Origin of the sequence: Flavobacterium sp. (assembly GCF_013822155.1) — a bacterium.
GTDB lineage: Bacteria > Bacteroidota > Bacteroidia > Flavobacteriales > Flavobacteriaceae > Flavobacterium.
In genome coordinates this window covers 1-57,671 of the sequence record NZ_PNJW01000011.1, presented here as the reverse complement: position 1 = coordinate 57,671, position 57,671 = coordinate 1, and the positions used below count along the sequence as shown (strand labels likewise).

Here is a 57,671-nt window from a genome sequence, read left to right as displayed (position 1 = left end):
GGTATGGACAGAGTGCAAGGAGACTACATGGGTATGCTTGCCACCGTTATTAATGGAATGGCTTTACAAGGAGCATTGGAAGAAGCCGGAATGCTCACCCGATTACAAACCGCTTTAAAAATTGAAGCTATTGCGGAACCCTACATTAAAAGAAGAGCCGTTCGTCATTTAGAAAAAGGAAGAATTGTTATTTTTGGTGCCGGTACAGGAAATCCTTATTTCACAACAGATACCGCTGCGGTATTGAGAGGAGTAGAAGTTGGTGCTGATGTAATTTTAAAAGGAACCAGAGTTGATGGCGTATATAATGCCGACCCTGAAAAAAATAAAGATGCTGTGAAATTTGATTATATTTCGTTTGAAGAAGTATTAAGCAAAGGACTAAATGTAATGGATACAACGGCTTTCACCTTAAGTCAAGAAAACAAATTACCTATTATTGTGTTTGACATGAATAAACCGGGAAATTTATTGAAAGTATGTAATGGTGAAACTATTGGAACAACTGTCACAATATAGATTGTTCAATTGCATAAAAAGGTAGAATAATCATTTCAAATTATCATAATTATATAAATCTAAAAAATTTATCAAAATGACGGAAGAAATAGAATTTATTATTGATACGGCAAAAGAACACATGAATGGTTCTATTGCTCATTTAGAAAAAGAATTTTTAAACATCAGAGCCGGAAAAGCAACTCCACAAATGTTGGGTGGTGTTTTTGTAGATTATTATGGTTCTCAAACCCCTTTATCACAAGTAGCAAATATTAATGTGCCTGATGCCAGAACCATTACGGTTACACCTTGGGAAAAAAACATGCTACATCCGATTGAAAAAGCAATTCAAGTGGCCAACTTAGGATTCAACCCAATGAATAATGGTGATAATATTATCATCTCGGTTCCGGCCTTAACCGAGGAACGTCGTCGTGATTTAGTAAAACAAGCCAAATCAGAAGCTGAAGATGCTAAAATAGGAATAAGAAACGCCCGAAAAGACGCCAATTCTGATATTAAGAAAGAAGAGAAAAACGGAACTTCTGAAGATATGTGTAAAGATGCTGAAGAAACAATTCAAAAATTAACAGACACTTACATCAAGAAAATAGAAGATTTACTCGCTCACAAAGAAGCAGAAATCATGAAAGTTTAAATCTAAATCCACTTGAAAGAGTGGATTTTTTGATTTTATAAAGTACTTTTGTGTTTGGTTTTTTCATGCTATGAAACATTTACTTTTTATTTTTCTCTTTTGTTCGGTTTGTGTTCAGGCACAATTTCGAATAACCGGAATTATAAAAGACCAAACAAATCAAAAACCCCTTCCTTTTGTAACGATTGAAACAAACACAGGAATTATTTCTACTTCAGATGTTACCGGAAAATTTGAAATTTCCAGTAATTCAACCCTAAATTCGTTGATAATTTCTTATATTGGTTATGAAACACTAACACTCTACATTAAAGACAAAAAGCACTTAAGTGTTTTATTAATTCCCAAAAAAACAAACTTAAACGCAACATTACCAGCCTCTGAAAATGACGAAGCCGCCGTTCTTATTGAAAAGGTAATCGAAAAACAAGACCTCAATAATCCACAAAAAAAATTATCGAATTTTCAATTTAAAATTTACAATAAATTAATAGTTACGGCCAATCCCGATTCAATCAGTGGAAAAATTGACAGTATTTATTTTGGGAAAAAGAATGACATTAAAATTGATTCTTCTAATTATAAATTCAAAAAACTGGTTACCAAACAACATTTGTTTTTAACTGAAAAAGTTTCCTTATTTCAACAAGAAAATCAAAAAGTGAAAGAAACAGTTTTAGGTACTAAAATGTCCGGGTTCAAAAATTCACTCTATGAAATAATTGGTTTTCATTTACAATCTTTTTCGCTTTACGATGAAAAATACGAGTTTTTTGAGACAAAGTATGTCAGTCCTATTTCAAAAACCGGATTAAAAGATTATGACTATAAATTTTTATCCTCTGTAAAAATAGCTCAACGTGATTGCTATGTTCTTTATTTTAAAAATAAAAAGAAAATAAATCAAAAAGGACTTGAAGGCGTACTCTATATTGATGCAGAAAATTTTGGCTTGGCAAAAGCAATTATAAGAATTAGAGGCATATTAGACATCACCTCCATTCATGAATTTGAATTTATAAAGCAGGAGAATCTTTGGTTTCCAAAAAACAATGACTTTACCGTCGTAAAAGGTCAAAATGACGATCCTTTAAAAATTTTAGGCGGAACTATTTTTTTTGAAGGTGATTATGAAGAAATGGGATTGAAAAAGAAAAAAGGGCCAACCGATTTTTCATATATTCATTCCGAATCCTATTTTTTTGAACGGGAATTTAATGTTCCGGTAGACATCAAACGTTCTTCTGTAGTTATTGAAATCAATAAAGATGCTGTAAATAAAACAAGTGATTTTTGGAATTTATATCGCACGGACAGTTTAGATTTTAGAAGTAAAAACACCTATAAATCATTAGACAGTTTGGCTTATAGAAAAGGCGTTGATTCAAAATTATTTTTTGGCAGAAAAATAATCAATGGCTATGCTCCACTTGGTTTTTTTGATTTTGATTTACGCTACCTTATCAGTTATAATAATTATGAGGGTTTTCGTTTTGGTATTGGCGGAAAAACCAACGAGAAACTTTCTGTAAAATATAGATTGGAAGGGTATGCGGCTTACGGCTTGAAAGACGAAGCCATGAAATATAAAATTGGTGGAGCCAAACGTTTTGATGAGTTCTCAAACACTTGGATGGGCGTAAATTATACCGATGATGTACAAGAGATTGGTAGCACAAAATTTACGATTGATAAAAGAGTTTTCAAAATTTATGATCCTCGTCCCATCAACGTGAACACCTTCTACCATCATCAAACCTGGAATGGGTTTATAGAAAGCAAATTATTGCCAAAATCAGAAAGCATTTGGCAATTTTCACAAGCTAAAATTACTCCATTATTTAATTATCTATTTTATAATGACGGAAAAGAATATTCCGTTTTCAACATGACAACTGCCTCACTTTCATTACAATGGAATCCATTTAGTGATTTTATGCAAACCCCAACCGGAAAAATAGAAATTGAAAAAAGATTTCCTGTTTTTACCCTTCAAGTAACCCAAACTATTCCAAATTCATTAGGAAATGATTTCGATTATACAAAAATTGACTTTCGATTTAAATACCAAAAGAAATTCTTAAACGGTCAAAAATCTACTTTTTTATTACAATCCGGTTTAGCACTTGGCGATGTGCCTATTACTCATCTTTATAGCTCTTCTCCAAATAATCTTGATAGAAGTTCAATTTTAAAACGAATCACTGTTGCCGGTGAAAATAGTTTTGAAACCATGTTTTATAATGAATTTTTTTCTAGCCGATATTTCATATTACATTTAAAACATGGTTTTAAAAGAATCGAAATTCTCCCAAAAGTGAAACCTTCTTTAGCTTTAGTAACCCGCATGGCTTGGGGAAATATGGACAACCCTGAACAGCACTTAGGGATTGAATACAAAACTTTGAATGAAGGTTATTTTGAATCTGGCATAGAATTAAATCATATTTTGTACGGATTTGGATTAGGCGGATATTATCGCTACGGGCCAAATCAATTGAGTAAATTTGAAGACAACATAGCTATTAAAATAACTTTTACTTTTGATTTAGGATTTTAAAAAGGATAATAGTGCTTGGTCTTTTTTCAAACATCAAATTTTTAAGAAAGATTAATTTTAGTTAAAAAACTTAACTTAGTATTGATTTCATTACCTTTGCATCCGATAAAATAATCCTATGTCCAAATGGTTTAGCGTGGGTTTTTGGGAGTCAGTTGCCCGAATAATCCTTAGAAATAGAATAACAATACTTTCCATCATTTTTCTATTCACGGTGTTTTTAGCACTGCAATGGAAAAACATGCGATTCACTTACACTGAAGCAAACCTACTTCCTGATCATCATGAAATAAACCTTCAGTATAATGACTTTCTTGACAAATTTGGTGAAGAAGGTAATTTGATTGTTATTGGTATAAAAGATTCGACTTTTTTCACCCCAAAGAACTTTTCTGCTTGGACTCAATTAATGGAAACATTAAAAAAATCAAAAGAAGTAGAACTTATTATTTCTGTTGATGATTTAAAAAAACTAAATAAAAACGAAACGCTTGAAACGTTCGAATTTATTGATTTTATAAATAAATCAAAATCAAATGACCCGGATTATCTAATTGCCCGTCAAAAAGAACTTTTTGAAGAATTACCCTTTTATGAACATTTATTAATTAATAAAAAAACCGGCACTATTCGGTCAGCAATTTATTTAGATAAAAAAATTGTAAACACCAGTATTCGGAAAGATTTTATTGAAAAAGTGCTTATTCCGGAAGTTGAAAAGTTTGAAAAAACAACTAACATCGATTTAAAAGTTTCGGGGATGCCCTATATCCGAACGTTAAATTCTCAAAACATAGTTGACGAAATCGGAATATTTATTGGAGCTGCTTTATTAGTCACTTCACTGATTTTTTTCTTTTTCTTTAGAAGTTATCGAGCCACAATTATTTCCATGTGTATTGTAATTGTTGGCGTAATGTGGTCGTTTGGAACCTTAGGGCTTTTAGGGTTTGAGATTACTGTTTTAACAGCAATAATACCTCCTCTGATTATTGTCATTGGAATTCCAAACTGTATTTTCTTGATTAATAAATACCAACAGGAAATAAAAAATCACGGTAATCAAGCAAAATCATTGCAAAGGGTAATTTCAAAAGTGGGCAATGCAACCTTAATGACAAACTTAACTACGGCTGCCGGATTTGCCACTTTTATCATTACCGATAGTGAATTACTTACTGAATTTGGTATTGTAGCTTCTATCAATATCGTTTTACTGTTTATTTTATGTTTGTTGGTTATTCCTATTATATACAGTTTCATGCCTTTGCCAAAGGATAAGCACCTTAAACATTTAAATAAAACGTATACCACTTCATTTGTAAATTGGATTGAAAAAACAGTTAAAAATAATCGGATTTCAATTTATGCTACCTCTATTACTTTGCTTGTTATTGGTATTATTGGTATTTATCAAATGAGGATTTCCGGAAGTTTAATTGAAGATATGCCAAAAAAAACCGGATTCTTTAAAGATATTGTCTTCTTTGAAAAAGAATTTGATGGCATCATGCCTTTAGAAATCATGATTGACACTAAACGCAAAAAAGGGGTCATGAAATTATCCACTTTAAAAAAGATGGATGAAATTCAAGAGGTTATAACTGATATTCCTGAACTTTCAAGTCCAATGTCGGTTGTAAATGTTGTAAAATATTCCAAACAAGCCTATTACAATGGCAATCCGGAATATTACGAATTACCTACCGCACAAGAACAAGGTTTTATTTTATCGTATGCCAAAAATGCAACTAAAAACAAGAAAGAAAATTTCATGAAAAGCTATGTGGATTCTACAGGTCAATATGCCAGAATTACCACTTTCATGAAAGACATCGGCACGGATAAAATGGAAAAAATAGAGGAAAAATTATGGGACAAAATAAATAAAGTCTTTCCTCCTGAAAAATACACCGTAACTTTAACAGGGAAAGCATTGGTGTTTCAAAAAGGAACTAATTATTTAGTTAATAATTTAGTTTCATCATTGATATTTGCTATTTTTCTGATTTCATTGTTCATGGCCTATTTATTCAGGTCATTTAAAATGATTATAATTTCTCTTTTACCGAATTTGTTGCCTTTAATAATGACAGCAGGTTTAATGGGTTATTTAGGTGTTCCTATAAAGCCTTCAACAATATTAGTTTTTAGTATCGCCTTCGGAATCTCTGTTGATGACACTATCCACTTTTTAGCAAAATATCGTCAGGAATTAAAGGCAAACAATTGGAAAATCAGAAAGTCGGTATTTAATGCTTTGCGGGAAACCGGCGTAAGCATGTTTTATACATCAATCGTATTATTCTTTGGTTTTTCCGTTTTTATGATTTCCAGTTTTGGAGGAACAGTTGCATTAGGAGGATTAATTTCGACAACGCTACTTTTCGCGATGTTTTCTAATCTAATTTTACTACCTGCCTTACTGCTTTCATTAGAAAAAACAATTGCCAACAAAGAAGAGTTTATAGAACCTACTATAGATATTTTAGTAGAAGAAGATGAAGAAACCGAATTAAAATCATAAAAAAAATAGTACCCAGTTAGTATATTTGCATTGAAAACTTATTTAAAATGAAGAAGCACACGAAAGTTATTGAATTATTAAATGCCACTCCTGTTCAAACCGAAGTAAAAGTAAAAGGTTGGGTTCGAACATTTAGAAACAATCAATTTATTGCCTTAAATGATGGTTCAACCATTCATAATATCCAATGTGTTGTCGATTTTGAAAACACAAAAGAAGAACTATTAAAAAGAATAACCACCGGTGCAGCAATTTCATTGACCGGAACATTGATTGAAAGTAAGGGAGCAGGCCAAAAAGTTGAAATTCAGGTCACTAAATTGGAAATTTTAGGCGATTCAGATCCGGAGAAATTTCCAATGCAACCTAAAAAACATTCTTTGGAATTTTTAAGGGAAAATGCACATTTACGTGTCAGAACGAATGCCTTTGGAGCTATCATGAGAGTACGCTCCACGCTATCATTTGCTGTACATCAATATTTTCAGGAACGAGGTTTTTTCTATGTGAACACGCCAATCATAACTGGTTCAGATGCAGAAGGTGCAGGAGAAATGTTTAAAGTTACCGCTCTTCCTTTCGATAAAACACCAAGAACTGAAGAGGGGAAAGTAAATTATAAGGAAGATTTTTTTGGAAAAGAAACCAATCTTACCGTTTCCGGACAATTAGAAGCTGAAACCTATGCGATGGCTTTAGGTCAGGTTTATACTTTCGGACCAACCTTTAGGGCTGAAAACTCCAATACTTCTCGTCACTTAGCTGAATTTTGGATGATTGAACCGGAAGTAGCTTTCAATAATTTGGCGGATAATATGGATTTAGCGGAAGATTTTATCAAATATGTGATTAAATATACGCTGGATAAACACCAAGATGACTTGAAATTCTTAGAGCAACGCTTGATAGAAGAAGAAAAAAATAAACCACAAGCTGAACGCAGCGAAATGAACTTATTGGATAAATTAAATTTTGTCCTTGATAACAATTTCAAACGCGTGACATATACTGAAGCAATTGACATTTTAAGAAATTCAAAACCTAATAAAAATAAAAAATTTCAATACGCTATTGACGAATGGGGTGCCGATTTACAAAGTGAACATGAACGCTTTTTAGTTGAAAAACACTTTAAATGTCCTGTGATTTTATTTGATTATCCGGCTAAAATTAAAGCGTTTTATATGCGTTTAAATGACAATACGGAACCAGGAAAAGAAACCGTTCGAGCTATGGACATCTTATTCCCTGGCATTGGTGAAATTGTTGGCGGATCACAAAGAGAAGAACGTCACGATGTCTTGATTGAAAAAATGAAAGCTTTAGGAATTGACGAAGAAGAATTATGGTGGTATTTAGATACACGAAAATTTGGCACAGCCGTTCACTCCGGTTTTGGACTAGGCTTTGAGCGTTTAGTGCTATTTGTAACCGGAATGACTAATATTCGTGATGTGATACCATTTCCTAGAACTCCTCAGAATGCCGAGTTCTAAAATTGTTTCAAGTTTAAAGTTTCAAGTTGTTGTACGTTCGACAACTTGAAACTTGAAACCTTAAACTTCCAAACAATAAATAAAACAATGTTAAAACAAAATCTACAGTTCAAATTATCTCAAAAATTATCTCCTCAACAAATTCAGTTGATGAAGTTAATTCAATTGCCTACGCAGGCTTTTGAACAACGTCTGAAAGAGGAAATGAATGAAAATCCTGCCTTAGAAGGAGGAAAAGAGGAAGATGAATTTGCGGATGATTTTGAAAAAGAAGAATTCGACGATTATGAAGAAGACGAATATGATCGTATTGATGCTGAAGACATCAATATTGATGAATATTTGAGTAATGATGAAACCCCGGAATATAAATTACAAGCCAATAATTATAGTGATGATGACGAAGAGCGTGAAACACCTTTTGCGGCTCCGGTAACTTTTCATCAGGATTTAATCAATCAATTAAACACCTTCATCCTTTCTGATGAAGATCGTGATATTGCTGAGTTCTTAGTTGGAAGCATTGATGACATGGGTTATATCAGAAGAACAGTTGCTGATATTGTCGACGATTTAGCATTTACACAAGGTATTTATACTGACGAACAGAATGTTCAACGCATTTTACAAATCGTTCATGAATTGGAACCTTCCGGTGTTGGAGCTCGTGATTTACAAGAATGTTTATTATTGCAACTGAAGCATAAAACACCCACAGAATATGTTGATTTAGCAATTGATATTTTAGAAAATCAATTTGATCAGTTTACTAAAAAGCATTACGATAAACTTTTACATAAATATGGTGTTTCACAAGAGCAATTAAAAAAAGCGATTGAAGAAATTGAAAAACTGAATCCAAAACCGGGTGGAGCTTTTACCGGAAATAATAAAATGGTAGAACACGTTGTTCCTGATTTTACCATTCGAATTGTTGAGGGAGAACTCGAACTATTGCTTAATGGAAGGAATGCTCCGGAACTTCATGTTTCAAAAGATTATCAGGATATGTTACGCACTTATAAAGATTCACGTGACAAATCCAGTGCTCAAAAAGATGCCGTTCAATTTATCAAACAAAAATTAGATTCAGCCAAATGGTTTATTGACGCAATTAAACAACGTCAAGAAACCTTATTTGTAACAATGAATGCCATCATGCATTATCAACAAGAGTTTTTTTTAGAAGGTGATGAAACCAAACTTCGCCCAATGATTCTTAAAGACATTGCCGATATGATTGGATTAGACATCTCAACCGTTTCCCGCGTAGCAAACAGCAAATATGTGGAAACACCTTACGGAACTAAATTAATCAAAGAATTCTTTTCAGAATCAATGAAAAATGACCAAGGAGAAGATGTTTCAACGTTGGAAATTAAAAAAATTCTTCAAAATGTAATTGAAGAAGAAGACAAAAAGAAACCGCTTCCGGATGATCAATTAGCCGATATTTTAAAGGAAAGAGGCTATCCCATAGCCAGACGAACCGTTGCAAAATACAGAGAGCAATTAGATATTCCGGTCGCTAGGATGCGTAAGAAAATGTAATTTGAAAAAAATACTTCCTATATTTTCTTATCTCTTCCATCCGCTTTTTATATCGGTTTATGCTTCTTTGCTGTACTTTATTTTGTTTCGTGATTTTTATGTTTTGCAAGAAATGTATTTATTCATGATTCAAATTGTCATTATTACAGTTTTAATTCCCATTTCACTTTTCTATCTTTTACTTTCTTTGGGAAAAATTGATTCTATAATGATTGAACAAGTAGCACAACGTAAAATTCCAATACTTTTAAACTGCATATTACTTTTTGTTCTTACCCAAAAAAGCATAACCCTCGACAGAATACCGGAATTATACTATTTTTTTTTAGGTGGACTGTTTAGTTCGATATTAGTTTTTATTTTACTACTAGCACGCAAAAAAGCTAGTTTACACATGGTTGGAATTGTCGCATTAACTTTTTTTGTAATAGGCCTAAGCCAATGTGTAGAAATACCAATGTTATACACAATTTCTACCTTAATACTACTGATTGGTTTTGTAGCTTCATCCCGTTTAGTGATGAAAGCCCATACATTTACAGAATTAATTTTGGGTTTTATTTGTGGAGGACTACCTCAAATTATATTTTGGCCCTTATGGCTATAAAATATAAAATTGAAGTCCTAAATGTAAGACACTAACATCTAAAGGATTTCCTCCAATATTAGCTACAGTTGAATCAAAAAGAGTGTTTATGCCATAATAAGCATAAAAATTCCAAGTATTATATCCCGTTGCTAAGTAAACACCATATTGAAAAGCATTAACTTCAGGATTATTTTTAACTATTTCATTTCCTTCGTTAGAGATAAAACGAGATTCATCATACAATAAATAACTTAATTTAACCCCTGTATATAATCTAAAAAATTTATGACTTTCCGGTGTTGAAGTACGCCATCTGAATTCTATTGGAAGGTCAACGTTTAACATTGTAAATTTGTTTCTTGTATAAGAAACATCCGATTCTATAATAGAATAATTATAATCTCCTTGATCCTCCGTAATTAATAAATTTTGACTATACGCTTGGTAGGAGATTCCCAAACCGGTGGCTACTGCAAAAGTTCGGTCTTGGTTAATGGGCATATCTCTTAAAAAACCTAAATTAATTCCTGGAGAGAATGTTTTTTGAGCCATATCACTAGGCTTGTTAAGAAAGGTATTATAGGTGATTCCAACATAGAATTGATCCTCTCTATATTTTAAATCCACATTTTTTTTTAAAGTAAGCGTATCTTGTGCTGTTAATGAACAACTTAATAAAATAAAAAAAACAAGTAATCGCATACATTCTATTTTGAAAGTTAAAATTACAAAAAAAAAGCCACGCTAGGCGTGGCTCTAATATGAATTAATAGATTTTAATCAATCACACTACCTTTTGTAGTGGTATAATTAATTTTTAAAGCATCCATTTTTCTTAATTCTTGTTTAATTTCGCCAACAAGACCCATCTTAGCATCCTTATCAATTTTTAAGGACGTAGTAAGTACTTTTTCTAATTCAGGATCTCTAGCTGCTCTTTCTGCTAAAATAAAATTCTTTATATCAGTAACTTCTGAAAGGCGATCATTTAATTGTATTCTGGCACCTTCTCCATATTGTTTACGATACTTTTCATGAGGCTTACCTGCAAAAATAAACATTACACGATCTTTTTTCTCCAATTTTGTAATTTGATCTGCTTTGGGCAGACTATTTTGGATTAATAAATCTTCGTCTTTCATTACAGTGGACACCATGAAGAAAAATAACAACATGAATACGATATCAGGCAACGATGCTGTTGAAATAGCGGGAACATCTCCGGTTGCTTTCTTTTTAAATCTAGACATTTTTCTAAAATTTAATATTAATTTCTTTTTGGCTCAGCCTCAGAAAGTTTTTGTGGAAACAAAGCTTGAATATCTTTTATCAAAGGTTCAATTTTATTTCTTTTAGCTTCTTTGGTTTTAGGATCATCGAACATCGCCTCAAGTTCTCTAAATGTCACATTATACCTTGCAAGACATTCTCTGTCTCTTAAAAAGTAATAGGCGGCAACCAATTCATTCTGAACAGCAATATAGGCTTTATAGGATGTTTCAGCATCATTTTGAAGTGATATAATTGCTTTTTCAGGATTATCAGAAGAAGCTTCTTCATGTGTACCTCTACAATAAGTACAAGTACCATCACCCCCATTATCAAGAAATTTAATGGCCGCTTGTCTTAAATCTTTTAAATCCATTAACTTATCTTCAACTAATAACTGATCGTTTCTGTTAATTAACACAGTAAAAATATTTTTCTCTTTTACTAAATTATCTTCAGGTCTTTCAGTATCATCAATAGGAGGTAACTTACGGTTAATTCCCTGATCGGTTTGAATGGTCGTAGTCACCAAGAAGAAAATCAAAAGTAGGAATGCAATATCTGCCATTGATCCAGCATTTACTTCGGGTGGCGCACTTCTCTTTCTTCCCATAATTAATTATTTTTTGAATTTTTTAAAGTTGGAGAACACTAATGTTCCAACAGATGCTATGGCTAAAATATAAAAAGTATTTAATCCAGTACTAATTGCTTTTGAGTATCCTGAACCAATAACAATTCCATCTTTTAATTTCACTTCAGTACTATCTGCAAAGATAAATGCAATCAAAACTATACCAAGAAATAAACCTGTGGTAATAAGGGTTTGTTTAAATTCATCTTTGTGTTTAAATAAATTTCTGAATACGAAATATAACACTGCAATAATTGCAGCAAATAATACAACATAAGACAAAAAAATAAAAATTCCAGTAACACTGCTGTCTATCGTTTGAGTCTGTCCTAATGTGATAAAAAACAATACCACACTTATAAGACCAATAATTGCGACAACTATTTTTGTTAGTTTATAAATATTCATTTTTAATTTTATTTATAAATTATTTTTTTAGATAATCCGAAAGAATATCTATCAAACTGATAGAAGCATCTTCCATATCATTTACAATTGAGTCAATTTTTGCAGTAATATAATTATAAAATACTTGTAAAATCATTGCAACAATAAGTCCGAATACGGTTGTTAGTAACGCAACTTTAATACCTCCTGCAACCAACGAAGCATCCATATTTCCTGCTGCCTCAATTTTATCAAATGCAATAATCATCCCGATTACAGTTCCCAAGAAACCTAACATCGGTGCCAAAGCAATAAACAATGAAATCCAAGAAACATTTTTCTCTAATAATCCCATTTGAACGCCACCATAAGCAACAATTGATTTTTCAGCAGAATCAATTCCGTGAGATGAACGGTCAAGACCTTGATAAAAAATTGAAGCTACTGGTCCTGGAGTATTTCTACAAACTTCTTTTGCAGCATTTACTCCACCAGATTGAAGAGCCTCTTCAACTTCTTTAATTAATTTTTTTGAATTTGTAGTAGAAAGATTTAAATAAATAATTCTTTCAATTGCAATAGCTAAACCAAGAATTAAACATAAAAGTACCGCCCCCATATATTCAGGACCTCCTTCAATAAAACGTTGTTTTAATTCTTGTGTAAAACCTCTTTCTGCCGTTTCGTCGGTAGCCTCAGCAGCGACATCTTCCGTAGTTGCTTCAGCAGTAGGAGCTGCTGCAGCTTCAACAGCTGCCGGTTCAGTTGTTTGAGTAGAGTCTTGTGCTTGAACTGTTCCAAACATCATTAGACCTGTGATTGCCAAAATAGAAAATAATTTCTTCATTGCTTTTGTTCTTAATTTTAATTAGTTAATCAGGTTAAAGGTATAAATTAATTTTTAAAAAAACACACATTGATAAAAAAAATGAGCGGAGAGAAAGGGATTCGAACCCTTGATACCCTTTTGGAGTATACACACTTTCCAGGCGTGCTCCTTCGACCACTCGGACACCTCTCCTACATTATTACAACGCATTTCAAGAGTGCCAAATAACAAAAAAAATCTCACTTGGAAAAATTAATTTTGTTATTTTTATGACAATTCTCCTCGCAAGGGAGTTTCAAAAATGGTTTTGAACACTTTAGCTGAAACATTTTGTCCTAATAAATACATTAATTTGGTTATTGCAGCCTCTGTTGTGATGTCTTTTCCTGAGATTACTCCTATTTTTTTTAGATAGGTACTCGTTTCATATTGCCCCATATTGACACTTCCACCGGAACATTGTGTCACATTGATAACGTAAATTCCTTTTTTTATTGCTTTTTTCAGTGTAGAAATAAACCATTCTTCCGTTGGAGCATTTCCAGCACCATATGTTTCTAAAATTATTCCTTTTAAATTTGGTATTTCAAATAAAGCCGACAAAACCGTTTCATTTAGTCCGGGAAACATCTTTACAATCACAACATTGGAATCCATTTCTTTGTGAACAACTAATCTTTTTGTTGAAATTTTAGTTGAAATAGTTTCATTGTTAACTTTTAAATGTACTCCGGATTCAGCTAAAGGTGGAAAATTAGGCGACCGAAAAGCATTAAAATGCTCAGCATTAATTTTTGTGGTTCGATTTCCTCGGTATAATTTATATTCGAAATACAAACAAACTTCTCTAAAAACGGATTTACCTTTCTGTTTAAGTGAGGCAATTTGAATAGCCGTTATTAAATTTTCTTTAGCATCAGTTCTTAAATCGCCAATAGGGAGTTGAGAACCGGTAAAAATAACCGGTTTGGCTAAATTTTCCAACATAAAACTTAATGCTGATGCAGAATAGGACATCGTATCTGAACCATGTAAAATCACAAAACCATCAAATTCTTCATATTTTTGTTCTATTACTTCAGCCATTTCAACCCAACGTTGCAAATTCATATTAGAAGAATCTATTGGTTTTTCAAAAGATAGTGTTTCAATAGTACAATCCAATTGTTTCAATTCTGGGATTCGCTGCAACAACTTTTTGAAATTGAAAGCCTTTAGAGCTCCTGTCTCAAAGTCTTTCATCATTCCGATGGTTCCACCGGTATACAACAATAGAATATTTGCCTTAGAGTGCATCGTGATAATTCAACTTATTACTGACCGGATTAGAATACATTGCTAAAAAGCTATCTACCATCACTTGATTTGTATTGTCTATTTTTAGTTCTAAACGTCTTTCGAATAGTGATTTCTCGTTTTCTGTATACAAATGACTATGCTTATTTGTTTTATGTAAAATGTCATAAGCAATAAAATTAGTAGGCCACAAACGATACGTGCTCAAAATAGAATCATCAATTACTTGTGCTAAACATTGAATTTGACGATTAGAATTATCTTGTTTACGTTTAATTTCGTCAATTTCTTTATGTAAAGCATCACCTACATGAATATGTATTCTTTTTTTCTGCCCCATAATTCCGCTTAATAACGTAATAAAATCTTCATTTTTTTCTTTGATATAGATTTCGTTATTGGCTTCAGCCATGAGTTGCGGCATTTTTAATGCATCCGTCGGATCATATTCGTAGGAGATAGACACCGGAACAATTTTTATTTTCTTAAAATAATCCATCACATTCTCCTCGTCGGAACCCATGGCAAGCATTTTTAAAACGCCTTGATGAGTGGCATCGTTCCCATCTTTTGTTCTGCCTTCACGTTGAGCAATCCAAACAGAACGATTTTCACGCAAAAGTAATTGACCGATATATTCCGACATCAATTTTGAACTCTGCAATAATTCTCTTGGGGGTAAACCGCGTAAAACCAAAAAATTTCGGTTCAACCTCGATAATTTTAAAAGAAAGTCTTTCTTAACTAAGTTGTCCCCAATGGCAGAGGCCGTCATCACTAAACCATGATCATACAGAGAGACATTTAATAAAGAAGTATCTAAAATAATATCGCGGTGATTGGAAATAAAAAGGTAAGAAGTGTTTTTTTCTAATTTTTCAAAACCGGAAGTTGTTAAGCCCTCCGAACTTCGTTGTAAAACCTTTTGAACCGATTGATATATAAAATTAACTTGAAAATCGCGAATAGAATGAGTCTTTAATAATTGCTCTTTCCAAACGGATTCTTCCACATCCGGGAATGTAAAATTCATCAAAGCCTTCATCATTGGATGGTGAAGCACTGAGCGGATTCCTTCGTTTACTTCACTGTCGTAGAAAGGACGAATCGGATCAAATTTTGACATTTTACTGGTGTTTTAATCTACAAATGAACAAAAAAAATGTGACTTTTTACAGAATAATTTAATTAAATCCCAAACACCGACTTTGAATTTTCTGTTGTAATTCGAGCTATTTCCTCAACAGAAACACCATATAATTCACTAAGTTTTGAAGCTACTAATTTCACATAACTACTTTCGTTACGCTTACCACGATAAGGTGCTGGAGCCAGATATGGCGAATCCGTTTCTAGAACCAGTTCGTTAATGTCAATTTGATTGATGAATTGGTCAATTTTTCCGTTTTTAAAAGTAACAACCCCGCCTATTCCTAATTTCATACGATAAGAAATTGCTTTTTTGGCTTGTTCTAAATTTCCGGAAAAGCAATGAAATATGCCAAACAACTCTTCACTTTTTTCTTCCTCTAACACTTCAAATATTTCATCAAATGATTCACGACAATGAATCACGATGGGAAGTTTATACTTTTTAGCCAATTGTATTTGATATTTGAAGGCTCTTTTTTGAATTTCTAAGGTCGTTTTATCCCAATATAAATCGATGCCAATTTCGCCGATGGCTATAAATTTTCGGTTGGCTAATTGTGCTTCGATATGAGCTAATTCAGCTTCATAATTTTCTTTGACATAACACGGGTGCAATCCTATCATCAAAAAAATAGTATTGGGATATTTTTGTTCCAAATCATACATTGATTGAGTACACGTTGAATCAATCGCAGGGACAAAAAAACGTGTTACTCCGTTTGAAATAGCTCTTTGAATCATTTCATCACGGTCTGAATCAAATTCATCAGAATATAAATGCGTATGTGTATCTGTTAAAATCATCGTGCAAAAATAAGTAAAAAGGTAGATAATACTAGTAGCTTTTGTTTCAATATAAATTTTAATTTACATTTGGAAATCAAAAGAAGTAAATGAAAAATCTACACGCTGTTATCAAAAAGAAAGGCTATAAAAAAATTGCTTTTAAAGTCTCCAAAACACAACATTTATTGGTAAAAGCGACCATAAATGGCGTTAAAGGAAATTTTATTTTAGACACCGGTGCGTCAAACTGTTGCATCGATTATGAATTTGTAGATTTCTTCAAAGTGAGTGCAAAAGATTCAAAAACCAAAGCTGCCGGTGCCGGAGCTACCGGAATGGATACCCAAATTGGAAAAGACATAGAACTCCAAATGGGAAGATGGAAAACAAACAAAGTACAGTTGGTTATTTTTGATTTAACCCATGTCAATTTAGCGTTAACTCAATATAAAGCCAAACCCGTTCACGGTATTATTGGTGCCGATGTCTTGTTAGAAGGAAAAGCAATTATCGATTACTTTAATCATTATTTATATTTGATGTAGTAAGAATAATTTTATTTACTTTCAAAACAAATTAATTTTAGCATTATTTTGGCATTATTTTTGAAAAATTCGATAAAGTAACTACTTTTAAAACCTAAAATATTTAAGAATATGAAACAAAGATTTACCCTTACAGCATTTGTATTATTACTTTCAACCCTTTCTTTTGGGCAAATTCAGCCTTTTGGACATTTGACTATTTTTTCAGAAGATGGTGATAAATTTTACCTGATTTTAAATGGAGAACGCATTAATGATGTTGCTCAAACCAACCTTCGTGTAGAAGAATTAGTACAACCTTATTACAATGCCAAAATTATTTTTGAGGACAATACCAGAAATGAAATTTCTAAAAACTATTTACAAGTTACAGATGTAGATGGTTTATTTATGGATGTAACTTACAAAATCAAACGAGACAAGAATAACAACAAAAAAATGAAGTTAAATTTCTTCTCGATGATACCGGTTGTTCAGGGTTTTGTTCCACCATCTAATGTCTATGTAACGCGTTGGGGCCAACCTGCACCACCGCAACAAGTAATTATTCAACAATCTGCTCCGGTTGGTGTGGTACAACAAACAACCACTACTACCTCAACAATAGGCGGTGTAAATGCAGGAGTAAGCGTTGGAGGTGTTGGTGTCAACATTTCTATCAACGATCCGGTTTTTAGCGGAAGTACTACCGTGACAGAAACAACAACGGTAACAACAGGAGGTACAATTGTAGGTCATCAAGAACCTGCACCTGTTGGTTGTTATGGAGCAAGACCAATGAATAATGGAAATTTTAGTAGTGCTTTGCAAACTATTAAAAATCAAGGGTTTGACGAATCAAGACTTAAAACAGCAAAACAAATTGCCCAAAACAATTGTTTAAACACAAATCAAATCGTTGAAATATGTAAGATTTTTGGGTTTGAAGAAACCAAATTAGACTTTGCTAAGTTTGCTTATGATGCCTGCGTTGAACCACAAAATTATTTTAACGTTAATAATGTATTTTCGTTTAGTTCGAGTGCAGATGAATTGAATGATTTTATTTCTAGGAGATAAAATCAATACTCCCTAAATAAAAAAATCCCGATTAGAAAATTCAAATCGGGATTTTTTTTATAGAAATTTGAAACTAAAGCTCCAATGCCTTTTTAGGATTGTTGTCCATCAAAATTTCTACCGGGTTTTCCAACGCTTCTTTTACAGCTACTAAAAATCCAACTGACTCGCGTCCGTCGATGATTCTATGGTCGTATGACAACGCCACATACATTACCGGAGCAATCACAATTTGACCATTTTTTACAATAGCTCTATCAACTACATTGTGCATTCCAAGAATTCCCGATTGCGGCGGATTGATAATTGGCGTAGAAAGCATACTTCCAAAAACACCACCATTTGAAATGGTAAATGTTCCACCGGTCATTTCATCAACTGTAATTTGTCCGTCACGGGCTCTGATTGCCAATCGTTTAATTTCAGCTTCTACACCTCTGAAAGATAGTGTTTCGGCATTTCGCATGACCGGAACCATCAATCCTTTTGGCCCTGATACGGCTACTGAAATATCACAAAAATCATAAGCTATTTTTTCTTGACCGTCAATCATTGAATTAACATCCGGATACAATTTTAAGGCACGGGTTACAGCTTTTGTAAAGAAAGACATAAAGCCTAACCCTAAACCGTGTTTATCTTTAAATGCATCTTTATATTCTGCACGCAAAGCATAAATTGAGGTCATATCAACTTCGTTAAACGTCGTTAACATCGCGGTTTCGTTTTTAGCTGAAACTAATCTTTCGGCTACTTTACGACGAAGCATTGATAATTTGGTGCGTTCTGAACCACGACTTCCGCCGGTTGGTGTTCCCATGGATGGAATAGCATTTACTGCATCGTCTTTAGTAATTCTTCCGCCTTTTCCGGTTCCAACGATATCGGAAGGTTGAATGTTTTTTTCGTCTAATAGTTTACGAGCAGCCGGTGAAGGTGCTTGTGTTGCATAAGTTTTCTCGGCAACCGGAGCAGCTTTAGGAGCCTCTGCTTTTTTCTCTTCAACTTTTGGTGCTTCAACTGCTGGTTTTGTTTCAACTTTTGATGCATCACCGCTCGGTTTAGCAGCAGAGGTATCGATTAAACAAACCACAGCTCCTACGGCAACCGCATCACCTTCAGAAGCTTTTAAAGTGATAATTCCACTTGCTTCAGCAGGTAATTCTAAGGTTGCTTTATCTGAATCTACCTCTGCAATAGCTTGATCTTTTTCAACATAATCACCATCTTTTACTAACCAAGTAGCAATTTCAACTTCTTTAATTGATTCGCCCGGTGATGGGACTTTCATTTCTAAAATCATAATTTTCTTTTTAAATTGAAGGCTTTAAAAACCCTAAAGTCTATTTATTGATAATTCATTTCTGAAGTCATTTTTGCAAAAACAAAACCTTCCTCAACTTTTTTATTATACTTTTCTATTCCTTTTTTAATAACATCATCCAAGTTATACTTCTTTTCTTCATTGTAATCTTCTTCACTCAAAGTATATTCTTTGTTTTTTATAATGGAATCAACAATCAACTTTTTCTTCTTTAGATATTTCTTCTCATCTTTATAACTTGCAGGGTTGTTATCAAAAGGAACAAATTTAACGCCTGATTTGATTGCTCCCATTTGTGGTTCGGCATCAATAATATATATTTTACCGGCTTCTAATTCAGCTTCAACAAAATCAAAATTTTCAGCCTTAACCCAGAACAAATGTTTACCCGGTTCACATTCATATGCTAAATACTTACCATAATTAAACTTCCCTAAATAATTTTCTCCATCAAAATACTTAAAATTAATAAGCATCCCGAATCCTGATGTTCTGGTAAAATAGACCACAGATTTACCTTCTCTGGGCTGTTTCAAATCTTGAGTAAACCCTATTAATGAAAAAAACAAACATACTATGCTAACAATTTTTTTCAAGACTAATAAATTTATCTAAACAAATTTTTATCAAATACCATTCTAATCGCATCGGCATGACGTCTTCTGTCTCGGGTATGGCTACCGGCAGCAGGAGCAGCGTAAGCTTTTAACGATGCTAATCGCCATTTTACCAAATCAAAATTCATCAACATAAAACTATAAGCCCCCATGTTTTTGGGCTCTTCTTGTGCCCAAACATAATCATCCGCATTTGGATAACCGGCAATGATTGCTTTCAATTGCTCAACCGGCAACGGGAACAACTGCTCAATTCGTACCAAAGCTACATCATTTCTGCTTAAGTTTTCTCTTTCGGCAAGAATGTCGTAGTAGAATTTACCGGTACAGAACACGAGTGTTTTTACTTTTTTCTTATCTACTGAATGGTCATCAATGGTTTCTTGGAAACTTCCGTTGTACAATTCTTCTTTGGTTGACACACAGGATGGATGACGCAATAAACTTTTTGGTGAAAATACCACCAATGGTTTTCTGAACTTGGTTTTCATTTGTCTACGCAACAAATGATAGAAATTAGCAGGCGTGGTACAATCGGCTACATACATATTATGACGGGCACATAATTGTAAATAACGCTCCATTCTGGCAGATGAGTGCTCGGCTCCTTGACCTTCATAACCGTGAGGTAATAATAGCACGATTCCGTTTTGGTTGTTCCATTTGTCTTCGCCACACGAAATGTATTGGTCAATCATAATTTGTGCTCCGTTGGAAAAATCACCAAATTGTGCTTCCCAAATGGTTAAAGCGTTAGGATTAGCTAAAGCATACCCATAATCAAATCCTAAAACACCATATTCTGAAAGGAAGGAATTAAACACATTAAACTTCCCTTTTTTATCTTTTAATCCGTTTAACAAAACAACTTCTTCCTCGCTGTCTTCTACTTTTACAACAGCATGGCGATGTGAAAAGGTCCCTCTTTCTACATCCTGACCTGAAATACGAACATCATATCCTTCGGTTAAAAGAGTACCGTAAGCTAACGATTCGGCTGTACCCCAATCAATCGCATCGTTGTCATACATCGTTTTTCTATCGGTAACAATCTTACTGATTTTACTAATGAATTTTTTATCCGATCGTAATGTAGAAATTGTTTCAGCAATGGCATCTAATTTCTTTTTGTCAAAAGTAGTATTCACTTTTTTCAACATTTCATCGTCACTCACTTGCACGAATCCTTCCCATTCATTTTGCATAAATGGAGTGATAACAGTCAATTCTTTTTTACGAGAGGCTTCTAAATTTTGATCTAAGTTTGCTTTGTATTCGTTTTCTATTTTTGTAATGTAAGCTTGGTTTACAATTCCATCAATAATTAATTTCTCTGCATAAATATCTCTGGGGTTTTTGTGACGAGCAATGATTTTGTATAAAACCGGTTGCGTAAAACGAGGTTCATCACCTTCGTTGTGTCCATATTTTCTGTACCCTAGCAAATCAATAAATACATCTCTTCCAAAAGTCATTCGGAAATCTAAGGCAAAAAGCATGGCATGAACCACCGCTTCTGCATCGTCAGCATTTACATGAAGAACAGGCGACAAAGTTACTTTGGCAACATCTGTACAATATACCGAAGAACGAGCGTCTAAATAGTTAGTAGTAAAACCAACTTGATTGTTAATGACAATATGAATAGTCCCACCTGTTTTATACCCATCCAAATGAGCCATTTGGACGATTTCATAAACAATTCCCTGACCGGCAACTGCGGCATCTCCGTGAACAGCAATGGGCAATACTTTTGAGAAATCATTCGGAAAATATTTATCTTGCTTAGCCCTGGTAATTCCTTCAATAACTGCTCCAACCGTTTCTAAATGGGAAGGATTTGGTGCCAAATTTATGTTGATATTTTTCCCGGATTTTGTTTTTCTGTCGGCCGTTAATCCCAAATGGTATTTCACATCACCGTCAAAATATTCTTTGTCATAATCTTTCCCGTCAAATTCTGAAAAAATATCTTGCGTTTCTTTTCTAAAAATATTGGCTAAAATGTTTAATCGTCCACGATGAGCCATTCCCATGACAAATTTTTCAACACCTTTTTCAGCAGCAGCTTCAATCAAGGCATCCAAAGCGGGAATTATGGTTTCTCCGCCTTCTAATGAAAATCTTTTTTGTCCTACATATTTGGTGTGCAAAAAGTTTTCAAAAGATACAGCTTCGTTTAGTTTATGCAGTATATGTTTTTTTTCATCAGCAGAAAAATTGGGTAAATTGTCGTTGATATTTAATTTCTTTTGAATCCATTCAATTACTTCCGGTTTACGGATGTACATGTATTCAATTCCTATCGATTGACAATATACATTTTCAAGATGCTTCACTATGTCTCTCAAGGTTGAAGGCTGATGACCCAAGACCTTTGCAGCATCAAAAACAGTGTCTAAATCAGAAGCAGAAAGTTCGAAATTCTCCAAAGCTAAGGTTGGAGCATACGTTCTTCTCTCTCGAACCGGATTTGTTTTGGTAAATAAATGGCCACGGGTTCTATAGCCATCAATCAATTTTAGAACTTTGAATTCTTTTTGAAGCTTTTCAGATACCAAACTATAATCTTGATTTCCGGATGAAAAATCGGCTAATTGATTAATGGCCTGTTCTTCATTGGAAGATTCCATTCCGAAATCGAACCCTTGAAAAAATGCTCTCCAACTTGGTTCAACAGTATCCGGATTAACGGTATATTGTTCGTATAAATCGGCAAAGAATTGAGTGTGTGCTGCGTTTAAAAAGGAAAACCTATCCATAATTAGTAGTAATAAACCTTATTTGTTAAAAATAGTTTTGCAAAAGTACAATATTTGCAATAATCTTTTATTTATTTTTACATACTTTTATGACTGTAATTTGCTAAAAAGGTATAGGTATGAGAAAATTAATATTTTTTAAAAGAGTAAGCATTTTTTTATTGCTTTTCATGGGATTGAATCTTTCATTTGCTCAAGACAATTCCGCTGCATCTAGTGATTTTTGGAAGAAAGTCCGTTTTGGTGGAGCGATTGGAATGAATTTCGGGAGCAATTATACAGAGGTAACTTTAGCTCCAAGTGCCATATATGATTTTAACCGTTATTTCAGTTTTGGTGTTGGCCTTAGAGGAAGTTATGCTCAGGAGAAAAATTACTACGAATCCTGGATATATGGCGGTTCATTAATTGCCTTGTCAAATCCAATTGATTTTTTACAACTCTCAGTTGAATTGGAACAATTGCGATATAATGTTACAAATGAATACCCAATTAGCTATGAAGATAATTTTTGGAATACCGGTTTGTATCTGGGTGCCGGTTATTTTTCAGGAAATGTGACCGTTGGAATTCGTTATAACGTTTTATACAATAGTGATGAAATCTACGCGGAACCTTGGTTACCGTTTGTTAGAGTTTATTTTTAATGGTTTTTATTTATAAAAAATGTTTTTCAAATTAATTTGAAAAACATTTTTTGTAATATTTAAATTTCAATTATTTAACCACTTGTTGTTCTAGTACAATCCCCTGGCAAACCATTGCTATATTCACAAGCAGTACAATAGCTTCCATTTGGAATACAACCTCCGCCTGAAGCACAAGCAGTAGATGTACAAACTGTATTAGCAACTTTTAAAGAATTATTCTTATCTTCTAGGAGTTCAACTGTGGAAACATAATTGTTTTGACTGTAAATTCTTAAATATTTTACGCCTTTTTCTTCAATTATTTTATAATCAAATGGTTTTAAGTCTAACTTTGTGTCTTTTAAGGCTTCTTTAGCAAATTTTAGTATATCGTCTTTCGTAACTACAACTTGTACTTCTTTGTTTTTTAACACACCTATTTTAGCACCAAAAAAAGAATCCATCTTTTCATATTTCCCCTTTTTTAACTCACTATCTTTATTTTCGTAGTTATCTTCATTGTTACAAGCAATAAATGCCAAATAAGAAAATAAAATCATTCCAATACCAACTAAAATTTTTCTTGCTTTCATAAACTTAAATGTTTGATTATTAATGATTTCAAAATTAAAATTAAAATTAAACTTAAACATATGCAAGTTTTTTATCAGTTATTTTCAAAGTTTATTTCTAAACCATACTTTTTGCCATTCTCTTTTCAAAATTAAAAAAGCAACTTGTTCTGCCAATTCTGAAATGTCGGAACCATCGAGTTTTTTAACTTCGGTTTCGGATACATCAATAATATAAAGCAGGTTTAAATATTCAGCAAATTTATATTGAATAAGTCGGTACACTTTTTCGTGTAATTGAATTTTCAACTCATTAGGTGAAGTACTTAAAGGAACATCAATCGGTTCATTGGCAAAATTAAAATCTTTGTTAAGTTGCTCAATCAATTTGAGGTACAGGTTTTCTTTTTCGGCTTCGGTTAAGAGGTGATCGGTTGATGTTGGAGCAAGATAATTCATAAAAAAAAGTTAGTCTTAAACTAGCTTGTAAAGATACAAAATAGAATAAGACTAACCGATTTCAATTGAATTTCAAAAAATACTTACTAATGCTGTGAACTTTTATTTTCCGGAAGCATTTTTAAATCCTGAATTTTCGATAATTATTTTTACATCTTTGGCTTGAGCATCAAGAATAGTTTTGCTGGCATATTGAGTTCCATCCGGTAAATCACTATAATTAACATTAAAAACTACTTTTTCTTTAGGGTCATCAACAGAAGTACTTACTTCTAAAGACATGATTTTTTGGTTTGGCTTATTCACAGTCACCGAAAGCATATCACTAGGCTCGTTATAATCAGGAAAACCGAGCTTAAACTTAGTGTTTGGTTCAACTATCTGAATAGTGGTTTTTCCGTCATTATAATTTTTTTGAATTTTTTCCGGAGCCGGAGGTAAATAGGTATGGATTTTTTCGATTGCTTTTTTCATATAATCGGACATTTCCTCTTTTTTGTTTTCAGCAATTTTTCCTTTTATTCCTCTCTTTTTTTCTGCTGGAGTTGAACCGCCTGTCTCCACTTTTGTTAACTTTCCATCCACAGCATAATAACATTGCTTTTGAATAACAGATTTTTGCTCACCTTTATAAAAAACCGTGGTGGTTTCAATCCATTCATACTTTTTAATTTTCTCCTTACTGTCAGCTAGATTTTTCTTAATCATTGCTACATTTTCTTTGACATCCGCTTGGGCTATCACATTTTGCATCCCAAAAAAGAGAAGCAGAACTACTACAAACTTTACTGTTTTCATTTTTTTATTTTTTAAATTGAAATATTAATCCGCAACAAATAATTAATTTTAATGAAGGTTAAATTAAATTTATTTTTTGACTTTTATATTATACTTTATAATCTCCTATAATTTATTTAATCTCCACCACCAATTTAGGAATGCTTCCGTTGAATTTCGATTTAGCTTCAGCACCAATTCTCTCCACTACCGGTGTCGCTAAATCAATACCAACATCTACTGTTTCATCAGCTGAAAATATTCCGGGTTGAGTACGTTCAATTCTTCCTTCGCCTACTTTTTTACCATCAATGTACAGGGTTCCTAAACCACCTTTTGCAAGTCCGCCACCATCATAAGCAAAATCAAATTTTACAGTATGTTTTCCTGGAGTTAATTTTTGTCCCGATTCTACCGTAAAACGTTGCAATCCAAGGAAGTTATAGTCATAAGCTAATGTACCATTTATTATATAAAGTGCCCATCCCCCAAAACGTCCGGCTTGTGCAATTAGAATTCCATTGGCTGTTTTGTCTGCTGAAATTTCAATATCTGCCGTGATGGTTTTTGATCTGTTTTTAACATTGAGAAAAGAGTTTTCAGGAATACCCACCATACCTTCAGCGAGAGTGAGCGAGTTTCGGTTACCTAAAAGTGTTGGACGACCCACTGCTGTAGCATCTAATCGTTCAAACATACGGTCATCTACCGGTAGTGCAAAACTTTTTTCTGCTTCCTTCATAAACAATGCTTGAAGTTCTTTTAATTTATCAGGATTCTTGGTAGCAAGGTTATTAACAAGGCTAAAATCAGTTGGCATATAATATAAATCCCAGATATCCTCTTGTAAAGGTCTTCTGGGTTTTTGCTCCCAAGGTGCTCTATGAATAGTTCGTGCATACCAACCTTCATGATACATTGCTCGGTTACCGGCCATTTCAAAATATTGGGTAGTGTGTGTTTCTTTGGCAGTAGCGTCATTAAATGAATAGACCAGACTTTTTCCATCCATCGGACGTTGAACTACACCATTAACCATTTTTGGTTCAGGCAAACCGGCTGCTTCTAAAATTGTTGGAGCAATATCAATTACGTGGCTAAACTGTGGACGTAAACCTCCATTGGCTTTAATCCCTTTAGGCCAGCGAATTGCCATGCCTACTTTGGTTCCACCTGGGTCTGAAGCAACTTGCTTAGTCCATGAGTAAGGCGTATCGAACATTACTGCCCAACCTGCTGCCATGTGCGGATAGGTTTCCGGACCACCCCATTTATCCACTTTTTTAAGCATATCTTCTACTGTTTCTTGAACACCATTGAAATAAGTCATTTCGCTGAACATACCATTAGCACCACCTTCGGCACTGGTTCCATTGTCGCCATAAACAAAAATAATCATCGTATTATCGGCCTGTCCGGTTTGTTCAACGGCGTCCAATAAACGACCAATTTCATAATCAGCCATATCTAGATATCCTGCAAATGTTTCCGCTTGACGGATAAATAATTTTTTTTCATTCGCAGATAATTTATCCCATTGCTGAATGGCTTCCGGTTTTGGTGCTAATTTCGTGCCTTTGGGAACAATACCCATTTTTACTTGACGATCCAATATTTGTTGACGCATGGCATCCCAACCACCATCAAATTTCCCTTTCCATTTGTCAATGTAGCTTTGTGGTACATGATGTGGAGCGTGAGTAGCACCCGGTGCAAAAAACATAAAATAAGGCTTATCCGGTGTCATTGCTTTTTGAAATTTCATCCACGCCACAGCCTGATTGGTCATATCATTCATGAAATGATAATTAGGATCATCGGGCAATTCTACCGGATGTGTTCCATCGTAAATAAAAGGTGCCCATTGATTGGTTTCACCTCCTAAGAAGCCATAAAATTTATCAAATCCTTGACGGGTTGGCCAGCGGTCGAATGGTCCGGAAATACTGGTTTCCCAAACAGCTGTTTCGTGCCATTTTCCAAAAGCACCTGTGCTATACCCATTCAAACGAAGCATTTCTGCAACGGGGGCTACTTCACCGGGAATTTCACCTGTACCACCGGGCAAACCTGTAGCCATTTCAGTTATAAAACCCATGTTATTCACTTGGTGATTTCGACCACTTTTGATTGCCGCTCGTGTAGGAGAACATACAGCAGTGGTGTGAAAATTATTGTAATAAATACCCTCGTTTGCAACCCTGTCAAATGAAGGAGTACTTACAGGACCCCCAAAAGCACTTGTGCCGGCAAAACCAAGGTCATCGAGCAAAACCAAAATCACATTGGGTGCACCTTCAGGAGCTTTTACCTCAACACGAACAGGTTGTGTAACATTGCGAACATCCAATTCTTTGGTGGTTTGTCTAGATGGCGTTTTAATAGGAAGCGAAGTCCTATCTAACTCAACTTTTTGAGTCGTTGTAGTTTTTTTATCCTGTGCATTTGATGATATAGTGGTTAAAACCAGTAATCCTGCAGACACAAAAAGAGAAACTAAATTAAATTTTTTATTCATTTTTTAAATTTTTTAAAAGTTAAACCCAAGTCGCAAAACAGCTCCGAAAGTGTCTACATCATAAACAAATCGATCGCTGCCTTCTCCATTGTCATAATCAATACCAATGTATCGATAACCAATAGAGGTTTGAAAAAGGTTTGAGAATCGGTAACCAATGTTGGCTTGTGCTTGCCATGTGAAATCGGAACCTAAACCAAATCCTCCAAAATCACCTCTAAACTGCCAATATATTTTTTCTGTAAAAACACCTTGAGTTCTGGCAATAATTATAGGATCTACCCAAGTTTGATCGATTGAAGCACTTCTGTCATTGATAACCGTTTGCAAATCAATTCCGGCTTGTAGATTGACTAATCGGCCACCTAAACCTAAATCAAGCCAAGGTTGAACTCGTTTTAATCCGGCAAGTTCCCAAGCGGTTTGTTGCATGGATACTTTTCCGCTTGTTATCAAAGTAGTTGGAACCGCATCTTGCTCTAAATCCATGTATAAAAAGTCGGAACTTATTGACCAATCGTCGTTGGTAGCTTCCAAATAAAACATACCGCCCATCTTCAGGTGCCCTAAAATATCCCCAACAGTTGCATCAACAGCTACTGTGGGTAACTCTCTAACACCGGTTTCCCCTTTCATGTTTGGAAACATCATATACACTTCACCCAAATAATGCCATTTTTTTGAAAGAGTATCATTTTGAGCGGAAACAACCGAAAAGGTTAGTGATAGTATAGTAATGAAAAAAACTAGAGTATGTTTTTTATAATGTTTAATTGCCTGACTCATTTTGTAGTATTTTTTTATTTATAAAATTGAATAATTAAAATTTCATTCCAATTCCAATCAAAAATGAATTCATAAAACCATCTTTATAAAAACTGTTTGACATATAAGCCCATTCATATTCAGCATTGATAAAAAAGTTTTCTTTAAAGGTTTTCATTCCACCTAATCCGAGTCCACCATAAAATCCGGAATCATTATCTTCAAGTCCAATAACTGAACCAGATCGGGTTAAATTTGAAAATTGCATCCCTAATGCTCCTTTGACAAACCCTTGGGCTGAACCTTTTCCAAAAAAATATTTAGGGGCATAATAAACCGGAATAGTATTGATTTCATATTTTGTTTGCCCAACTAAAGTAGTGGTTTCAGCAGAAGTAGAAATATAACCAAAAGAAAATCCATGGGCTACAGGTCCTTTCATTGGTCTGTATTCATAAGTTCCGTTAATTCTCCAACCGGTTGCATCATCACTGAAATCCTCAATATTGGCAAAGGCATATCCCCCACTTATGGTAAATAAATTTTCTTGTGACCAACTCAATAGTGATGAAAAGAATGCAATGAATAAAACTAATTTTTTCATAATTTTAAATTTAGTTAAGTTTATATTTTAGGTCCGAATTTAACTTGGATTTCCATTTTATAAAATGATAATTATCAGATTTGCAAGAATTTCCCATTAAATTGTGACTTTAGATAGTACAAATCAAATTTAGCCTCTTTAAAAGTACAAAAAAATACCTAATGTTAGCTATTTTTAATTACTCTTCGAATTTAATAATAAGAGAAAATATCTTTGTATTAATAAGGCAGAAAACTGTTAAAATAGTTTTATAAAAATCCCATTTCAAAAAGATCGGAAATAATATCCGCAATTTTCGGTTTATCAGTTTTAGCAATAATGTTCCGTCTATGAGTATTAACGGTATATGGACTTATGAAAAGTTTTTCCGCTATTTCTTTGGTACTTAATCCTTTTTCTATGAGTTTTATTATTTCAAATTCTCTGGTTGAGAAATTGTTGCCTTTACTTAATAAATCCTCATCAGGGTACTTGAAACAGGAAAGATTGTCTCCATGATAATACTGAAAACCATTTTTATTTTTGGTATACCAATCTATATTGTTAAGAATATTAATTAAATAAACTGATTTATTTAACTCGCAATAAAAAAAGTACAATTGATGGAGTATATTTGAATACTCTCCTTGACTATTTTGAGTTTTGATGTTTGTTGAAAATAAAGAGTGTGATTTTTTTCCAGCTAATAAATCTCCGCTTATTTTAAAAAGTTTTGTTCGTGCCTTTAATAATCGTGGAAGTTCATCCGGATGTGTTTTGTTGATGATGGTCTGTGGGTCAAAATCGTTTGGATGAACACCAATTATATCGAAGCTTTTCTTGCTGGTGAATATAATTTTTAATTTTAATAAATCCGCAAAATAGAAAAATTGATTATTTAAAGCCATCTGTTCTTCAAGATCCAAAATCAACGAATCAGATTCCTTAATTGTTGAGAATCCTTCCGGACTGTATGCTTCTATAAACTTAAAAAAAAGTGCGTAATCTTGTTGTTCCTTTTGCATTTGCTATTTCTAAAATTATTAAACAATTGTTAAATATAAGCATAAATAACCTTGCAATAAACTATCAAAAATATTTTATACTGTTCTTTTCATTAATTTTTCGCCAAATGATTTTAAAGCTATTTTTTTATCTTCTGATAGTTGCATTTTATTTAAAGTTTCAAATGCCATCTGGGTATAATCTTCTATAGCTTTTTGAGTAGCTTTTGATGCTCCTGTATGCGTAAAAATTTCTTTTACTGATTCAATTTTATCAGAATTGTCCTGTGGTTGAATGGAATATAAATGCAACAATTGTGCTTTTTCTTGCGGCTGTGCAAATTCAATTGCTTTGAGATACAGATAGGTCTTTTTATTTTCAATAATATCGCCACCCACTTGTTTTCCAAATGTTTCCGGATCACCAAAACAATCCAAATAGTCATCTTGTAACTGAAAAGCAATGCCTAAATTAAGTCCAAATTCATAAATTAAATCAGCATTTTCTTTGGATGTTTGAGCGATAATTGCTCCCATCTTTAAGGCGGCTCCAACTAAAACAGCAGTTTTATATTGTATCATTTTTAAATAGTCAGCAAGAGTCACATCGTCTCTAGTCTCAAAATCCACATCGTATTGCTGCCCTTCACAAACCTCAAGAGCTGTTTTACTGAATAACTTGGCCAAATCTTTAAAAATGGCCGGTTCATAATTTTCAAAATATTGGTAAGCCAAAATCAACATCGCATCTCCCGATAAAATGCCGGTATTCAAATTCCACTTTTCATGAACGGTTACTTTTCCTCTTCGCAACGGAGCATCGTCCATAATATCGTCGTGAACTAACGAGAAATTATGGAAAACTTCTACCGCTGTAGCTGCCGGAAGTGCTTTTTCAAAATTTACATCAAACACTTCTGCTGCCATTAATGTTAACACAGGTCGCATTCTTTTGCCCCCTAAACCTAAAATGTAATCAATAGGTTCATACAAGTTTTTAGGGTCGCGTAAAAAATGTTGTTGCTGAAGATAGTTTATAAAATGTTCCTGATAAGCTTGGATTGAATGCATATTCAATGAATAGATTGAGTTATAGATTCACAAAGAAAACCAAAAAAAGCCGAATGCGAAAATTGCTGGAAACATTCCATCTTTTAACAAATGTTAAATTTATGTAAATACTTTGGAAACTATTTTGGTGTTAAAAGTTTCCTTTTTACATTTGTCCCCGATTTACTGATAAAAAAATAGTGGAATATTTATAAAAACAATCTATTAAAACTAATTAATTATGAAAACCAAATGGATGATGGACCCAAATCAATCAGATATCTTAATTAAGATGAGACATTCGATTGTGGCTTATATGACAGGTACACAAAATAAGTTTGATGGATATGTTGAAATGAAAGACAATGAAATTGAAGCCGCATCAGTAGAGTTTTTGATTAATGTAAATAATAATGAAACAATATTGGAGCCTAAAAAAGCACATTTAAAATTGAATGATTTGTTAGATAAAAAAGAATATCCCATTATCAGTTTTAAATCTACCTCTTTTGAAAAAATAAATAAGAATATTAATTTTTTGAAAGGAAACCTTACCATTAGAAATATAACTAAAGTAATTGAGCTTGATGCTGAATACCTTGGAATCAAATCATATAACGGAACGGAAAAAGCTGCCTTTGAAATAACCGGTGATATAAATAGAAAAGATTTCGGTTTAGATTTTACTTCGTTTAATCAAGTCGGTTACCTATCAAGCGGAAATAATATTAAACTAATTGCAAATTTGGAATTTACAGTTTAATAAAATAAAAAAAATGAAAGAGAAAATTATTGCAAAAGCCACTGATTTGTTCCTAAAACTAGGTTTTAAGAGCGTCACCATGGATGATATTGCCGGAGAAATGTGTATTTCTAAAAAAACTATTTACAAATACTTTTGCAACAAGGAGTTACTCATTGAAGAGAGTACAGCGATGGTTCACAAAGAAGTGCATCAAATAATTGACAGCATTGTTGCCCAAAACCACAATGCTATTGAAGAAAATTTTGAAATCAGAAAAATGTTCAAAGAAATGTTCAAAACCTCAGATACCTCCCCAATATTTCAATTGAAAAAACATTATCCTGAAATTTATGAAACTGTAATGAACAGAGAAATAAATGAATGTAACACAATCTTTAAACAGAATATTGAAAAAGGAATTCAACAAGGTTTGTACAGAGAAGACATTCATGTTGAAACATACGTTGGCTTTTATTATACCTTGATTTTTAGCATCAATGGAAATATCAGTTCAGAAAAAGAAGCAAATAAACTTGAATTACAAGCTTTAGAATATCATACAAGAGCAATGGCAACTCCCCAAGGAATCATTGAACTTGAAAAGCAGTTACAAAACATCAGTCACTAACCATAATAACCAAACATGAAATTTAAAATAACTTTATTTCTATTTATTTTTGGCTTCACACTACAGGCCCAAGAAACCAAAAAAAGCTATTCTTTTTCACTGCAAGAAGCTATTGCACATGCTATTCAATACAATTACACTTCCATTAATTCAGGGCGTGACATTGAAGCTGCAAAAAAGAAAAAATGGGAAACAACAGCGGCCGGTTTACCCCAAATTAATGCAACCGTTGATTATCAAAATAATTTTGTGCTTCAAAAATCTATTCTTCCTGCTGAAATTGTAGGCGGGAATCCCGGAGAATTTGTAGAAGTTGCTTTTGGCACAAATCAAAACATGAACGCAAGAGCTACTTTAAGCCAGTTAATCTTTGACGGTTCTTATATTGTAGCCTTACAAGCCTCTAAAACCTACCTTGAATTTTATGAAAATTCAAAAAGAAAGACGGACATTGAAATAAAAGAAATGATAATCAACTCTTATGGTAATGTTTTGCTATCTGAGGAAACAATTTCAATTCTTAAAAACAATAAAGCATCCTTAGAAAAAACGCTTTTTGAGACAGATCAAACCTATAAAAATGGATTGATTGAAGAAGAAAGTGTCGAACAATTGAAAATAACTTTGTCAAATATAAACAGCAGTCTTAATTATACTATTCGCTTAAAAGACATCGCTTATAACATGCTGAAAATCAATTTAGGAATTGAAATTCAAGATGAAATTAGCTTAACCGATAAACTCGAAATTTTAAGTGTCAATAATTTAGACTTGGCATTTGCTTCTTCAGAATTTTCGGTTTCCAATAACATTGATTACACCATTATGACCAATTTTGTGGAACAACGCAATTTAGAATTAAAACTGGAAAAAAGTAAATATTTGCCTTCTTTGGGAGCTAATCTTAATTTTGGATACAATGCCTTTGCAAACGAATTTGACTTCTTAAATCAAGACCAAAAATGGCTTAATTATTCTAATTTAGGTTTAAATTTAAATATTCCGGTATTCAGTAGTTTTGGAAGAAGTGCCAGAACGCAACAAGCTAAAATTGCCTTAGATCAAGCCAAAACGGAATTAACCGAAGTGGAACAACGTTTAAAATTAGAATACCAATCAGCCAAAAACAAATTTGAATTTGACGTAGAACAATACATCAGTACCAAAGAAAATTTAAGATTAGCCGAACGAATTGAACGCAAACAACAAATTAAATTTTCTGAGGGAATTTCTACCAGTTTTGAATTTACAGAAGCTCAAAGACAACTTTACACAGCTCAACAAAACTACCTGCAATCTATGGTAAATGTGATCAACAGTAGAGCTGCCTTAGAAAAAATAACAACTAAATAATTAACGTATATACTCTATAAAAATGAAAAAAATACTTTCCATAACTGTTCTTTCTCTTTTGTTCGTTGCCTGTTCAGGTGAAAATAAAAACGGAAACCTTGACGAAATTATCCAATCAAAAGATGTAGCAAAAATTAAAGCTACCCGTGAAAGCGTTCATAAAGAATACGAAAAAGTAGCAGCCGAATTAGCAAAACTTGACAAAGCCATTGCTGAATTGGATACCAACAAAAAAAATCCATTGGTTCAAACAATCACGCTAAAAGATACGCTATTTACGCATTACATCGAAATACAAGGAAATGTTGACACGAAAGAAAACATCATGATTAGTCCTGAATATTCAGGTATTTTAACACAAGTAAATGTGAAAGCCGGTCAACGTGTTTCTAAAGGACAAGTTTTAGCCCGCATTGACGATGGTGGGATGAGTTCACAATTGGCACAAGCGGAAACGCAATTAGCTCTTGCCAAAACTACTTTTGAAAAACAAAAAAATCTTTGGGACCAAAAAATTGGTTCAGAAATTCAATACCTACAAGCTAAAACGGCCATGGAAAGCCAACAAAAAATGGTGGCTCAAATCAAATCGCAATTAAACAAAACCTTGGTAACGGCTCCATTTAGCGGTACAATTGACGAAGTGTTGATTGAAAAAGGAAAAGTGGTTGCTCCGGGAATGAATTTATTCAGAATAGTGAACTTAAGTAACATGTATGTAACCGCCAATGTACCGGAAAACTATATCGGGCAATTAAAATTAGGTGCTGTGGTTGATGTTTTTTTAAATTCTTTAGGTAAAAACTACAAAGGGAAAGTACGTCAAATCGGAAATTACATCAATCCAAATAACCGAACATTTGGTATTGAAATCGCTTTGCCAAATCCGGATAATTTATTACGCCCAAACCAAGTGGCTGTTTTAAAAATCGAAGATTATAAAAATTCAAAAGCATTATTGCTTCCTGAAAATATTCTTCAGGAAACAGCTGATGGAAGCAAAGTAATTTATGTAATCGATAAAATCGACAGTAAAAACAATGCAAAAGCAACTCAAAAAGCAATTGAAATTGGATATACTTCGGGTGCATTTGTTGAAGTAAAATCAGGTCTTCAAGTGGGTGAAATTGTCATTACCGAAGGTGGTAAAGCCTTGAAAGATGGTCAAACGGTAGAAGTAATCAAACTTTAAACTCATAAACAAAAAGAAACATGAGTATTAACATACACAAAAATTTCGCCATATCAACATGGGCCATCAACAACAAAATGACAGTCTATGTGATAACAGCCATATTACTAGTTGGCGGTTTGATTTCGTATTATTCAATGCCTCGCGAAAGTTTTCCTGAAATCATTGAAACTAAAATATACGTAAGTTCCATCAATCCGGGAAACTCGGCAGAAGATGTTGAAAAACTGATTACCAAACCTTTGGAAGAAGAATTCAACAACATTTCGGGAGTGACAAAAATCACCTCAAACACCTTGGAAGATTATTCCATGATTTTGGTGGAATTTGACGAAGATATATCCGTTGAAGATGCCAAACAAAAGGTTAAAGATAAAGTTGACCGTGTTAAATCGGATACCGAATGGCCAACGATTGATGGCGGTGGAAAAGTGGAACCCAATGTGTTCGACCTAAACATTGCCGAAGAAGTGCCTATTTTGAATGTTAGTCTTACTGGCGATTTTACATCAGAAAAATTAAAAGAATATGCAGAATATTTAGAGGAACGAATTGAACGACTTCCTCAAATTAAAGAAGCTGCTATTCGTGGTGCGGAAGATAAAGAAGTTGAAATTGCCGTTGACATGTATAAAATGGCTGCCGCAAAAGTAAGTTTTGACGACATTATCAGTAGTGTGAAATACGAAAATAAAACGGTTTCCGGCGGAAGTGTTTCTACCAATGGTATCAAAAAGAATATTCGCGTTATTGGTGAAATAAACAAACCGGCTGATTTAGAAAATATCATCGTTAAAAAACAAGATGGGAACGTTTATTTGAGAGATATTGCTACCATCGCTTTCAAAGAAAAAGAACGTACCACTTTTGCCCGTTCCTATGGAAAACCAGTGGTTATGCTCGACATCAAAAAACGTAGCGGTAAAAACATGGTGGAGGCTGTTGAGGGATTGAAAGTGATTGTTGACAAAGCCAAAGAAAATTATTTTCCCGAAGGTTTATCGATTTCTTATTCCAGTGACCAATCCACTAAAACTATTGCACAAGTTGATGATTTGGTAAACAATATCATTTTTGGGGTGATTTTGGTTATTGGCGTTTTGATGTTTTTCTTAGGTTTTAGAAATGCCATTTTCGTAGGATTTGCCATTCCATTATCCATGTTCATGTCTTACATGATTTTGGCCTCCTTTGGCATCACATTAAATACGATGGTACTTTTCGGATTAGTTATGGGACTTGGAATGCTCGTTGACAACGGAATTGTGGTAGTTGAAAACGTGTACACGTTGATGAGTCAGGGAATGTCACGAAAACAAGCAGCTATCGAAGGTATTGGTGAAATTGCTTGGCCAATTATTGCATCCACAGCAACTACTTTAGCCGCATTTTTCCCCTTGGGATTGTGGCCGGGAACGATGGGTAAATTCATGATTTATTTCCCTATGACCTTATCAGTAGTTTTATTCTCTTCTTTGTTTGTGGCTTTGATTATCAACGCCATGTTGACAGCTGACTTTATGAAACTGAAAGAGGAAGAATTATCTAAAAAAGCTTTAATCAAATTAAGTGGTTTTGTAGGAGTCATTGGCTTAGTAATGTTAGTTGCAGGATTTAATACAAAATCCGGTGGATTAAAAGGTTTAGGTAACTTAATGTTGTTTTTTGTAATCATGCTATGGATTTATAAATACTATTTGGTTCGTGCACAAGACTTTTTTCAACGAATTATTTTGGTATGGATGGAAACCAAATACCGCAATTTTTTACAATATGCCTTAACCGGTAGAAAACCGTTAGTATTCTTTTTTGGTACTTTTCTATTGTTAATTTTATCGTTTGTGGCGGTTGGAATTGCCAAACCTAATGTGCTTTTCTTCCCTGAAAATCAACCCAACCAAATCATGGTTTATATTGAATTCCCAGAAGGAACGGATATTAAAAAAACCAATGCTTTTGTGAAACAAATTGAACAAAAAGTTTACGCAATCGCTAATAAATACGTCGAAGACGGTGAAAATTATATGGTAGAAAGTGCCATTGCACAAGTAGGTAACGGCTCCGGAAATCCACAAACCGACGGTGGTGCTCAAAATGATATGCCTCATCGTGGAAAAGTAACACTAACCATGCGTGAATTCAAATACCGAAAAGGGAAAAACAGTTTGGAAGTGATGGAAGAAATCCGTTCAGCTGTTCAAGGATATGCAGGTGTTTCGGTCATTGTTGAAAAAGAACAAAACGGCCCACCGGCAGGTTATCCGGTAAATATTGAAATTTCGGGTGAAGATTACAACGCGATGCTTTTAGAAGCTCAAAAGATGAAGGATTATATCAATGAGAAAAACATTGCAGGTATTGAAGAGCTGAAAATTGATGTAAACAAATCAAAACCCGGTGTGGATGTAAAAGTTGATTTAGACAAAGCCGGTCATCTAGGAATCACTTCCGGACAAGTGGGACAAACATTGCGTAGAGCTATTTTTGGTGAAAAAATTTCTACCTATAAAGATGGAAAAGATGATTTTGAAATCAACGTTCGTTTACCGGAATCACAACGAAATGACAATAAATTAATTTATAATCAACCCATTACTTTCAGAGATCAAGCAACGGGTAAATTAGTACAAGTGCCAATATCAGCAATTACAAGCAGCGAAAATTCTACAACATTTAATACTATTAAACGTAAAAACCTAAAAAGGGTGATTACTGTTTACTCCAACGTAATTACGGGTTATAATGGCAATGAAATGGTAGAAAAAATCAAACGTGAATTAGAAGATTATCAAATTGGAAATGACATCAATTTTGCCTTTACAGGTGAACAAGAAGAGCAATCGAAAAACATGGGATTTTTGATATATGCTTTGTTAATTGCTTTGGGCGGAATTATTTTAATCTTAGTAGCTCAGTTTAATTCCATTTCCAAACCAATTATCATCATGGTTTCCGTTTTATTAAGCTTTGGTGGAGTATTTTTTGGGATGGCCTTTTTTGGTGATGATTTTGTAATTATTATGACTATGATGGGAATCATATCCTTGGCTGGAATTGTGGTAAATAATGCTATTGTATTAATCGATTACACCCAACTATTAATCGATAGAAAATTAGTTGAAAAAGGATTGGACGAAAATGGATTGTTAACCAAACACGAATATTTAGATTTAATCGTTGAAGGTGGTCGCTCGCGTTTACGACCTGTTTTATTAACGGCAATTACAACCGTTCTTGGTTTGGTGCCATTGGCGATTGGTTTGAATATTGACTTTTTCGGTTTATTCATTGATTACAATCCTAACATTTACATGGGCGGAGATAATGTGAAATTTTGGGGACCGCTGGCCAAAACCGTTATTTACGGATTAACATTTGCCACTTTCTTAACCTTAGTTATTGTTCCGGTGATGTTCTTTTTATTGCATAAAGGAAAAATTAAAGTCAAAAAGAAAAAGAAAAAAAATATCAATCAAATTCCACAAACAAATTAACCATTAAAACCACGTGAAAGCGTGGTTTTTTTTATCTTGCAAAAAATAATACATATGAAAAAAGCAATAACTTTATTAACTGTCCTTCTCTTTTTCAGTAATTGTCAAGTTGATACAGAAACACAAAATATAAAAGTAAAAAATCAATATTCAATCGATTTGCCAAAATCATTAGCTAGTGTGGATTTTTTACATGAAGATGCATCTCTTCAATACCAAAACATTTTAAGTGAATTTTACACTATCGTTATCGACGAACCCAGTTCTGATTTTGACAACTTAGTACTAGAAGATGCTTCGCTAAGGGAAACTTACACCCCTGATTTAACAGGATATTCCAAGTTGTTAAAAGACAATTTAGCGGCAACAATTAAAAATGGAAAATTTTCAAAATTTGAAGACACTAAAATAAATGGTAATCAAGCCAAATTAATGACTGTGAATGGAACAGTAGATGGGATTGATGTTTTTTACCAATTTGGATTTGTGAAAGGAAAAGATACTTATTATCAAATTGTCAATTGGACCGAACTCAAACGAAAAGATGATCATACCGACGCAATGGCAAAAATCATTTCTTCCTTTAAAGAAATAAACAGAACTAAAAAGAAAGTAAACTAAAAAGGGCTTCCAATTGGAAGCCCTTTTATTTATAATCAGTCAGTGTTAGTTTTTATTTACTTGAACAACTGCTCCTTGAGACCATTTTTTCACTTGAGCAACGCGACTATCAGAATAATCTACTTCTGCTAAATCCAATCCATTCCAAAAGAACCATTTGCCAACTTTCATCCCATCTTGGTATTGACCCATGGCTAGTTTATTTCCGTTTATATCATACGAAATCCATTCTCCATGTACTTTTCCGTCTTTATAAAATCCTTCTTGTTGTACTTGACCATTGTCATAATAATAAGTTGATTTAACCATCTTATTTACAATCTCATTTTTCACATTGTTTTCTTGAGCAAAAATTACTCCTGAAATTACTAGCATTGCTGCAATAAATAACTTTTTCATATCTTCTTCGTTTTAAGTAGGTTAACAATTACATTACAAATATATAAATAAATTTACATTTACAACACTATTTGGTAACAATTTGGTAACATTAGATGAAAACTTAACATTGGAAAATGGAATAAAAACAAAAAAATAACGCTAATGCGTTGTTTTTAAGATAATTATGTAAATTTATTTACTTTAACAAAGCATCTAATTTTTTTAGCAAATCGGGCGAAGAAGGCCTAGAAGCATCTGCTTCCACAACATTTCCATTCGGATCTATCAAAATAAAGCGAGGAATTCCTTGTATTCCGTAGTCCGTAACAAATTTTGAATTCCAATCGTTATCGGCAATTAATTGTACACCACCCAACTGTTTTTGATTCACCATGTTTTTCCATTTTTCATAATCCTTTTTTGCATCAATGGAGATACTCAAAAACACAATATTTTTACCATGATAAGCTGCCTCCACTTTTTTCAAGTGCGGAATTTCAGCTAAACAAGGTCCGCACCAAGTGGCCCAAACATCAATGTAAACATATTTCCCTTTAAAATCTGCCAATGTACTGGTTCCTCCTTTGTGGTTTTCATAGGTAAAAGAAGGTGATGCCTTTCCTACCATTTTTTTTGCTGCCATAGCACTTTCACGCATCTCTACAACCATTCCATACTCTTGATTTGCTCTTTTGGTCATTACAGTTCTGAAATTTTCATCTAATTTCTCGTCGCTCAAAAGTTTTGCATCACTGGCTTTTTTTGTATCAAATGCATTCTGAAAAGCAGTTTCATCATCAGTTGTAAAATGTTTTAGTTCAAATTGTTCATCATCCAAAGCCTTTTTTGCTAAGACATTATTTTCTAACGAACCGTTTCCTTTGTAAGCGATGGATTCATCAAATTCTTTAGTATTTAAAGTCATTAATAAATCATAACCGTTTTTTAAATATAATTGTGTGTATTCACTACCATCAAAAAATTGGTAAAAACCGGTAGTCACTTCAAACGTGTCTGTAAAAATTCCTTTATTATCAACGGCTATTTTTTTTATGAACTTTTGAGCTCCACGAATAGTAATCGTATCACTGACACGATTTTCAATCTTTGCAGTAAAAGTCATTTGTGCTACCGATGTAAAAGTGGTAAAAACAATAAGAATTGAAATTCCTAAGAATTGTAGTTTGTTTTTCATGATTAAATACCATTTAAGTAAATCAAATATACTCGTTTTTTTAAATATCAAATCAAAAAATAATTGAAATTAAGTAGTACTGCAACTGTTGAAATACTACAAGTATTGGATTTTTGTTTTACTTTTGCAAAAATTTTATTTTCAATGTATAGAAGTCATACCTGCGGAGAATTAAACAGCTCGCACATCAATACCGAAGTAACCCTTGCCGGTTGGGTACAAAAATCAAGAGATAAAGGATTTATGAATTGGATTGATTTACGTGATCGTTATGGTATTACACAATTAATATTTGATGAAAATCGTACCGAAAAATCAGTTTTTGAAGCTTCCAAATCATTGGGTCGCGAATTTGTCATTCAAGTAAAAGGAACGGTCATTGAACGGGAAGCAAAAAATAAAAATATCCCAACCGGAGAGATAGAAATCTTAGTTTCTGAACTCTCTATTTTGAATGTAGCACAATTGCCTCCCTTTACCATTGAAGATGATACCGACGGCGGTGAGGACATTCGTATGAAATACCGCTACTTAGATATTCGCCGTAATCCGGTAAAAAACAGTTTGATTTTCCGCCACAAAGTTTCGATGGAAGTCCGTAATTATCTTTCCAACCAAGGTTTTTGTGAAATTGAAACACCTTACCTCATTAAATCTACTCCGGAAGGAGCTAGAGATTTCGTGGTGCCAAGCCGCATGAACGAAGGACAATTCTACGCATTACCACAATCGCCGCAAACCTTCAAACAATTGTTGATGGTAGGTGGAATGGATAAATATTTCCAAATCGTAAAATGTTTTAGAGACGAAGATTTGCGTGCCGACCGTCAACCGGAATTCACTCAAATTGATTGCGAAATGGCATTCGTAGAACAAGAAGATATTTTGAATGTTTTTGAAGGATTGACACGTCATTTATTAAAAGAAATAAAAGGAATCGAAATAGATAAATTCCCAAGAATTACCTACGATTACGCCATGAAAACCTACGGAAACGACAAACCGGATATTCGTTTTGAGATGAAATTCGGAGAGTTAAACGCCGTTGCTCAACACAAAGATTTTCCTGTATTCAATTCCGCTGAATTAGTAGTCGGAATTGCCGTGCCGAGTTGTGCTTCTTATTCCAGAAAAGAAATAGATTCCTTGATTGATTGGATTAAACGTCCGCAAATCGGAGCTACAGGAATGGTCTATGTAAAATATGAAGTAGATGGAAGCTTAAAATCATCGGTTGATAAATTTTATGACGAAGCCGATTTAAAAAAATGGGCTGAAATTACCAATGCTAACCCCGGCGATTTAATTTTAATTCTTTCCGGAAAGGCTGATAAAACCAGAACACAATTATCGGCACTTCGAATGGAAGTAGCTACTCGTTTAGGCTTGCGTAAACCGGAAGAATTTGCTCCACTTTGGGTAGTTGATTTTCCATTGTTGGAATGGGACGAAGAGTCGCAACGCTACCATGCAATGCATCATCCGTTCACTTCGCCAAAACCGGAAGACATGAAATTAATTGAAACCGAACCCGGAAAAGTACGTGCCAATGCCTACGATATGGTGTTAAACGGAAACGAAATCGGTGGAGGTTCTATTCGTATTCACGACCGTGATTTGCAAAGTCGAATGTTCTCTTTGTTAGGTTTCACACCGGAACAAGCAGAAAATCAATTCGGATTTTTAATGAATGCATTCCAATTCGGAGCTCCGCCACATGGTGGTTTAGCATTCGGATTAGACCGTTTAGTAGCCATTTTAGGTGGACAGGAAACGATTCGAGATTTCATTGCTTTTCCTAAAAATAACAGTGGTCGCGATGTGATGATTGATGCTCCTTCCGTAATTGACGAAAGCCAATTAAAAGAATTACACATTAAATTAGATTTAAAATAATTCCATGAAATACATTATCCGAATACTGTTTATTATCATCCTTGGACTTATTGGCTACGGCTATTATTTAAAACAAACTGTTGGAAACGAGGGAGATAAATGGGTTGGATTGGGAGTTTTAATCAGTGCATTAGTCCTTATGCCCATTTTTTTATGGCATCGCTATAAAAACAAGAAATTGGAGGACTATATGTTCAAATTTGACAATAAAAAAGACGAAAAGACTGAAAATCAATAAATTTCACAAAAAAATAGTATTGAATTAACATTCGTATGTATTTATAGATTACCTTTGGCCATTATTAATTATTTTTATTATCACAATGCGTACAGGTACAGTAAAATTTTTCAATGAGTCTAAAGGTTACGGATTCATTACAGATGAAGAAACAGGAAAAGACATTTTCGTTCATGCAACTGGTATCAAAGCTGAAGAGCTAAGAGAAGGTGACCGTGTTTCTTACGAAGAAGAAGAAGGTAGAAAAGGTAAAGTAGCAGCTCAAGTAGCTGTGATCGAATAATATACATTATTTAGATTACCGAATGAATGACAAACGTCTCGAGCAATCGGGACGTTTTTTGTATTTCAAAGAACACGGATTTAAAAAATTGGAATAATTATAAAAATTGGTTTTGGGGCGTGCCCACAAGGGTCGGGCTTTCGCCACTCGCTTCCCGATAAAAATCGGGAGAGCTAAATAAGGGCTCTATCCCTCACGCAATGGGTGCTTCAATAAAAAATTCTGCTAACTTTACATCTTATTTTCTAGTATACAGAACACAACCTTCCATGAACTACCACTTCCGAAAAGCCCCTATCACAGATGCTCCTAAAATTTGGATAATTCTCCAGCAAGCCATCCTACGAAGAAAAACCGACGGTAGCAACCAATGGCAAGACGGTTATCCCAACCCGGAAATCATCCAACAAGACATTGAAAAAAGAATTGGTTATGTACTTACAGACGACAATATAATCATCGGTTATACAGCCGTTTTAATCAACGACGAACCGGAATATGAAAACTTGCAAGGCGAATGGTTGACTACAAGTGATTTTGTTGTTTTTCATCGGGTGGCGATTGCTCAGGAATACATCGGTCAAAACTTATCCAAAAAAATGATTGATTTCATCGAAGCTTTTGCTTTAGAAAACAACATCCATAGCCTGAAAGCCGACACCAACCACGACAATTTTGCCATGATGAGCATTTTTGAAAAATCAGGCTTTGTGTTCTGTGGCATTGTGCATTTCAGAGGTAGTCCGAGACGAGCATACGAAAAAGTGCTAAACGCTTAGAAATTAAAAATTATTGAATCCTTCTTGCCTCTTGCTTCTTACCTCTATCTTCTTATCAACATTAACATCCGTTCACTTCCAAAAAAAATAATAATCTACTAACTTTACAACATGTATGCTTTAGTAGATTGTAACAATTTTTATGCTTCTTGTGAACGTGTTTTCCAACCTCAACTGAATGGAAAACCCATTGTTATTTTGTCTAATAACGACGGCTGCATCATCTCCCGCAGCGACGAAGCCAAAGCGTTGGGCATTGCGATGGGAGCTCCTGAATTTAAAGTCCGTGACGAACTCAAACAAAAAAATATCACCGTTTTTTCTTCTAATTATGCTTTATATGGCGATTTGAGTAGTCGTGTCATGGCAATTTTAGGTCAGTTTACTCCCAATTTGGAAGTGTACAGTATCGACGAAGCATTCTTGAATTTTGATGGAATGAAGATTGACGATTATCAGCAGTATGGCTTGGAAATGAAAAAGAGAACGTTAAAATGGCTTAGTATTCCGGTTTCCGTTGGCTTTGCTCCTACTAAAGCTTTGGCAAAAGTGGCTAACAAAATCGCCCGTAAATTCCCAAAACAAACGTTGGGAAGTTATGTAATCGACACCGAAGAAAAACGCATCAAAGGACTAAAATGGACCAAAATTGAAGACGTTTGGGGTATCGGCTTTCGGCTAACCAAAAAAATGAAAGCCCAAAATATTCATACAGCATTCGATTTTACATTACCACATAACGAAACTTTTATCAAAAAAGAAATGGGCGTGGTGGGCAACCGTTTGCGATTGGAATTACTAGGTCAATCGGTATTAGAACTCGAAGAACCCAAAGACCGCAAAAACATCGCCATCACCCGAAGTTTTGATGGCAACATTACCACGTTTGATGAAATGAAAGAACGGGTTTCTACCTTTGCTACCGTTTGTGCGGAAAAGCTTCGCAAACAAAAATCATGCTGTTATGGCGTAATTCTTTACTTGCGAAAAGACAAATACAAAGTGGATAAGCCAAAATATAATTTTTATAAAATGGAAACTTTGCCTTATGCCAGCAACTCAAGTATAACCTTAAGTTCGGTCGCGGTAAAAATGTTGAAAGAAATTTTTGAAGAAGGTGAAATTTATAAAAAGGCCGGAGTTATCGTTACCCAAATCATTCCGCAAGATCAAAAACAATTTCACTTGTTTGAAGAAGAAAATCCGAAACACCAAAAAATCATGGAAGTGATGGATGCCTTTCACAAAAAAACCGGCGAACGAAAAATCCGTTTAGGCAATCAAGACTTGCAACGGACTTGGAAAATGAAACAGAATTTGCTTTCGCCAAAATATACGACGGATATTCGGGATGTTTTTAAAGTAAATTGTAGCTAATATTTAATTTTGTGAACTTTGTGCCTTCTTTGTGCTCATTTTGGTTAAAAAATATGACAAAAACGAAACTTACCTTTTTTATACCGGATTTAGAAAATCCCATCGAACTTCCGTATATTAAAGCAGGGATTAAGGCCGGATTTCCGTCACCGGCAGCAGATTTTGATGAAACAAAAATTAGTTTGGATGCCGTTTTAGTAAAAAACAGAGAAGCTACTTTTTATGCCAAAGCTTCCGGAAATTCAATGATTGGAGCCGGAATAGATAACGGTGATATTTTAGTCATCGACCGAAGTTTAGAACCCCGAAATAACAAAGTGGCCGTTTGTTTTATTGATGGAGAATTCACCGTAAAACGCATCAAAATAACCAAAGAAGGTGTACTCCTGATGCCTGAAAACAAGGACTTCGAGCCCATTAAAGTAACCGACGAAAACCAATTGATTATTTGGGGAATTGTAACCTATGTAATTAAAAGGCTTTAAAAAAAATCCCCCTCCGCAAACCACTTGCCGGAAGGGGATCAACCACTAAAACTAATTTTCCAATTTTTTACTTTTTCAAATTAAAACCAAACCGTAGCTACTCCACTACTCGTGGCTGTTAATAGGTTTGAGTCGTTTGGTCTACTTACAATGGTTAAATAAGCATTTTTTACCTTACTAAATTTAAGCACTCCGGATTGAGCATCTTCCGGTATGACTGTTTTGATGGTGCTTGTTGCTGTTTCCACCACAAGTGTTACACAACTATTACCTCCGCCTCGATTGTTAATATCAATAAACAAAGTGCCATGACTAGTGGCTTCAAAGAGTTTTTGTAAATTATTGTTTTTTTCAACACAGAAAGTTCCATCATTAATTACTAAATCTCCTCCTACTTGTTCTCTTAATGATTTTCCAATACTGTAATTTATAGTTGTTTGATTGTTTTGACTGTAACCATTGATAAAGATGAATGTTAAAGCTATAATTAATCCGATTTTAATTTTCATATACATTTTGATTTATTTGTTTTCTATTTTTTCTAACCGTTCTAAAATTGATTGATATTGTACTTGAAGTTGTTGTTTAAGCAAATCGATTTCCTCTTTTTGCTTTTCAATCACCAATTGCTGTTCCTGTGTCGCCTTTATCAAAACCGGAATCAAATCACTGTAATAAACCCCTAAAATAGGCGAAGTCACTTTTTTGCGATTGCCTTGTTCATCAACTTCCCAATCCCAATCGCGAACTACTTCAGGAAGTACTTGTTGTAATTCTTGAGCAATTAATCCTAGTTTTGTTCCGCTACCGTCGTCTTTTTTCCATTCAAAACTCACCGGGCGGAGCTGCATTAGCTCATCTAAACCATATGTCAGGTTTTGAATATTTTTTTTCTCTCTAGCATCACTGGTATTGATGGTGCCGTTGGAGGCGAAAAGCGTATTCCAACGATTTGCTCCTTGTCCCAAACTAATAGTAGCATCAGTCATCGGCATAAACCGTACCCCTTGAAATTGGTATAAATCATTCACCGTAACTAAATCATCGCCACTGTTGCCAATGGTTAAATTGGCACCAATATTGTAAATACGCCAATCGGTATTAGCGGCAGTATTTCTAAAAAAATCAAGAGCCACGTTGGATGTTGAGCCTGTTCCGGAAGTATTGGCTATTCGAACAGCGGTTAATCCGGCAGGACCGGAAACGTGCACCTTTTGTAATGGATTATTGGTTCCGACACCTAGATTACCTGCTGGTGTTAAACGCATCCGTTCTGTGCTATTGGGATTAAATAAAATAGCACGACTGGCAGAGTTGTGACCGATTTCTAAACCGTTATCATTTAACTCAAAAGCACCTGTATAACCACTGGTACTGTTTGTACCAAAAGTAAAATTTCCATTGGTGTGGTTCATCCTCACTAAGGCATTTGGCACATTGATATCCATACCACCGGCATTGCCACCACTTACATTGGTACTGCCAAAAAGAGCCATGGCTGCTCCATTGGTACTACTTCCGGATTGCGGACCAAGAAACATATAGTCAGTATCATTTTGATATAAAAGAGCCGCATTATCGGCTGAAAAACCATTGGTAAAGATAGATTTTCCAAAAACGTGAAAGCGTTCCAGTGGAGTTCCACTTCCAATACCAATATTTCCTTTACTGTTAATAATCATTCTTGTTGATGGACTAGTTCCTCCAATTGGAGTGGTTTGAAATTGTAACATCCCAGGCATACTATTTAACGCAGGTGTTCCATCTATTCTCGCATTTATAGCCGATGAATTGACAAATTGTGTCCCATCATAACCTGAAAAAAAAAGATTTGAAAGATTTCGATTCGATTCAGATATTGTTGGTATTGCAATGGTCCCTCTAGAACCACCAAAATAGATTGAAACTGGGTCTCCAGCTGCATTTGATGCTTGTAAAACAACATTATTTGTTGATGATTCTGTTGCAATATATAGCTTTTTAGAAAGACTTGTAGAACCTAAATATACCGGATTAGCTCCGTTGTTTCCAATTTCAATACGTCCATCATTTTTTATTCTAAAATTATCGTTGTTATTTGTTTTTAAAACTAAATCGTTGTTGTCGGTTGTGCCAACAAAATTTGTTGCTGGATTAGTTCCTGCATTTCCTGATAAACCCCAAGCGTTAGCAGAAGCATTTTGCCATGTTGCCGTTCCATTCGCATCACTCGTTAAAACTTTACCTGCGGCTTGGTTGCCGTCTACCATACGGATGTTTCCTTCAACGTGAAGTTTAGCTTGTGCTGAATCAGTTCCAACGCCTACGTTTCCCGAGGGTGTTAATACTAATTGATTTTGATCACTAGATGTTCCTAAATAAAAGTTTGTTGGCTCTTGATTAATGATTCCTGCTTCACTTGTACCGATAATATTTCCTAGTATCATTCCATCATTTTGAGTAATTCCTGTAGAAGAATTAGTTAATTGAATGAAAGTTTGAATACCTGTTGGATTATGAAAATGCAATCTATTCTGCGGCGTTGATAACCCTACACCAACATTCCCATTCTTCAAAACCACCATCGCATCGCTTCTTTCAGCGTCATCTACTACATTGTCATTATCAGCATCTATAGCATTTCCTATTGCAAAAAGCCTGTCGGTTGAATTGGCAGTTCGGAACTGTGTATCACCATTAGTAGACGTTGTGTAAGTGGTAGCTCCAATTCCCAAAACAGTTTCACCAAAACTAAAAGCGGTATTGCTTTTTCCAAAAGAAGTAGAAGTGCTACCACTTGCAATAGTAGTACTACCGAAAGCTGTTGAGGCAAATCCACTGGCTGTATTTCCGGCTCCAAATGCTGTTGAACTTTGTCCACTGGCTGTAACACCAGAACCAAGTGCAATAGCTCTAGGGCCAGAGGCTGTAGATAAAAAACCTAACGCTACAGCATCCTGAATACTGGCATTAGCACTTTGACCAAAAGCAAAAGAACTTTGTCCAGATGCTATTGCTCCTCCGCCAAATGCAAATGAGAAACTCCCACCCGCATTACCACCTGCACCTGCGAAAGCATTACCGCCAGTGGCAATTGAGTTTCCAAATGCAACAGAACCGTTACCTATACTTGCATCATCCCATTTTGTTCCCGTAACTGTTCCCGCTCTAAAAGCAGCTTTTCTCGGATTCCATACCATTCTAGTCCCAGCACCTGAAGGAGCTAAAACACCAGTTCCAGAAGTTCCTGTGGAAACCAAACCATCTGTTCCATTAATTAAAACCGCTCCAGAATCTGCTGTTATTGTTTTTCCCAAACCGGCTCCACCAAAATCATAGGCTTGGTCTAAAGTACCTGTATCATTTCCTTTTATCGGAACCCAACTCGTTGTTGGATTATCCCAATAATAAAACCCGGGTATATTGGTTCCTACCGGTGTAGTCAAATAAACCAACATCCCTTGTTGAGCAACCGTTGGATTAGTAGCCGGAAAGGTGTCAATTTTAGGAATTAAAATTCCATCCGTATTTGACGGCGTGACTTGATTGCTCGACTGAATATCAAGTTGGGCATTTGGCGTTGTGGTGTTGATTCCTACTTGAGCATGAACAAAAAATCCGGTAAAAAAAAGGAAAATAAATAAATAATGTTTCATCATTGGTGTGGTTTTTACAAGTTTCAAAACACCTAGATTTTATATGGTTTAATTAAAAATCAACGTGTTGCGTTTTAGCTTATTTAATAAAATAAAATTCACTCTTTTTAACCAACAAGACAATACGATTTTAACCGTACTCAATAATAAAAGGACAAGGCTAAAATTTCTACGTAAAATAAGGGTTCACGGAAGATTCGCTCAAAAACAGTTACTTTTTGTTTGAAATAGGCATAAAAAAAATACGCCATTTAGCGTATTCCCCTTTTTAAACAAAATGAAAATATTTTAAAATTATAACGGAATTGTAATAATGGTTAAAAGTCCATTATCTGTTTTTACTGTAAAAGTTCCCTTTAAATCTTCAACCCTATTCTGAATGTTTTTAAATCCATTTCCAAAAGCATTCGCTTTGGTAATTCCTGTTCCATTATCTTGAATCGTAAACTGAAGTTGTTTATTTGTTTCCAAACTAATGTGTAAAACCACTTTCGTTGCTTGTGCATGCTTTAATGTGTTATTCAAAATCTCCTTGAGGGCATAAAATAAATTTTTCCGTTGTTGTCCATTCATTTTTATGGTTTCTTTATTTTTAATGGAATTTTGAAAGACAAAAGAAATGGGCGTTTCTTCAAAAAGAGTTGCTCCATACTGTTTAGTATATTCACAAAAATGCTGAAGGGTATTGTGCTCGGTGTTCAACGACCAGATAAAAGCATTGAGACGCTGGGAGATTTCTTTTCCGGTTTGGTTAATTTTAGTAGCTAATACTTTTTGTTTCTCATCTGAAGTGCCATTTTTCAGCAGTAGGTCGGCATGAATTAAAATACTGCTCAAACCACTTCCGATATCGTCATGTAAATCTTTACTGATTTCATTTTTTTGATCAAGTAATGTTTGCTGAATTTTATTTTTTCTTCGAATAATAACGATCACTAAAGAAAGAATGATAAGTGATAATCCGGCGGCTATTAATTGCAAAAAAGCATATTTTCGTTGCTTTGTTAATTCCTCAACTTGAAAGGTCAGCAATTTATTCTCATTTTTTGCATACTGTTCCGTTATATTTTGAATATAAAAATTGCCTTTCAGTTGAGTTTCATCATCAATGGCTATGATTTTTTCCTGCACAAAAGCCACTTTATCGGTTTGATTCCTCTTTTTGAAAACAGCCAAAGCAGTTACATAAAAATAGCGTTGGAATGTGATGTTAATGATTTTTTGATCCATTAAACCCATGCCTTTTTCAAACCAATGGTTAACTAGTACTGGATCGTCAGATTGACTTTCCATCAAATAACTGAAATTCAACAATACAATATCATAATAGTTACTATTAACCGCAGAATGAATACTTTTTTGAAAATAAAACAAAGCACTGTCTTTCTGGTTTTTAGAAAGATAAATTTGTCCAAAGGTTTGTTCTATATTAGGAATACCTCGTTTACTGTTGTTTTTCTTAGCAAATGTATATGCTTTTGCATTATACCAAACCGCAGAATCCATCTCCTTCAATTTGAATTTTGATTGGGCAATATTATTGTAGATATGTTCCTTTTGAATAAGGCTTCGAATATGTTTTCTATTCGACTTTTTAGGGAAATAATTTCTTGATTTCCACAAAGATTGTTGTGCTTTTTCCAACTCATTAATTTCAAGTTGATTAATCCCTAAAAAGAAATAGGCATCCGCAATAAGTAAGCTGTCTTTGATTTGCTTTGCATTTTCTATCGCTTTCTCTGCTTCATTGGTTCCAAACTGATACAATCCCATGTAATAAAAAAGCTCCGACTGCAGACTTTGAATGAATACAGCCGTGCTATCAATAACTTTTGGAGACACTAAATCTTTCGTTTTTTCCAGCCATCTTTGAGAGGACTCAATATCATCTGTTTCCAGAAAATACTCGGCTAACAAAAAAGATTGTTTTATACGACACTTTTCCGTTTTACAATTTTGAAGATTTTTCAATAACGGTTGATCAACGGAATGTTGAGCCCATCCAACTAAGCAAAAGAAAAAAAAATAGAATTGCAAAATAAATTTCATTGAGGGAAGGAATTATCGTTTTAAATATAAATTCACCGCCTCTACTCGAGTATTTACATGTAGTTTTTCGTAAATATTCTGAATGTGTTTCCGAATCGTACCGTTACTGATTTCTAACTGAGCGGCTACTTCTTTATTCATTTGCCCTTTTGCTAACAATTCTAACACTTCCCTTTCACGGGCAGTTAATGATTCTGTAATCTTATTTTGGGATTCCATTTTAGAAAAACTCGCCACCACTTTACGGGCAATACTACTGCTCATAGGGCTTCCTCCTTCAAATAACTCGTCTAATGCTCCAATAATTTTGGCTGGACCTTCCGTTTTTAAAATATAACCACTCGCACCGGCTTCCAAACTTTGAAATATTTTTTCATCATCCTCATAAGAAGTACACATCAATACTAATACAGAAGGGCAAATACTCTTGAGTTTATTCACACAGATAATTCCGCTTTCACCCGGCAAATTAATATCCATTAAAATAGCATTTACAGTAAGTTTAGGCAATTCTTCTAAAGCCAGCTCCGCATTTTCAAAACTTCCGGCCAACTCATATTGATCCGTAAATTGAATCATCATCCCTAATGCTTCACGCAAGTCCCTGTCGTCTTCCACTATGCCAATGCGTTTTTTCATTTTACTAAAATTTACTATGCAATATTAAAAATAGTAATTCTTTTTTGAAATACGTAAATAGGCGTAGTAAAATAAAAAACTACTTATTGGTTAACGATTGGATTTTTAAGAAATTTTACTACATACACTCTAATCGCAATAAAAAAACCTCCCATATCTGAGAGGTTTTGTACCCGGAGTGGAAGTCGCAAATCTTAATTTTATAAAATTAAAATTCCCTCTAAAAACACCTTTAAAGCCCTATAATTAATGGGTTACAAAGTTTTTAAAAGAAAAAATAATTAAGATAAATTAAGTCAAATTCAATTTAATTAACTACTTTTCGGCAAATGTTCGGCAAAATAAAGTATGAATTTGAAATTTTTTATCGTTAACGGCAAAAGTAAATACACCAGTATTCACATTAGGTTTTGGGACAGTAATAGAATTGACCAAAAAACCAAAACTGGCATAGCAATTTCACCTGATGATTGGTCTTCTTCAAAACAAAGATTAAAGCCAAAAGCGACAACAACCAATAAAGACTTTTTTAACCATCAGTTAGAACAGATTGAAAGATACGTAATTGATAAATATAACCTTGATTATAATTCAAAAAAATTTATATCCGATAAATGGTTAAAAGGAACTGTCGAAAACTTTTTTGGAAGAGTAACCGAAACTAATAATCATAAAATCTACTTTGTTGATTGGGTAGAGTTATTTGTTAAAAATGCTCCTAAAAGAATTTATAACGGTAAGCCTATAACAGACAGAACAATTAAAAATTACACAACAACACTTTTAGACCATGGAATAGATTTTGTCAGAACAGGAAATAACAACGCATCGAAAACCCCAAGTGTTAATAACGTTTCATATCAAAATGATGCCCTTATAATACTTCAAAGCAATACTAGAATCGCACATGACAAACAATAAATTATGAAACTAGAAATAAAAACTTTTATATCTTTAATATTATTTATTTTGTTTGGTTGTAAAACTAAACAAGATACAGTAAATAATGAAAATTGCTTTTATAATAAAGATGGATTTGTATATGTTAATTTTTATAACATATCAAATGAACCAAAACTAATCCCAAACATTTCTAGTATAGTAGATGAAAGTTTCTATATATTAAATATTAAATGATAATTACAATCTTGTAAATGACACACTATTTATTCAACTCGCAGATAAGAGAAATATTAATATTTCTGATGGAGATTCTGCTAGCATTGTCAAAATCATCGATAGTGTATCAATGAATAAAAAAAAACGAGTTCAACAAATTTTTAAAATTAATGAAAAATTTAATGTAATTTCTCTTAATCGCGATGGTAAAAAATCATTTTTTAATAAATGTGTTAATACTCAATAATTAATGATGAGCGGTTATGGGTAGTGGGTAATGTATCAAACTTTTTGGTAATGATTTTAGATTAAAAAAGCTTTTGATAATCACCGATTAAAAAATTCGCTAATATATAAAGAAACAACCTTAGGGTTGTTTTTTGTATTAAAGACACTTTTAAATCAAATTAAATAGATTCTAATGCTTAACTAACCCGCAACTATTTTACTTTGATTCGCAGGTACTCGTTATCAAGTCTCAAACAGCCTTAATAGGAAGAGGAACACCTACCGCCCTTACTATTAGGGGTTTTTTGACAGTAAAATCAATGATTCTCGTGCTAAAATGTTAATGACTAAAACGGATAAACTCATCTTGAATAAGCTTGACAAACCAATTTCGGTTGATGGGATTCATTCGGTAATTGAGCTGTTAAAAGGTTTGTTTCCTGACAGGAAACTGAACCCGCAGACAATCCGCATGAGCGTTATTTGCAATTGGTTAAACGAACGAAAACTAACATTGGAACAAACGCAAGAACTCTCGGGGCATAAGTGTATTGGAACTACGGAGAAGTATGTCAAGTCGGATGCTAAAAACGAGCAGGAATTGATAAATCGATTTTTTCCTAAATTGTAATTAAATAATATTTAACATTTTAAATTATACAATATGTATAATAATTGTTATTTTTGTTTCAATCAATTAAAGGTTAATGAAAGTAAAGATATTGCGTGTTAAAGATAATTTACTAGTCGATGCAGATATATTAAGTTCAAAGATAGTAAAAATTAATCTTCCGTCAATAGTTGATGGTTGGAGGTTTAATTTTAAAAAACATTCTAAAGAAAGTCGGTTTCAAACCTACGTTTTAGTTTGCGAGGATTCACCTTCAATTGTAGAAGGTTGTTTGATTTTTGAGATGAAAGACAAGATTGAACCTTACATGGCTTTTGTTGAAATTGCACCACACAACAGAGGAAAACTTAAGAAATACGAAAAAGTGGCAGGTTGTTTGATTGCATTTGCTTGTCGGTTGAGTTTTATGAAAGGTGATGATACTTACAGAGGTTGGCTTGCGTTTGATGTGCTTGAAGAAGACAAAGCCGATGAAATCAAACTTATGGCAGTGTATTCAACAAAGTATAATGCTTTAAAATATGGTGATACGATGATGGTTATACCGCCAGTTGGAAGTGAAAAATTAATAAATGAATTTTTAAATTAAACGTTATGAAAAGTAAAGAGATTACAATCGAGAATATTTGGAATGACAAAAAGAAAAGTGGATTAAAAGAATTTATATCTACAAATTCTACAATGCAATCTAAAGAAAGAATGCTTACTAATAAGCTACTTTCAATACAATATAAATTAGAAGATTATATTCAAAATGATAACGATGAGCAAGTTTTAAGAATTCTTGACTTTGTAAAAATGTATCTAAAAGAGCTACGTATTACAAAAAAAGAACTTGCAGATTATTTTGAAATGAAAGATAGCAATCTTCACAAATATTTTTCAGGTGAAAGGAAACTAAATGCTAAAGTGGTTCTAAAACTAAGCACATTTTCCCATACCAAACCTGAGCAATGGTATCGAGTTCAAATAAAAAACGAATTAAAAGAACTCAAAAAAGAAAATATTGAAAATTATAAAAAGTACGATTATCGTAATTTAGTTGAAATCTAAAAGAAATAAAAATTAAAAGCCCTCAAAACGAGGGTTTTTTTATGCTCAAAAGTTAGGAAAACAATAAGATTAATTTTATTTTCGTTATTCAGAAAATGAAGTTGGATCGTTCTTATTTGATAAAAAGTTGAGGTGCTTTATATGGTTTAGACAAATTTCACAAAGACGTATAAGTATAAGTACAATGGGAAGGAATGGCAAGACGAGCTGGGGCTTAACATGTATGACTATGGAAATAGAAATTATGACCCTGCTTTAGGTAGGTTTATGAATATGGATAAATTTAGCGAAAAGTACTATCATCTTAATTCATATCAGTACGGTGCTAATAATCCAATTCTTTATAATGATATTAAAGGAGATAGTATTTTAATTTACTCCAAGCAAGATAAAGCCCATATCAAATATGATAATGGAAATCTATATTCCTTTAAGGTTTAAATTTTATTTTAGTATTGATTTACTGTGGTTAAATTGTAGATTTTTTTCATCACTAATTATGGAACATTGTCCTGAATTGGAGGCGGTGGTATTACTCTATTACAATCTGAATTATTACCTAAATATATTGATAAAGGCACTAACTTAATTATTTCTATTTTTTTATTGTATTCTATATGGTTAAAACTCTTACCATATTTTTTAATTGAATATTTCTCTCTAATTGAATCAAAATTAGTTAAAGAAATATTCAAAAGATTTTCTAATTTTTTTCTTAAAGCTAAATCATCCTTTAGTTTATTTACATCTAAATTGATTAAAACATGTGATTTAAATATCATATCATTATTTATACTTTCTTTAAATGAATTCAAAAAATCATCATTAAAATTATTTTCATCATACTTACTATTATTTAATAAAACATTATCAGACTTTATTAAGCATAATTCTAAATAATTCTTAGAGGGCATTGGATATTCATAATCTAAAAGCTCATATAAGAATATAGATTTATTACTAGTCTTATCTATAGAATCTTTAACTTTTAGATATAAAAACTGATTTTCAGTTAGTTTTTCCAAACTAGCTTCTATGTAAGTTATATCTAATTTATCTTTAGAATAATTTTTATTCAAACCAGTTTTACTCATTTTATCGCATGAGAAAGATATTGACAAACAAAAAAACAATATACAATAAAATACTTTTTTGATGTTTTCCATTTTAAAATTTATTTATGTTTGATTTGTTAACTGGGTACATTTTGGATGGCTCATAATTGATACTTTTATAGTCTTTAGGTTTAACTTTGTTATAATTATCTTTACTCAATTTAGGCATGTAAATGAAAAATTGTGCATCAGGACTTACTTCTAAAGTTCTCCTGTAAGAATTTATATCATTACCGCTTGGTTTAAAATCATCCCATGATAAATCAGTATGAGCGTGATAATGAAAAGCTAAAGAATTTCTTTCAAAACCTTTCATGTGATAGAAAGTTGGTGCTTGGTCGTTAGAGTGAAGTGTTCCAATAATCCAATTAATACCAGATTTAGTGTTATTTCCTTGTAAAGCCCACTCAACATTTGTGTTTTCAGACATAAACTTAAAAACTTTTAAGGATTCTGCTGTGCTTTTTGTTGTTGCACTACTTCCTTTCAAAACTTCTTTTTTATCAGCATGGTGTTTTTGTACTAAATCTGGGTTTTTTTCAGCTAATTGAGGCAATATTTCTTTATCATTAACAGTAATTGGAGCAACGCTCTTATCAACAGAATCATTGCTGTTCAATTTAAACAACCTATCAGGCTTATTATCTGTAGGTCCGATTTGTTTAACTTCGCCTTTATTATTAACTCCAAAATCTGTCTCTAACATTCCGTCAGGGTCAATAAATAATAATGGATTATTATAGGCATATCTATAGGGAGTCCATCGTCTGTCTTCTTCAGCTTTAGGGTCAATATTCATCCATCTACCAATTGCGGGGTCATAATTTCTCGCACCATAGTCGTAGAAGTTAAGCCCTAGCTCATCTTGCCACTCCTTCCCGTTGTACTTATACTTATACTCTAAATATGTTACTTCAAGGTATTTTTAAGAACGTTTGCTTTGAGCTATCTTTTATCAAATATATTAAAAATTTCCGCAAAGGCATTGACATTAGCGGAGCATTTCATTGGACATTTTGCAAAACCAGATTATTATTTACTACATGAAATTACCAAATTCTCCACCACTAACTTTGAAATACGTGGTGTCACTTTTCTTCATTAAATTCGTTTTAACCTATTTTCAAATGTAAAAAAGGCAAACTATACAGCTTGCCTTTTGGGTTAAAATATTATTTAAGTATTGATTTACAAATGGTTAAATTGTGGGTTTTGGTACATCACTAATTATGGAACATTACCCAATTCAAATAGTTAATTTAAAATGGTTGTAAAATTGTGAATTTGTTCATTACTAATTGTGGTACATTACCTACATTACCCCAGCTTCATTTTTTTAAAGATTTTTAATACAAAATACATAATAATTACATTAAATACAATTGCTATCAATGTATTAACTATATGACTATTAGTTATGGTAAAAACTTGACTAATTAAAACATCCAAAAAGCGAAAAATCATAATAGCAATTATACTTCCAATTAAAAAAAATATGGGTAATTTATCTAAATATTCACCAAGTCCAAAAAATTAATAATCATGAAGACAGATTTTATTAAAATTTTTATGTCCACTTTGTTTGGATATTCCATATTAACAATTTTAAAATGTCTTCATGATAGATCGGAAGAGC

53 protein-coding genes, 1 tRNA gene and 2 pseudogenes (1 of these 56 running past the window's edge) are annotated in these 57,671 nt (G+C 33.5%); 27 read left to right on the top strand and 29 right to left on the bottom strand.

Going from position 1 to position 57,671, the window contains the following annotated elements; all coding sequences use genetic code 11:
- The 7 genes from pyrH to C0512_RS04745 all read left to right on the top strand — a co-directional run.
- On the top strand, positions 1 to 519 hold the 3' portion of the coding sequence (gene pyrH / locus C0512_RS04775; protein ID WP_290859334.1) for a UMP kinase. 189 nt of this gene lie to the left of the window's left edge; 519 of the gene's 708 nt are visible here — the last part of the coding sequence; the start codon falls outside the window, past its left edge; its stop codon occupies positions 517 to 519.
- Between the two features lie 76 nt (positions 520 to 595).
- The gene (gene frr / locus C0512_RS04770) at positions 596 to 1,159 is read left to right on the top strand and encodes a ribosome recycling factor (RefSeq protein WP_290859333.1); all 564 of its coding nucleotides are present in this window, start codon (positions 596 to 598) and stop codon (positions 1,157 to 1,159) included.
- Positions 1,160 to 1,229: 70 nt separating this feature from the next.
- Positions 1,230 to 3,719, top strand: coding sequence for a DUF5686 family protein (locus C0512_RS04765; RefSeq protein ID WP_290859332.1), 2,490 nt, complete (start codon positions 1,230 to 1,232; stop codon positions 3,717 to 3,719).
- Positions 3,720 to 3,837: 118 nt separating this feature from the next.
- Entirely contained in the window at positions 3,838 to 6,246 is a 2,409-nt protein-coding gene (locus C0512_RS04760) for an MMPL family transporter (protein ID WP_290859331.1), read from the top strand.
- Positions 6,247 to 6,293: 47 nt separating this feature from the next.
- Positions 6,294 to 7,742: an asparagine--tRNA ligase gene (asnS, locus tag C0512_RS04755; RefSeq protein ID WP_290859329.1), complete on the top strand. Its 1,449-nt coding sequence runs from the start codon at positions 6,294 to 6,296 to the stop codon at positions 7,740 to 7,742.
- Positions 7,743 to 7,829: 87 nt separating this feature from the next.
- Positions 7,830 to 9,293: an RNA polymerase factor sigma-54 gene (gene rpoN / locus C0512_RS04750; RefSeq protein WP_290859328.1), complete on the top strand. Its 1,464-nt coding sequence runs from the start codon at positions 7,830 to 7,832 to the stop codon at positions 9,291 to 9,293.
- A gap of 1 nt (position 9,294) precedes the next feature.
- Positions 9,295 to 9,900 carry a hypothetical protein gene (locus tag C0512_RS04745; protein ID WP_290859327.1) on the top strand — a complete coding sequence of 202 codons (606 nt, stop codon included), beginning with the start codon at positions 9,295 to 9,297 and terminating at the stop codon, positions 9,898 to 9,900.
- Here the strand turns inward: C0512_RS04745 and C0512_RS04740 are convergent.
- The 9 genes from C0512_RS04740 to C0512_RS04700 all read right to left on the bottom strand — a co-directional run bounded on the left by C0512_RS04740 (position 9,895) and on the right by C0512_RS04700 (position 16,253).
- Positions 9,895 to 10,584, bottom strand: a complete 690-nt coding sequence (locus C0512_RS04740; protein ID WP_290859326.1) for a porin family protein — start codon at positions 10,582 to 10,584, stop codon at positions 9,895 to 9,897. The two genes, C0512_RS04745 and C0512_RS04740, sit on opposite strands and share 6 nt — an antisense overlap.
- 74 nt (positions 10,585 to 10,658) lie before the next feature.
- Complete coding sequence (locus tag C0512_RS04735; RefSeq protein ID WP_290859325.1) at positions 10,659 to 11,132, bottom strand: biopolymer transporter ExbD; 474 nt, start codon at positions 11,130 to 11,132, stop codon at positions 10,659 to 10,661.
- Positions 11,133 to 11,149: 17 nt separating this feature from the next.
- Complete coding sequence (locus tag C0512_RS04730; RefSeq protein ID WP_290859324.1) at positions 11,150 to 11,764, bottom strand: biopolymer transporter ExbD; 615 nt, start codon at positions 11,762 to 11,764, stop codon at positions 11,150 to 11,152.
- 6 nt (positions 11,765 to 11,770) lie between these two features.
- Complete coding sequence (locus C0512_RS04725) at positions 11,771 to 12,193, bottom strand: hypothetical protein (RefSeq protein ID WP_290859322.1); 423 nt, start codon at positions 12,191 to 12,193, stop codon at positions 11,771 to 11,773.
- Positions 12,194 to 12,212: 19 nt separating this feature from the next.
- A complete protein-coding gene (locus tag C0512_RS04720; protein WP_290859320.1) occupies positions 12,213 to 13,019 on the bottom strand; it encodes a MotA/TolQ/ExbB proton channel family protein in 807 nt (268 codons plus the stop codon).
- A gap of 86 nt (positions 13,020 to 13,105) precedes the next feature.
- Positions 13,106 to 13,193 (bottom strand) — tRNA-Ser (locus C0512_RS04715).
- 75 nt (positions 13,194 to 13,268) lie between these two features.
- On the bottom strand, positions 13,269 to 14,297 hold the full coding sequence (locus C0512_RS04710; RefSeq protein ID WP_290859318.1) for an asparaginase: 1,029 nt from the start codon (positions 14,295 to 14,297) through the stop codon (positions 13,269 to 13,271).
- Positions 14,287 to 15,423 carry a 1-acyl-sn-glycerol-3-phosphate acyltransferase gene (locus C0512_RS04705; RefSeq protein ID WP_290859316.1) on the bottom strand — a complete coding sequence of 379 codons (1,137 nt, stop codon included), beginning with the start codon at positions 15,421 to 15,423 and terminating at the stop codon, positions 14,287 to 14,289. Before C0512_RS04705 ends, C0512_RS04710 begins: the two co-directional genes overlap by 11 nt.
- A 62-nt stretch (positions 15,424 to 15,485) precedes the next feature.
- On the bottom strand, positions 15,486 to 16,253 hold the full coding sequence (locus C0512_RS04700) for a TatD family hydrolase (protein ID WP_290859314.1): 768 nt from the start codon (positions 16,251 to 16,253) through the stop codon (positions 15,486 to 15,488).
- Between the two features lie 89 nt (positions 16,254 to 16,342).
- On the opposite strand from C0512_RS04700, the gene C0512_RS04695 reads away from it, so the two are divergent.
- Together C0512_RS04695 and C0512_RS04690 are read left to right on the top strand one after the other, a co-directional pair.
- Positions 16,343 to 16,780, top strand: a complete 438-nt coding sequence (locus C0512_RS04695; RefSeq protein WP_290859312.1) for a retropepsin-like aspartic protease — start codon at positions 16,343 to 16,345, stop codon at positions 16,778 to 16,780.
- A gap of 111 nt (positions 16,781 to 16,891) precedes the next feature.
- The gene (locus tag C0512_RS04690) at positions 16,892 to 17,839 is read left to right on the top strand and encodes a DUF4476 domain-containing protein (protein WP_290859311.1); all 948 of its coding nucleotides are present in this window, start codon (positions 16,892 to 16,894) and stop codon (positions 17,837 to 17,839) included.
- 73 nt (positions 17,840 to 17,912) lie between these two features.
- Here C0512_RS04690 and odhB read toward each other — a convergent pair whose 3' ends face one another.
- Genes odhB through C0512_RS04675 form a run of 3 tightly spaced genes read right to left on the bottom strand, consistent with a single transcriptional unit; the run spans position 17,913 to position 22,542 of the window.
- Entirely contained in the window at positions 17,913 to 19,142 is a 1,230-nt protein-coding gene (gene odhB, locus C0512_RS04685; RefSeq protein WP_290859309.1) for a 2-oxoglutarate dehydrogenase complex dihydrolipoyllysine-residue succinyltransferase, read from the bottom strand.
- A gap of 44 nt (positions 19,143 to 19,186) precedes the next feature.
- Entirely contained in the window at positions 19,187 to 19,759 is a 573-nt protein-coding gene (locus tag C0512_RS04680; RefSeq protein ID WP_290859307.1) for a hypothetical protein, read from the bottom strand.
- An 11-nt stretch (positions 19,760 to 19,770) separates the two neighbouring features.
- Complete coding sequence (locus C0512_RS04675; RefSeq protein WP_290859306.1) at positions 19,771 to 22,542, bottom strand: 2-oxoglutarate dehydrogenase E1 component; 2,772 nt, start codon at positions 22,540 to 22,542, stop codon at positions 19,771 to 19,773.
- A gap of 119 nt (positions 22,543 to 22,661) precedes the next feature.
- Here C0512_RS04675 and C0512_RS04670 point away from each other — a divergent pair, with 119 nt between their 5' ends.
- Complete coding sequence (locus tag C0512_RS04670) at positions 22,662 to 23,189, top strand: hypothetical protein (RefSeq protein WP_290859305.1); 528 nt, start codon at positions 22,662 to 22,664, stop codon at positions 23,187 to 23,189.
- 74 nt (positions 23,190 to 23,263) lie between these two features.
- On the opposite strand, the gene C0512_RS04665 is transcribed toward C0512_RS04670, so the two are convergent.
- The 8 genes from C0512_RS04665 to C0512_RS04630 all read right to left on the bottom strand — a co-directional run bounded on the left by C0512_RS04665 (position 23,264) and on the right by C0512_RS04630 (position 30,920).
- The gene (locus tag C0512_RS04665) at positions 23,264 to 23,764 is read right to left on the bottom strand and encodes a hypothetical protein (RefSeq protein ID WP_290859304.1); all 501 of its coding nucleotides are present in this window, start codon (positions 23,762 to 23,764) and stop codon (positions 23,264 to 23,266) included.
- 84 nt (positions 23,765 to 23,848) lie between these two features.
- Positions 23,849 to 24,202: a hypothetical protein gene (locus tag C0512_RS04660; RefSeq protein ID WP_290859303.1), complete on the bottom strand. Its 354-nt coding sequence runs from the start codon at positions 24,200 to 24,202 to the stop codon at positions 23,849 to 23,851.
- Between the two features lie 102 nt (positions 24,203 to 24,304).
- Positions 24,305 to 25,000 carry a hypothetical protein gene (locus tag C0512_RS04655; protein WP_290859301.1) on the bottom strand — a complete coding sequence of 232 codons (696 nt, stop codon included), beginning with the start codon at positions 24,998 to 25,000 and terminating at the stop codon, positions 24,305 to 24,307.
- Positions 25,001 to 25,112: 112 nt separating this feature from the next.
- A complete protein-coding gene (locus C0512_RS04650) occupies positions 25,113 to 27,497 on the bottom strand; it encodes an arylsulfatase (protein ID WP_290859300.1) in 2,385 nt (794 codons plus the stop codon).
- Between the two features lie 12 nt (positions 27,498 to 27,509).
- The gene (locus tag C0512_RS04645) at positions 27,510 to 28,283 is read right to left on the bottom strand and encodes a hypothetical protein (RefSeq protein WP_290859299.1); all 774 of its coding nucleotides are present in this window, start codon (positions 28,281 to 28,283) and stop codon (positions 27,510 to 27,512) included.
- A gap of 34 nt (positions 28,284 to 28,317) precedes the next feature.
- Complete coding sequence (locus C0512_RS04640; RefSeq protein WP_290859298.1) at positions 28,318 to 28,866, bottom strand: outer membrane beta-barrel protein; 549 nt, start codon at positions 28,864 to 28,866, stop codon at positions 28,318 to 28,320.
- A gap of 248 nt (positions 28,867 to 29,114) precedes the next feature.
- The gene (locus tag C0512_RS04635) at positions 29,115 to 29,870 is read right to left on the bottom strand and encodes a LuxR C-terminal-related transcriptional regulator (protein ID WP_290859297.1); all 756 of its coding nucleotides are present in this window, start codon (positions 29,868 to 29,870) and stop codon (positions 29,115 to 29,117) included.
- 75 nt (positions 29,871 to 29,945) lie between these two features.
- Entirely contained in the window at positions 29,946 to 30,920 is a 975-nt protein-coding gene (locus tag C0512_RS04630) for a polyprenyl synthetase family protein (protein WP_290859295.1), read from the bottom strand.
- A gap of 220 nt (positions 30,921 to 31,140) precedes the next feature.
- Here C0512_RS04630 and C0512_RS04625 point away from each other — a divergent pair, with 220 nt between their 5' ends.
- From C0512_RS04625 to C0512_RS04600, 6 genes are read left to right on the top strand one after another with little or no spacing between them, the layout of a single operon-like run.
- Positions 31,141 to 31,662, top strand: coding sequence for a YceI family protein (locus tag C0512_RS04625; protein ID WP_290859293.1), 522 nt, complete (start codon positions 31,141 to 31,143; stop codon positions 31,660 to 31,662).
- Positions 31,663 to 31,675: 13 nt separating this feature from the next.
- Entirely contained in the window at positions 31,676 to 32,272 is a 597-nt protein-coding gene (locus C0512_RS04620; protein ID WP_290859291.1) for a TetR/AcrR family transcriptional regulator, read from the top strand.
- Between the two features lie 15 nt (positions 32,273 to 32,287).
- On the top strand, positions 32,288 to 33,625 hold the full coding sequence (locus tag C0512_RS04615) for a TolC family protein (protein ID WP_290859289.1): 1,338 nt from the start codon (positions 32,288 to 32,290) through the stop codon (positions 33,623 to 33,625).
- Positions 33,626 to 33,647: 22 nt separating this feature from the next.
- Complete coding sequence (locus C0512_RS04610) at positions 33,648 to 34,817, top strand: efflux RND transporter periplasmic adaptor subunit (protein ID WP_290859287.1); 1,170 nt, start codon at positions 33,648 to 33,650, stop codon at positions 34,815 to 34,817.
- Between the two features lie 20 nt (positions 34,818 to 34,837).
- Entirely contained in the window at positions 34,838 to 38,311 is a 3,474-nt protein-coding gene (locus C0512_RS04605; RefSeq protein ID WP_290859285.1) for an efflux RND transporter permease subunit, read from the top strand.
- Between the two features lie 54 nt (positions 38,312 to 38,365).
- The gene (locus tag C0512_RS04600) at positions 38,366 to 38,932 is read left to right on the top strand and encodes a hypothetical protein (protein ID WP_290859283.1); all 567 of its coding nucleotides are present in this window, start codon (positions 38,366 to 38,368) and stop codon (positions 38,930 to 38,932) included.
- A 45-nt stretch (positions 38,933 to 38,977) separates the two neighbouring features.
- Here the strand turns inward: C0512_RS04600 and C0512_RS04595 are convergent, their stop codons facing one another.
- Together C0512_RS04595 and C0512_RS04590 are read right to left on the bottom strand one after the other, a co-directional pair.
- Entirely contained in the window at positions 38,978 to 39,331 is a 354-nt protein-coding gene (locus C0512_RS04595) for a membrane-binding protein (RefSeq protein ID WP_290859281.1), read from the bottom strand.
- 178 nt (positions 39,332 to 39,509) lie between these two features.
- Entirely contained in the window at positions 39,510 to 40,508 is a 999-nt protein-coding gene (locus C0512_RS04590; protein ID WP_290859280.1) for a TlpA disulfide reductase family protein, read from the bottom strand.
- 144 nt (positions 40,509 to 40,652) lie between these two features.
- Between C0512_RS04590 and aspS the strand changes: the two genes are divergently transcribed.
- The 6 genes from aspS (at position 40,653) to C0512_RS04560 (ending at position 45,566) form a co-directional block, all read left to right on the top strand.
- Positions 40,653 to 42,404: an aspartate--tRNA ligase gene (gene aspS, locus C0512_RS04585; protein WP_290859279.1), complete on the top strand. Its 1,752-nt coding sequence runs from the start codon at positions 40,653 to 40,655 to the stop codon at positions 42,402 to 42,404.
- A 4-nt stretch (positions 42,405 to 42,408) separates the two neighbouring features.
- A complete protein-coding gene (locus tag C0512_RS04580) occupies positions 42,409 to 42,642 on the top strand; it encodes a hypothetical protein (protein WP_290859277.1) in 234 nt (77 codons plus the stop codon).
- 85 nt (positions 42,643 to 42,727) lie between these two features.
- Positions 42,728 to 42,925, top strand: a complete 198-nt coding sequence (locus C0512_RS04575) for a cold-shock protein (RefSeq protein ID WP_129462785.1) — start codon at positions 42,728 to 42,730, stop codon at positions 42,923 to 42,925.
- Positions 42,926 to 43,194: 269 nt separating this feature from the next.
- Positions 43,195 to 43,704 carry a GNAT family N-acetyltransferase gene (locus C0512_RS04570; protein ID WP_290859276.1) on the top strand — a complete coding sequence of 170 codons (510 nt, stop codon included), beginning with the start codon at positions 43,195 to 43,197 and terminating at the stop codon, positions 43,702 to 43,704.
- 111 nt (positions 43,705 to 43,815) lie between these two features.
- Positions 43,816 to 45,081: a Y-family DNA polymerase gene (locus tag C0512_RS04565; protein ID WP_290859275.1), complete on the top strand. Its 1,266-nt coding sequence runs from the start codon at positions 43,816 to 43,818 to the stop codon at positions 45,079 to 45,081.
- Positions 45,082 to 45,134: 53 nt separating this feature from the next.
- Positions 45,135 to 45,566 carry a LexA family transcriptional regulator gene (locus C0512_RS04560; protein WP_290859274.1) on the top strand — a complete coding sequence of 144 codons (432 nt, stop codon included), beginning with the start codon at positions 45,135 to 45,137 and terminating at the stop codon, positions 45,564 to 45,566.
- A gap of 80 nt (positions 45,567 to 45,646) precedes the next feature.
- Here the strand turns inward: C0512_RS04560 and C0512_RS04555 are convergent, their stop codons facing one another.
- The 4 genes from C0512_RS04555 to C0512_RS04540 form a co-directional block, all read right to left on the bottom strand.
- On the bottom strand, positions 45,647 to 46,075 hold the full coding sequence (locus C0512_RS04555) for a hypothetical protein (protein WP_290859272.1): 429 nt from the start codon (positions 46,073 to 46,075) through the stop codon (positions 45,647 to 45,649).
- 12 nt (positions 46,076 to 46,087) lie between these two features.
- Complete coding sequence (locus C0512_RS04550; RefSeq protein WP_290859270.1) at positions 46,088 to 49,228, bottom strand: tail fiber domain-containing protein; 3,141 nt, start codon at positions 49,226 to 49,228, stop codon at positions 46,088 to 46,090.
- Positions 49,229 to 49,495: 267 nt separating this feature from the next.
- Positions 49,496 to 51,118, bottom strand: coding sequence for an ATP-binding protein (locus tag C0512_RS04545; RefSeq protein WP_290859268.1), 1,623 nt, complete (start codon positions 51,116 to 51,118; stop codon positions 49,496 to 49,498).
- Positions 51,119 to 51,262: 144 nt separating this feature from the next.
- Entirely contained in the window at positions 51,263 to 51,889 is a 627-nt protein-coding gene (locus tag C0512_RS04540; protein ID WP_290859266.1) for a response regulator transcription factor, read from the bottom strand.
- Between the two features lie 354 nt (positions 51,890 to 52,243).
- Between C0512_RS04540 and C0512_RS04535 the strand changes: the two genes are divergently transcribed.
- From C0512_RS04535 to C0512_RS04515, 5 genes and pseudogenes are all read left to right on the top strand, one after another.
- Positions 52,244 to 52,810, top strand: a complete 567-nt coding sequence (locus C0512_RS04535; protein WP_290859264.1) for a hypothetical protein — start codon at positions 52,244 to 52,246, stop codon at positions 52,808 to 52,810.
- 769 nt (positions 52,811 to 53,579) lie between these two features.
- Positions 53,580 to 53,867, top strand: coding sequence for a hypothetical protein (locus tag C0512_RS04530; protein ID WP_290859262.1), 288 nt, complete (start codon positions 53,580 to 53,582; stop codon positions 53,865 to 53,867).
- 76 nt (positions 53,868 to 53,943) lie between these two features.
- Positions 53,944 to 54,456, top strand: a complete 513-nt coding sequence (locus tag C0512_RS04525; protein ID WP_290859260.1) for a hypothetical protein — start codon at positions 53,944 to 53,946, stop codon at positions 54,454 to 54,456.
- Positions 54,457 to 54,461: 5 nt separating this feature from the next.
- Complete coding sequence (locus C0512_RS04520; RefSeq protein WP_290859258.1) at positions 54,462 to 54,920, top strand: helix-turn-helix domain-containing protein; 459 nt, start codon at positions 54,462 to 54,464, stop codon at positions 54,918 to 54,920.
- 177 nt (positions 54,921 to 55,097) lie between these two features.
- A pseudogene (locus C0512_RS04515) lies at positions 55,098 to 55,361 on the top strand (RHS repeat-associated core domain-containing protein); the annotation flags it as partial.
- A 56-nt stretch (positions 55,362 to 55,417) separates the two neighbouring features.
- Here the strand turns inward: C0512_RS04515 and C0512_RS04510 are convergent.
- From C0512_RS04510 to C0512_RS04500, 3 genes and pseudogenes are all read right to left on the bottom strand, one after another.
- Positions 55,418 to 56,086, bottom strand: a complete 669-nt coding sequence (locus tag C0512_RS04510) for a hypothetical protein (RefSeq protein WP_290859256.1) — start codon at positions 56,084 to 56,086, stop codon at positions 55,418 to 55,420.
- A gap of 1 nt (position 56,087) precedes the next feature.
- Positions 56,088 to 56,741: a JAB-like toxin 1 domain-containing protein gene (locus C0512_RS04505; protein ID WP_367160523.1), complete on the bottom strand. Its 654-nt coding sequence runs from the start codon at positions 56,739 to 56,741 to the stop codon at positions 56,088 to 56,090.
- Positions 56,742 to 56,750: 9 nt separating this feature from the next.
- Positions 56,751 to 56,924 (bottom strand): annotated as a pseudogene (locus C0512_RS04500) (RHS repeat-associated core domain-containing protein); the annotation flags it as partial.
- Positions 56,925 to 57,671: the final 747 nt, after the last annotated feature.

What these genes read in the sequence shown, in the direction of transcription:
- frr (WP_290859333.1), top strand. Translation starts at nt 596, where the DNA reads ATGACGGAAGAAATAGAATTTATTATTGATACGGCAAAAGAACACATG.
- C0512_RS04765 (WP_290859332.1), top strand. Translation starts at nt 1,230, where the DNA reads ATGAAACATTTACTTTTTATTTTTCTCTTTTGTTCGGTTTGTGTTCAG.
- C0512_RS04760 (WP_290859331.1), top strand. Translation starts at nt 3,838, where the DNA reads ATGTCCAAATGGTTTAGCGTGGGTTTTTGGGAGTCAGTTGCCCGAATA.
- asnS (WP_290859329.1), top strand. Translation starts at nt 6,294, where the DNA reads ATGAAGAAGCACACGAAAGTTATTGAATTATTAAATGCCACTCCTGTT.
- rpoN (WP_290859328.1), top strand. Translation starts at nt 7,830, where the DNA reads ATGTTAAAACAAAATCTACAGTTCAAATTATCTCAAAAATTATCTCCT.
- C0512_RS04740 (WP_290859326.1), bottom strand. Translation starts at nt 10,584, where the DNA reads ATGCGATTACTTGTTTTTTTTATTTTATTAAGTTGTTCATTAACAGCA.
- C0512_RS04735 (WP_290859325.1), bottom strand. Translation starts at nt 11,132, where the DNA reads ATGTCTAGATTTAAAAAGAAAGCAACCGGAGATGTTCCCGCTATTTCA.
- C0512_RS04730 (WP_290859324.1), bottom strand. Translation starts at nt 11,764, where the DNA reads ATGGGAAGAAAGAGAAGTGCGCCACCCGAAGTAAATGCTGGATCAATG.
- C0512_RS04725 (WP_290859322.1), bottom strand. Translation starts at nt 12,193, where the DNA reads ATGAATATTTATAAACTAACAAAAATAGTTGTCGCAATTATTGGTCTT.
- C0512_RS04720 (WP_290859320.1), bottom strand. Translation starts at nt 13,019, where the DNA reads ATGAAGAAATTATTTTCTATTTTGGCAATCACAGGTCTAATGATGTTT.
- C0512_RS04710 (WP_290859318.1), bottom strand. Translation starts at nt 14,297, where the DNA reads ATGCACTCTAAGGCAAATATTCTATTGTTGTATACCGGTGGAACCATC.
- C0512_RS04705 (WP_290859316.1), bottom strand. Translation starts at nt 15,423, where the DNA reads ATGTCAAAATTTGATCCGATTCGTCCTTTCTACGACAGTGAAGTAAAC.
- C0512_RS04700 (WP_290859314.1), bottom strand. Translation starts at nt 16,253, where the DNA reads ATGATTTTAACAGATACACATACGCATTTATATTCTGATGAATTTGAT.
- C0512_RS04695 (WP_290859312.1), top strand. Translation starts at nt 16,343, where the DNA reads ATGAAAAATCTACACGCTGTTATCAAAAAGAAAGGCTATAAAAAAATT.
- C0512_RS04690 (WP_290859311.1), top strand. Translation starts at nt 16,892, where the DNA reads ATGAAACAAAGATTTACCCTTACAGCATTTGTATTATTACTTTCAACC.
- odhB (WP_290859309.1), bottom strand. Translation starts at nt 19,142, where the DNA reads ATGATTTTAGAAATGAAAGTCCCATCACCGGGCGAATCAATTAAAGAA.
- C0512_RS04675 (WP_290859306.1), bottom strand. Translation starts at nt 22,542, where the DNA reads ATGGATAGGTTTTCCTTTTTAAACGCAGCACACACTCAATTCTTTGCC.
- C0512_RS04670 (WP_290859305.1), top strand. Translation starts at nt 22,662, where the DNA reads ATGAGAAAATTAATATTTTTTAAAAGAGTAAGCATTTTTTTATTGCTT.
- C0512_RS04665 (WP_290859304.1), bottom strand. Translation starts at nt 23,764, where the DNA reads ATGAAAGCAAGAAAAATTTTAGTTGGTATTGGAATGATTTTATTTTCT.
- C0512_RS04660 (WP_290859303.1), bottom strand. Translation starts at nt 24,202, where the DNA reads ATGAATTATCTTGCTCCAACATCAACCGATCACCTCTTAACCGAAGCC.
- C0512_RS04655 (WP_290859301.1), bottom strand. Translation starts at nt 25,000, where the DNA reads ATGAAAACAGTAAAGTTTGTAGTAGTTCTGCTTCTCTTTTTTGGGATG.
- C0512_RS04650 (WP_290859300.1), bottom strand. Translation starts at nt 27,497, where the DNA reads ATGAATAAAAAATTTAATTTAGTTTCTCTTTTTGTGTCTGCAGGATTA.
- C0512_RS04645 (WP_290859299.1), bottom strand. Translation starts at nt 28,283, where the DNA reads ATGAGTCAGGCAATTAAACATTATAAAAAACATACTCTAGTTTTTTTC.
- C0512_RS04640 (WP_290859298.1), bottom strand. Translation starts at nt 28,866, where the DNA reads ATGAAAAAATTAGTTTTATTCATTGCATTCTTTTCATCACTATTGAGT.
- C0512_RS04635 (WP_290859297.1), bottom strand. Translation starts at nt 29,870, where the DNA reads ATGCAAAAGGAACAACAAGATTACGCACTTTTTTTTAAGTTTATAGAA.
- C0512_RS04630 (WP_290859295.1), bottom strand. Translation starts at nt 30,920, where the DNA reads ATGCATTCAATCCAAGCTTATCAGGAACATTTTATAAACTATCTTCAG.
- C0512_RS04625 (WP_290859293.1), top strand. Translation starts at nt 31,141, where the DNA reads ATGAAAACCAAATGGATGATGGACCCAAATCAATCAGATATCTTAATT.
- C0512_RS04620 (WP_290859291.1), top strand. Translation starts at nt 31,676, where the DNA reads ATGAAAGAGAAAATTATTGCAAAAGCCACTGATTTGTTCCTAAAACTA.
- C0512_RS04615 (WP_290859289.1), top strand. Translation starts at nt 32,288, where the DNA reads ATGAAATTTAAAATAACTTTATTTCTATTTATTTTTGGCTTCACACTA.
- C0512_RS04610 (WP_290859287.1), top strand. Translation starts at nt 33,648, where the DNA reads ATGAAAAAAATACTTTCCATAACTGTTCTTTCTCTTTTGTTCGTTGCC.
- C0512_RS04605 (WP_290859285.1), top strand. Translation starts at nt 34,838, where the DNA reads ATGAGTATTAACATACACAAAAATTTCGCCATATCAACATGGGCCATC.
- C0512_RS04600 (WP_290859283.1), top strand. Translation starts at nt 38,366, where the DNA reads ATGAAAAAAGCAATAACTTTATTAACTGTCCTTCTCTTTTTCAGTAAT.
- C0512_RS04595 (WP_290859281.1), bottom strand. Translation starts at nt 39,331, where the DNA reads ATGAAAAAGTTATTTATTGCAGCAATGCTAGTAATTTCAGGAGTAATT.
- C0512_RS04590 (WP_290859280.1), bottom strand. Translation starts at nt 40,508, where the DNA reads ATGAAAAACAAACTACAATTCTTAGGAATTTCAATTCTTATTGTTTTT.
- aspS (WP_290859279.1), top strand. Translation starts at nt 40,653, where the DNA reads ATGTATAGAAGTCATACCTGCGGAGAATTAAACAGCTCGCACATCAAT.
- C0512_RS04580 (WP_290859277.1), top strand. Translation starts at nt 42,409, where the DNA reads ATGAAATACATTATCCGAATACTGTTTATTATCATCCTTGGACTTATT.
- C0512_RS04575 (WP_129462785.1), top strand. Translation starts at nt 42,728, where the DNA reads ATGCGTACAGGTACAGTAAAATTTTTCAATGAGTCTAAAGGTTACGGA.
- C0512_RS04570 (WP_290859276.1), top strand. Translation starts at nt 43,195, where the DNA reads ATGAACTACCACTTCCGAAAAGCCCCTATCACAGATGCTCCTAAAATT.
- C0512_RS04565 (WP_290859275.1), top strand. Translation starts at nt 43,816, where the DNA reads ATGTATGCTTTAGTAGATTGTAACAATTTTTATGCTTCTTGTGAACGT.
- C0512_RS04560 (WP_290859274.1), top strand. Translation starts at nt 45,135, where the DNA reads ATGACAAAAACGAAACTTACCTTTTTTATACCGGATTTAGAAAATCCC.
- C0512_RS04555 (WP_290859272.1), bottom strand. Translation starts at nt 46,075, where the DNA reads ATGAAAATTAAAATCGGATTAATTATAGCTTTAACATTCATCTTTATC.
- C0512_RS04540 (WP_290859266.1), bottom strand. Translation starts at nt 51,889, where the DNA reads ATGAAAAAACGCATTGGCATAGTGGAAGACGACAGGGACTTGCGTGAA.
- C0512_RS04530 (WP_290859262.1), top strand. Translation starts at nt 53,580, where the DNA reads ATGACTAAAACGGATAAACTCATCTTGAATAAGCTTGACAAACCAATT.
- C0512_RS04525 (WP_290859260.1), top strand. Translation starts at nt 53,944, where the DNA reads ATGAAAGTAAAGATATTGCGTGTTAAAGATAATTTACTAGTCGATGCA.
- C0512_RS04520 (WP_290859258.1), top strand. Translation starts at nt 54,462, where the DNA reads ATGAAAAGTAAAGAGATTACAATCGAGAATATTTGGAATGACAAAAAG.
- C0512_RS04510 (WP_290859256.1), bottom strand. Translation starts at nt 56,086, where the DNA reads ATGGAAAACATCAAAAAAGTATTTTATTGTATATTGTTTTTTTGTTTG.
- C0512_RS04505 (WP_367160523.1), bottom strand. Translation starts at nt 56,741, where the DNA reads ATGTTAGAGACAGATTTTGGAGTTAATAATAAAGGCGAAGTTAAACAA.